Below are 54,963 nucleotides of genomic sequence, written 5' to 3' on the forward strand. Positions count from 1 at the left end.
TCGCCGCGATCGTGCTGAACGAGCGGCTTCACCCGACCGACCTGATCGGCGTCGCGGTCATCATGGGCGGCATCCTGGCGGTGCAGCTCTCGCGCAGGCCGGACAAGGGCTAGCCCGCACCGGCTTCATCTTGGCGAAAATACTCGATCGCGGCCGGGGCGCAGGGCGCGTCAGCCGACCTTGCACGCCGCCAGCACCGCCATGTTGACGATGTCCGTGGCGGTCGAGGTGGACGAGCAGATCTGGACCGACTTGTCGAGGCCCGAAAGGATCGGGCCGATCACGGTCGCGCCCGCCATTTCCTGCATCAGCTTGACCGAGATCGAGGCCGAGTGCCGCGCCGGAACCACGAGGATGTTCGCCGGACCGGTCAGGCGCTGGAAGGGATAGGCTTCCTGGGCTGCCGTGTTCAGCGCCACATCGACGGTCATGTCGCCCTCGAACTCGAAATCGACGCCCCGCGCCTCGAGCACCTTGGGCGCGCGGTGCATCTTCTCGGCGCGCTCGGATTGAGGATAGCCGAAGGTCGAGAAACTGACGAAGGCCACGCGCGGCTCGAGGCCCAGATGCCGCGCCACGGCGGCTGCCCGCTCGGCGATATCGGCCAGATCATTCTCGTCCGGCCATTCCTGCACCAGCGTATCGGCCACGAGAACGATACGGCCCTTATGCATGAGCGCGGTGACGCCCGCGACACCATGCTCGGCATCCGCGTCGAAGACGTGGTTGATAAGCTCGAGCACATGCGCCGATTTACGTGTCGCACCGGTGATGAGCCCATCGCCATGCCCATGCGCGAGCATCAGCGACGCGAAGACATGCCGGTCGCGCGTGGCGAGGCGGTGAATATCGTGCCGGTCGAACCCCTTGCGCTGGAGCCGCTCGTAGAGAAATGCGCGATATTCCTCCAGATGGGGCGTATTCGCGGCGTTGACGACTTCCAGCTCGGCCACGGCATCGCCCATGCCGGCGGCCTCGAGCTTGGCCTTCACATCGGAATTGCGGCCCACGACGATGGATTTGCCGATGCCCGCGCGCTGATACTGCACGGCGGCGCGCAGCACGCGCGGATCGTCGCCCTCGGCGAAGATCATCCGCGCCTGCGCCGCCCGCGCCCGCGCGTTGATCGAGCGCATGATGCTGGCGGTGGGATCCATCCGGCCCTTCAGGGAAACCTCGTAGGCCTCCATATCGACGATCGGCCGCCGCGCGGCGCCCGTCGCCATGCAGGCCTTGGCCACGGCGGGCGGGATCGTGTGGATGAGCCGCGGATCGAACGGTGCCGGGATGATGTAATCCCGCCCGAAAGCCAGCTTGCGCCCGTAGGCCATCCCCACCTCGTCCGGCACGTCCTGCCGCGCGAGGCTCGCCAGCGCCTCGGCGCAGGCGATCTTCATCTCGTCGTTGATCGCCCGCGCATGGACGTCCAGCGCACCGCGGAAGAGGTAGGGAAAGCCCAGAACGTTGTTCACCTGATTGGGATAGTCGCTGCGCCCGGTGGCGACGATGGCGTCCTCGCGCACCGCATGGGCCTCTTCGGGTGTGATTTCGGGATCGGGGTTCGCCATGGCGAAGATCACCGGATTGGGGGCCATGCTCGCCACCATCTCCTGCGTCACCGCGCCCTTGGCCGACACGCCCAGAAAGACGTCCGCGCCCTCCATCGCCTCGGCCAGCGTGCGGCGATCGGTCTTGACCGCATGCGCCGATTTCCACTGGTTCATGCCCTCGGTGCGGCCTTGATAGATTACGCCCTTGGTGTCGCACATGATGGTGTTCTCATGCCGCGCGCCCATCGTCTTGAGCAGTTCGAGACAGGCGATCCCCGCCGCGCCGGCGCCGTTCAGCACGATGCGCACATCCTCGATCTTCTTGCCGCTCAGATGCAGCGCATTGATAAGGCCGGCGGCGCAGATCACGGCGGTCCCGTGCTGGTCGTCGTGGAAGACGGGGATATCCATCTCTTCCTTGAGCCGCTGCTCGATGATGAAGCATTCGGGCGCCTTGATATCCTCGAGATTGATGCCCCCGAAGGTCGGACCCATCAGGCGAACGGCATTGCAGAACGCATCCGCATCCTCGGTGTCGAGTTCGATGTCGATGCTGTTCACGTCCGCGAAGCGTTTGAAGAGCACCGCCTTGCCCTCCATCACCGGCTTCGACGCCAGCGCGCCGAGATTGCCGAGACCCAGCACCGCCGTCCCGTTCGAGATCACGGCCACGAGGTTGCCCTTGTTGGTGTAGTCATACGCCGTTTCGGGATTGTCGCGGATGGCGGTGCACGGCACTGCGACGCCCGGCGAATAGGCAAGGCTCAGGTCGCGCTGCGTCGTCATCGGCACGGTGGCCGTGATTTCGAACTTGCCCGGCGTCGGCTCGAGGTGGAAGGCCAGCGCCTCTTCGGGGGTGAATTTGGGATTTGCCATGAGCGCCTGCGTCCTGAAAATGCGTTTCCGTCTGCATAGCCGTCTATTGGCGCTCCCTCAACTGTCCTGCGGATTGGGCTTTCGCCGCGCGCACATGATTTGTAGGTTCGCGCCAGCGATGGGGGACTTCTGGTGACGACCGACACAGTCACGCCGATGATGGCGCAGTATCTCGAGATCAAGGCCGAGCATGCGGATGCGCTTCTCTTCTACCGCATGGGCGATTTCTACGAACTCTTCTTCGACGATGCCGTCGCTGCCGCCGAAGCGCTCGACATCGCGCTCACCAAGCGCGGCAAACATCTGGGCGAGGATATCGCCATGTGCGGCGTGCCGGTGCATTCCGCCGAAGGCTATCTGCTGACATTGATCCGCAAGGGGTTTCGCGTGGCGGTCTGCGAGCAACTCGAGAACCCCGCCGAGGCGAAGAAGCGCGGCTCGAAATCGGTGGTCAAGCGCGGCGTCGTGCGCCTCGTTACGCCCGGCACACTGACCGAGGAGTCGCTGCTGGAGGCGCGGCGGCACAATTACCTCGCCGCCATCGCCGAAGTGCGGGGCGAACACGCGCTGGCCTATGCGGATATCTCGACCGGCGCGCTGCACGTCATGTCCTTGCCTCTGCCCCGTATCGGACCGGAACTCGCGCGCCTGATGCCGAGCGAGGTACTGGTGGCCGATCAGGATCAGAGCCTATCCCGCGATCTGGTCACCGATATCGGCGCCGCGATGACGCCGCTCGGCCGGTCCGCTTTCGACAGCACCAGCGCCGCGAGGCGGCTTTGCGATCTTTTCGGGGTCCAGACACTCGATGCCTTCGGAAGCTTCGAGCGCGCCGAGATCGCGGCGATGGGTGCGTTGGTCGAGTATCTGGAGATCACGCAAAAAGGCAGATTGCCCCTCCTGCAGCCCCCGCAGCGCGAGAACCTCGCCGGCGCGATGCAGATCGATGCGGCGACGCGGCGCAATCTCGAACTGACGCACGCGCTCTCGGGCGGTCGTGCAGGATCGCTTCTGGCGGTGATGGACCGCACCATGACGGCCGGCGGCGCGCGCCTTCTCGAGCGGCGGCTCTCCAGCCCGTCGCGCAATCTGGCCGTGATCCACGAGCGTCAGGAAATGGTCTCGTTCGCCGTCGATCGGTCTCGATTCCGGGGTGATATGCGCGCGTATCTGCGTAAGGTGCCCGATGTCGACCGGGCCATGTCCCGGCTGGCGCTCGATCGCGGCGGGCCGCGCGATCTGGTCGCGCTGCGGAACGCGCTCGCCGCCGCCGAGGAGATCGCGGGCCTTCTGCAAGGCGAGGCATTGCCGGAGCCTCTGGCGCAGTTGGCGCAGGATCTGACAGGCCACGACAGACTTCTGAATCTGCTCGACCAGGCGCTGATCGCCGAGCCGCCCCTGCTGGCGCGCGATGGCGGCTTCATCGCGGATGGATACGACGCCGATCTCGACGAGTCGCGCCAGCTTCGTGACGAAGGGCGCGGCGTGATCGCGCGGATGCAGGCCGAGTATATCGAGGAAACGGGCATTTCATCGCTCAAGGTGAAGCACAACAACGTCCTGGGGTACTTCATCGAAGTGACGGCCACCCATGCCGAGCGCATGCTTTCCGCGCCGCTCAACGAGACCTTCAAGCACCGCCAGACGACCGCCAATCAGGTCCGCTTCACGACGGTGCCGCTCTCGGAGATGGAGACGCGCATCCTGAACGCGGGCGGCCGCGCGCTCGAAATCGAAAAGCGGCTCTATGACGGGCTGAAACGCGCTGTTCTGGATGAGGCCCCCGCCCTCGGGCAGCTCGCCCGCGCACTCGCGCAGCTGGATTTGACGACCGCGCTCGCCGATCTCGCGGTCGAGGCGAACTGGTGCCGGCCCAAGGTGGACGAAAGCCGCGCGCTGACCATCACCGGCGGGCGCCACCCCGTGGTGGAGCAGGCCCTGCGCGCCCAGGGGAACGGGCCGTTCGTCGCCAATGATTGCGCGCTGGGCGACGAGAGCGATATCTGGCTGCTCACCGGACCCAACATGGCGGGTAAATCGACCTTCCTGCGGCAGAATGCGCTGATCGCGCTTTTGGCACAAATGGGCAGTTTCGTGCCTGCGGCGAACGCCCATATTGGCATCGTCAGCCAGCTATTCAGCCGCGTCGGCGCGTCGGACGATCTGGCGCGCGGCCGATCGACCTTTATGGTTGAGATGGTCGAAACCGCCGCGATTCTCAATCAGGCCGATGCCGGGGCGCTGGTGATCCTCGATGAGATCGGGCGGGGCACGGCCACCTATGACGGCCTCTCGATCGCCTGGGCGACGCTCGAGCATCTGCACGAGGTGAATGGCTGCCGCGCGCTTTTCGCCACGCATTATCACGAGCTGACGAACCTCACCGAGAAGCTGGCGCGCGTCGATAACGCGACCGTCGCAGTCAAGGAACATGAGGGCGACGTGATCTTCCTGCATGAGGTGCGGCGCGGTGCCGCCGACCGCTCCTACGGCGTGCAGGTCGCCAAGCTCGCGGGTCTTCCGGCCAGCGTGATCGAGCGCGCGCGCATCGTTCTGGATGCGCTGGAGCGCGGCGAGCGTGAGGGTGGCAGTGCGCGCGACGCGCTGATCGACGACCTGCCGCTTTTCTCCAGCAGGCCGCCCGCACCCGTGGCGCCGCCGAGATCGTCGGAGGTCGAAGAGGCGCTCAAATCGGTCCTTCCGGACGAATTGAGCCCGCGCGACGCGCTTGCGCTGATCTACGAATTGAAGTCGAAACTGCCCGTCACAGAGACGAAATAGAAATCGCCCCGTCACTTGCGGGGCGTTTCATGCGGGCCAATGCTGCCGGATCATCCCTGCATCGAAGAGACGCCCACCTTGGCCGGGCGCAGGATGCGGTCGTGAAGCATGAAGCCCTCGGCCGAGACCTGGATGATTTCGCCCGCTTTCGTACCGGGCAAGGGCGCTTCGAACATCGCTTCGTGATGCTGCGGATCGAACTTATCGCCGACCTCGGGCGAGACGATGCGGATGCCGTGCTTGGAAAAGACGTTGAGCAATTCGCGCATCGTGAGCTCGATGCCTTCGATGAACGCGGCGGACGCCTCGCGCTGCTCCTCGGGGATGGATTCGATGGCGCGCTTCATGTTGTCATAAACGGGCAGCAGATCGCGCGACAGCTTGGAGCCGCCGTAATTTTCGGCCTCGCGGCGGTCGCGGTCGGCCCGCTTGCGCGCATTCTCCGCGTCGGCCAGTGCGCGCATGAACTTGTCGTGCAGCGCGTCACGCTCGGCCCGAAGCGTGTCGATCTCGGCGTCTTCGTCCGAAATCTCGGCCATGTCGTCCTGATAGGTCTCGGCCTCGGCCTGTTCGATGTCGTCGAGAAACTCTTCGTTTTCGCGCTCTGCCATGTCTCTGCCCTTCAACTTCTGTCGGCGATCAGCTTTCCGACAAGCTGCGCCGTGTAATCCACGATCGGAACGATCCGCCCGTAATTCAGCCGCGTGGGTCCGATGACCCCGACCGCACCGACGATCTTCCGGTCAGCGTTCATATATGGAGAGACAACCAAAGAGGAACCCGAAAGTGAGAAAAGTTTGTTCTCCGAGCCGATAAAGATGCGCACGCCTTCGCCCTCGTCCGTCAGCTCGAGGAAGTTGGCGATGTCGCGCTTGCGCTCGAGATCGTCGAAGAGCGTGCGGATCCGCTCGAGATCCACCTCGTCGCCGCCCGCGTTCAGCAGATGCGACCGTCCGCGCACGATCAGGCGGTCCGGCCCCTCGCCCTCCTTGGCCCAGACGGCGAGGCCGCTTTCGACCATCGCATGGGCGAGCTGGTCGATTTCCTGCCGCCGGTCGCTGATCTGGCGGGCGATCACGGTCTGAACGTCGCTCAGCGTCTTTCCTTCGACCAACGCATTGAGAAAATTCGCGGCCTCCCGCATCGACGAGGGCGTCTGGCCCGGCGGCGGTGTGAAAATGCGGTTCTCCACATGGCCATCGGCGAACACGAGGACCACGAGCGCGCGATCATGCCCGAGGCTCACGAATTCGATATGCTTGATAGGCGCCTCGTGCTTCGGCGCCAGCACGAGCGACGCCCCTTGCGTCACGCCCGAAAGCGTCTGCCCGATGCGGTCCAGAACGCCCGCCACATCCTGCGAGTTCGAAGACATCGTACTGTCCATCAACTCGCGATCCGCGCTTTGCAGATCGCCCACCTCGAGCAGGCCATCGACGAACATGCGAAGGCCCGTCTGGGTCGGAATGCGGCCCGCGCTGACATGCGGGCTGTCCAAAAGCCCCATGTATTCGAGGTCCTGCATGACGTTGCGGACCGTCGCGGCGCTCACCTTCTCGCTCAGCTCGCGCGTCAGGCTGCGCGAGCCGACCGGCGCGCCGGTGAGCAGATAACCTTCGACGACGCGGCGAAACACCTCGCGCGAGCGATCGTTCATCTCCTCCAGCAGTCGCTTGGCGTCAGTCATGGTGGAATCCTTGGCCATCCGTCGTATCTAAGGCTGCGCCGCGTCATGGGTCAATCGGGGTTGCCTTACCGGCCCGGGCCCCTGTATTCCCGCGGGAAACCCAAGCGACAAGGATCCGTCATGCGCCCTTCCGGCCGAGATTTAAGCGAGATGCGCGCCGTTTCAATCGAAACGGGCGTCACCAAACATGCCGAAGGGTCGTGCATGATCCGCATCGGCGACACGCATGTTCTGTGCACCGCAACCATCGAAGATCGCGTGCCGCCGTTCATCAAGGGCTCCGGCCTCGGCTGGGTCACGGCGGAATACGGCATGCTGCCCCGCTCCACCACCTCCCGCATGCGGCGTGAGGCGACGGCAGGCAAGCAGGGCGGGCGCACCGTCGAAATCCAGCGACTCATCGGGCGGAGCCTGCGCGCGGGCGTCGACCGCGTGGCCTTGGGCGAGCGTCAGATCACAGTCGATTGCGATGTGATTCAAGCCGATGGCGGCACCCGCTGCGCGTCGATCACCGGCGGCTGGGTCGCGCTGAAGCTGGCCGTGCAAAAGCTGATGAAGACGGGCGCCGTCGTCTCCGATCCCCTGACCGATCCCGTCGCGGCGGTCTCCTGCGGGCTTTATGCCGGGCAAGCCGTGCTCGATCTCGACTACCCCGAGGACAGCGAGGCCGGTGTCGATGGCAATTTCATCATGACCCAGTCCGGCAAGCTGATCGAGGTTCAGATGTCCGCCGAGGGCGCGACGTTCAACCGCGCGCAGATGAACCAGCTCATGGACCTCGCCGAGAAAGGCGTGTCCGAACTGGCCGCAGCGCAACTGGCTGCCGTCAATGCGTAAGCTGACCGGCGATACGCTGCTGGTCGCCACGCATAACGCGGGCAAGCTGGCCGAGATCGCCGATCTTCTCGCGCCCTACGGTATCAAGGTGATCGGCGCGGCCGAGCGCGATCTGCCCGAGCCGAAGGAAACCGAGACGACCTTCGTCGGCAACGCCCGGATCAAGGCGCATGCCGCCGCGAAGGCGACGGGCCTGCCCGCGCTCTCGGACGATTCGGGGATCGAGATCGACGCGCTCGACGGTGCGCCCGGCGTCTATACCGCCGATTGGGCCGAAACCGCGCAGGGCCGCGATTTCGTCATGGCGATGACCAAGGCGCATGACCGGCTGCTGGCGAGCGGTGCGCCGAAGCCCTGGACCGCGCGCTTTTGTTGCACGCTGGTGCTCGCCTGGCCTGACGGGCATGACGAAGTCTTCCCCGGCGCGGTCGATGGACAGGTCATGTGGCCCATGCGCGGCGCGCAGGGGCATGGCTATGATCCGATTTTCCAGCCCAACGGCTATGATATCAGCTTCGCCGAGATGGACCCCGCCGAGAAGAACCGCATCAGCCACCGCGCCGACGCCTTCTCGCAATTCGTGACGCGCTGCCTTGGCTGAGGACTGGCGCCAGGGCGGCTTCGGCCTCTATCTGCACTGGCCCTTCTGCGCGGCCAAATGCCCCTACTGCGATTTCAACAGCCATGTCAGCGACAAGGTGGATCAGGACGCATGGCGCCGCGCCTTCCTGGCCGAGATCGACCGCTACGCGGAGATGACACGGGGCCGCGTCCTGAATTCCATCTTCTTTGGCGGCGGAACGCCCAGCCTGATGCCGCCCGAGACGGTCCACGCCATTCTGGACCGCGTCAGGCATCATTGGACCTTCGCCAATGACATGGAAATCACGCTCGAGGCCAATCCCGGCTCGGTCGAAGCCGCGCGCTTCGCCGGCTATGCCGATGCGGGCGTTGATCGTGTCTCGATGGGCATTCAGGCTCTCAACGATACCGATTTGCGCCGGCTCGGACGTCTTCACACCGCCGCGGAGGCGCGCGCTGCCTTCGATGTCGCACGCGCCCAGTTCAAGCGCGTCAGTTTCGATCTGATCTACGCGCGGCAAGATCAAAGCCTGGACGAATGGCGCGCGGAGCTTTCGGAAGCGCTGTCCATGGCCGTCGATCACATGTCCCTCTACCAACTGACGATCGAGCCCGGCACGGCATTCGGCGCGCGGTTCGAAGCGGGCAAGCTGCACGGCCTGCCCTCCGAAGATCTCGGCAGCGACATGTACGAGCTGACCCAAGAGCTTTGCGATGCCGCCGGAATGCCGGCCTACGAGGTATCGAACCATGCCCGCCCCGGCGCCGAGTCGCGTCACAATCTGATCTATTGGCGGCATGGCGACTATCTCGGAATCGGGCCGGGAGCGCATGGCAGGCTCACATTGGACGGCACTCGCTGGGCGACCGAAGCCTACGCCCATCCCGAAGCGTGGCTTATGCGGGCCGCCACCGGCACCACTGAAAAGCCGCGCGTTGCGATCCCGCCGCAGGATCAGGCGGGCGAATACCTGATGATGGGCCTGCGCATCAGCGAAGGGATCGACCTGCCGCGCTACGAGGCGCTCGCTGGCGCGCCTCTGAATGAGAGCAGCGTTCACCACCTCGAGGACCTCGGCATGGTCGAACGCCGGGGGGATCGCCTCGCCGCGACGTTGCGCGGCAGGACGGTCCTCAACGCCGTGATCACCGAACTTTTGCCTGATTAGTCTCTACTTTCCGGATGACAGAATCCCGCAAAGCTCATCGAGCTCATCCAGTGTCTTGTAACTGATAGAGATCGTGCCCGCTTCGCCACCGGGCTTGTGATCGACCTGCACTTTCATCCCGAGATTGGCCGACAGATCATCCTCGAGCGCCCGTGTGTCCGCGTCCTTCGCGCTCGACGTGCGACCTTTCCGCCCGGCCGGCGAGGCTCCGCCCTCGGGCGCCTCGTTCGATTTCCGCACGAGCTTCTCGGTATCGCGCACCGAAAGATCGCCCGAAATCACCTTCTTGGCGAGCGCGATGGGATCTTTGGCCGTGATGAGCGTACGGGCGTGGCCTGCGGACAGCTTGCCCTCGGTCACGAAATCCCGAACGACTTCAGGAAGTTGCATGAGCCGCATGGTGTTCGCGATATGACTCCGGCTTTTACCGAGCGCTTCGGCCAGCTTCTCCTGCGTATGGCCGAACTTGTTCATGAGCTGCACATACCCCGCGGCCTCTTCGACCGGGTTCAGGTCAGCGCGCTGGATGTTTTCGATGATCGCGATCTCCAGCACTTCGGTATCGTCGAAATCTCGAACGATCACCGGTATCTGGTGCAAGCCCGCCTTCTGCGCGGCCCGCCAACGACGTTCTCCGGCGACGATTTCGAAACCGTCGCCCTTGCGCCGCACGATGAGAGGCTGGATGATTCCCTTTTCCTTGATTGACGCCGCAAGATCATCGAGCAGCTCCGCATCGAAACGGCGGCGCGGCTGATCGGGATTGGCGGCGATTTTCTCGATCGGTACCAGCATGTCGGGTTGGCGCGGCGCACCGCGATCGGCCTCGCTCCGGTCGTTCACATCCGCCATGAGAGCGGACAATCCGCGCCCGAGGCCCCGCTGTCTCTGCATCTTGTCGGCCATGTTCAATTCCCCTTCACGCTGCGACAAGCGCCTGATTTTCCATCAATTCCTTGGCCAAAGCCCGATAGGCATCGGCCCCGCGAGATTGCGGATCGTAGTCCAGCACCGACATCGAATAGGACGGCGCCTCGCTCAGCCGCACATTTCGCGGAATCAGCGTCCGAAACACCAGATCGCCTAGATTGTCGCGCGCATCCTGCTCGACCTGCCCCGAAAGATTGTTGCGCGCATCGAACATCGTCAACACGACGCCTTCGATCCGCAGCTTCGGATTGGCGGACTGGCGCACTTCGCGAATCGTCAGCATGAGCTGAGACAGCCCTTCGAGCGCGAAGAACTCGCTCTGCAACGGAACCAGCACGGAATGCGCGGCGACCATCGCGTTGACGGTCAAGAGGTTCAGCGACGGCGGGCAATCGATCAAGACATAGTCGAGATCGTAGCGGTCCATCGCCGTCTGCCGAAGCGCATCATGCAGCAGAAAGCTACGTTTTTCATTGGAAATCAGCTCGATATCCGCCGAGCTCAGGTCCACCGTCGCGGGAATGATCGACAAGTTCTCCGAGCGGGTCGGCTGAATCACCTGGCCCAGATCGACATCTTCGAGCAGCAGCTCATATGTCGTGAATTCGCGATTCTCGATATCGATTCCGAGGCCAGTCGAGGCGTTCCCCTGCGGATCGAGGTCGACGATCATCACCTTCTGCCCTTGCTCGGCCAGTGCGGCACCAAGATTGATGGTCGTCGTTGTCTTGCCGACACCGCCCTTCTGGTTGGCGATGGCGATGATGCGCGGCCCATGCGGACGGGTGGGATCAGACACGGGACACTCCCTTAATTTTCAAAATGGCGGCCTCCGCCGCCAAAGAACTGTTAACCGTTTCGAGATTAAATTTCCACTTGGATCTTGCCGCCTCCACCTCATCGCGCCAGCGCGCGCCCTTCGGCAAGATCGCCGTTCCCGTGGGCGACAGGTGATGAGCGGCATAGCCGAGAAGACTGGAAAGATCCGCAAGGGCGCGCGCCGAAACGACATCCGCCCCGATCGAGGGCACAGCCTCGATGCGCTTGTTCACCACGGTGGCGGTTACGCCGGTTTCCCGCAGGGCCGCGCGAAGAAATTCGCATTTTCGCGCGTCGCTCTCGATCATCGTCACATCGGCGCCGCGGTCTTCGCCGTGCACCATGACCGCGATCACGACACCCGGAAATCCGCCGCCCGAGCCGAGATCGACCCAAGACGACCATCCCTGCGGCGCTGCGTTGTAAATTTGTACCGAGTCGAGGACGTGGCGATCCCAAATGCTCGACGCGCTGTCGCTCGAAACGAGATTGATCTTTGCGGTCCATTTTGTCGCGAGCGCCTCGAACGCGCGCAAGCGTTCGATTGTTTCACGTGAAACATTCGCAAGCAGGTCGCTCATCCCGCCTTGGCCTTCGCAGAAGACCGCAGTCGCGCCAAGATGAGCGTGAGCGCGGCGGGCGTCATCCCGTCGATCCGCGCCGCATGCGCCAAGTTCGCCGGCCGGACCTGCGACAGCTTGGCCTTGAGCTCGTTCGACAGACCGCCAAGGCAGTTGTAATCGAAGTCACTCGGGATAACGTGCGCCTCATCTCTCTGAACCAATGCGATATCTCGCTCCTGCCGAGTGATGTAATTCGCGTAAAGCGCGTCCTTGCTGATCTGCTCCGCGATGTCGGGGGCGATGGATTTGAACTGCTCGTCAAGCGAAACCAAATGCGCAAACTCCACGTCCGGGAAGGCAAGCGTCTGAAATCCCGTGCGTTTTGTCCCATCCTGGTTGACTTTCAAACCCAGGCCCGCGAGCTGCTTCGGCGTGAAAGTGACGCTATCAAGCTGAGCGCGCGCGCTGGCCAAGGCAGCTTCCTTGGCTTCGAACACGGCCTTCCTTCCATCGCCGACGCAGCCGATCTCGATCCCGCGCCCCGTGAGCCGCTGGTCCGCATTGTCCGCCCTGAGCGAGAGGCGGAACTCGGCGCGCGACGTGAACATGCGGTAAGGCTCGCTTACGCCTCGGGTGATCAGATCGTCCACCATCACACCGATATAGGAAGTTGCCCGGCTGAACGTGACCGGCTCCTGCTCCTGACTGAAGCGTGCTGCGTTGAGGCCCGCCACCAGACCTTGCGCGGCGGCCTCTTCATAGCCGGTCGTGCCGTTGATCTGGCCCGCGAGGTAAAGGCCGGGCACCTCGCGAAGACCAAGCCCGGCATCGAGCGCCCTCGGATCGATATAATCATATTCGATCGCATAGCCCGGCTGCACGATCTCGGCACGCTCCAAGCCCTTGATGGACCTGACATAATCGACCTGTACTTCTTCCGGAAGCGATGTCGAAATACCGTTGGGATAGATCACATCACTCGTCAGGCTTTCCGGCTCGAGAAAGATCTGATGCGAGGTCTTGTCGGCAAAGCGGACAATCTTGTCCTCGATGGACGGACAATACCGCGGGCCGATACCGTCGATATGGCCGCCATACATGGCCGACTTGCCAAGATTTGCGGTGATGATCTCATGCGTGCGCTCATTGGTGTGGGTGATCCCGCACGTAATTTGCCGCGCGGTGACAGATTTAGACATGAAGGAAAAAAGCACCGGCTCCTCGTCGCCGGGCTGCTCCTCGAGCACATTCCAGTCGATAGTCTTGGCGTCGAGCCGGGGCGGCGTACCCGTCTTCAAGCGGCCCATGCGCAGACCGAAACTGTCGATCCGCTCGGCAAGCTTGATCGACGGACGGTCTCCCATGCGCCCACCGGGGCGCGAAACGTCGCCGATATGAATGACGCCCCGCAGAAACGTTCCTGTCGTCAGGACGACTGCTTTGGACTTCAATTCGGAACCATCGGCGAGCCGCACGCCGCGGACAGCCGGGCCTTCCATCAGAAAATCCGCCGCCTCACCCTCGATGATTGCGAGGTTTTCCTGAGCGGCCAGCAATCCGGCCATGGCCTTGCGATAAAGCGCGCGATCGGCCTGAGCGCGCGGGCCTTGCACAGCGGGGCCTTTGCGACGATTGAGCAGACGAAACTGAATCCCGGCAGCGTCGGCAGCGCGCCCCATCACGCCGTCGAGCGCGTCGATCTCGCGCACGAGATGACCTTTTCCAAGACCGCCGATGGCCGGATTGCAGGACATGACGCCGATGTCGTTGCGAGACAGCGTGACAAGCGCCGTCTTCGCGCCCATGCGCGCGGATGCCGCAGCCGCATCAGCACCTGCGTGGCCGCCTCCGATAACCAGAACGTCGAAGTCAAAATGTTTCACGTGAAACACTCCTCACTTGCCGAGGCAGAAGCTGGCAAAGATCTCGTCCAGAATACTCTCGATATCCACCCGACCTATCAGAGAATCAAGAGCCCGAACAGCCGTCCGGATTTCCTCTGCGGCAAAATCGGCCTCTTCCTCGCCGCCCTCGAGATGCACTTTAGCCTGCGCAAGGGCGGCGGCGCCCCGCTCCATGGCATGACGATGGCGGGCACGGGTCGCGATCCCGGCGCTGGAGGCCCGCGCCGATAGAGCTTCGGTGACCCGCTCAATGAGTTGGTCCACCCCGAGGCCGGTTTTACCTGAAATCCCAGGGTGAAGACCCCGCTGCTCGTCACCCTTGGCGGTCAGCAGGATGTCGCCCTCCTCAGCAAGATCCGGTTCGGCTTCGCCAGGCGAGAGAAGGAAAACCCGCAGATCCGCCGCCCGCGCACGCTTACGCGCGAGATCGACGCCCATCGCCTCGATTCGGTCCTCTGTCTCCCGCAGCCCCGCGGTATCGAGCAGCGTCACGGGCAACCCGGCCAGGTCCATGCGCACTTCGATCACATCGCGCGTCGTTCCTGCGATATCGGACGTGATCGCCGCCTCGCGCCCGGCCAAGCTGTTCAGCAGCGTGGATTTTCCGACATTCGGCGCACCCACGATCGCGACCTCGAAACCGGATCGGATGCGCTCGGTCACATAGGTTCCGGCAATCTCGCGGCCGAGCGCGTCCATCACGCCATCTAGGAGCGTCCCGACTTCGGGCGAGACATCTACAGGCACCTCTTCGTCGGCGAAATCGATGGTCGCCTCGATGAGGGCGGCCGCGCGGATCAGATCGCGGCGCCAAGTCTCGGCGCGCTGGCCCAAATCGCCGGACAACACGCGGAGCGCCTGCTTTCGCTGCGCCTCGGTTTCAGCGTCAATGAGGTCGGCGAGCCCTTCGATCTGCGCGACGTCGAGATTGCCGCTATCGAGCGCGCGCCGCGTGAACTCGCCCGGCTCCGCCGCCCGCAAGCCATCCAAGCCAGCGAGCCGATCGAGCACTGCCGACACCACCGCGATACTGCCATGCGTTTGAAATTCGACGGATTCTTCGCCGGTAAAGCTCGCGCCTCTCTCGAAAACCAGCACCAAAGCCTGATCCAGCGGCGCGCCGTCGGCGTCTTTCAGGACGCGGAGCGCCGCGATGCGGGGTGGCGGCACATCTTCGCACAGCGCGGCACAGGCCTCATGCGCTTGCGGTCCGGACACGCGGATGACCGCGACACCCGCTTTGCCCTGCGCGGACGACATGGCGAAGATCGTATCCATACCTGCCCCCCTTGCCGGCAGTTACCTGCCCGCGTCGGCGTCAGGTGTTCATCGAATCGAAGAATTCGGCGTTTGTCTTGGTCTGTTTCAGCTTGGAAATCAGGAACTCGATCGCATCCGTGGTGCCCATCGGGTTCAGGATGCGGCGCAGCACGAATGTCTTTTGCAGATCGGTCTTGTCGACCAGCAGATCTTCCTTCCGCGTGCCCGACTTGAGGATGTCGATCGCCGGGAAGACGCGCTTGTCCGCGATCTTGCGATCGAGAACCAGCTCCGAGTTGCCGGTGCCCTTGAACTCTTCAAAGATCACTTCGTCCATCCGGCTGCCGGTGTCGATCAGTGCAGTCGAGATGATGGTGAGCGAGCCGCCCTCTTCGATGTTCCGCGCTGCACCGAAGAACCGCTTGGGCCGCTGGAGCGCGTTGGCATCGACACCGCCGGTCAGAACCTTGCCCGAAGACGGCACGACCGTGTTGTAAGCTCTACCAAGTCTTGTGATCGAGTCGAGCAAGATCACAACATCTCGTTTATGCTCGACCAGGCGCTTCGCTTTCTCTATCACCATTTCGCTCACGGCGACATGGCGCGTTGCAGGTTCGTCAAAGGTAGAGCTGACGACCTCGCCCTTGACCGAGCGCTGCATGTCCGTGACTTCCTCGGGGCGCTCGTCGATCAGAAGGACGATGAGATAGCATTCCGGGTGGTTCCGCTCGATGCTGGCCGCGATATTCTGAAGGATCACCGTCTTACCCGTGCGCGGCGGCGCCACGATCAGCGAGCGCTGGCCTTTGCCGATGGGCGCGACCAGATCGATGATGCGCGCAGAGCGATCCTTGATGGTCGGATCGTCGATCTCGAGCGTCAGGCGCTCATCGGGATAAAGCGGCGTGAGGTTGTCGAACGCGATCTTGTGGCGCGCGCGCTCGGGATCCTCGAAATTGATCCGCGTCACGCTGGTCAGCGCGAAGTAGCGCTCATTCTCGTCGGGCTGCTTCATCTCGCCTTCGATCGTGTCGCCGGTCCGGAGCGAGTAGCGGCGGATCATGTCGGGAGAGACATAGATGTCGTCAGGGCCGGGAAGATAGTTCGCCTCGGGCGAGCGCAGGAAGCCAAAGCCGTCCTGGAGAACCTCGAGCACACCATCGCCGAACACCAGCCAGCCATCCTCGGCGCGCTCCTTCAGGATCGAGAACATCATCTCGCCCTTGCGCATCGTCGAGGCGTTCTCGATCTCGAGCTCTTCGGCCATGGCCAGAAGATCCTTGGCGCTCTGCGCCTTGAGATCGAACAGGTTCAGACGGTCTTCGGACATGGGATACCTCATGCGCGCGCCGGGCGCGGAACGGATCGGATTGGCAAGTGAAAACGGCGGATCCCGGACGGGGGCCATGGCGCCTGATACGCGCTGACCTCTCCCAAGTCAATCACGGCCTAGAATTTCAGGATCACCGAAAAGACGATGACGATGAGGGCGAGCGTCGGCACCTCGTTCATGATGCGGAAGGTCCGGCCCGAAATCGTGCTTTGTCCGGTGATGAATTCCTTCCTGCGAAGGCCGAGCCAATGGTGAAACCATGTCAGGAAGAGAACCGCCGCCGCCTTCGTCCACGGCCAGATCGACGACCAGTCGACGATGCCCGGCGTCATCACGAGCATGAGGCCGAACACCCATGTGGCAATCATCGCGGGGTTCATGATCGCCCGTAAGAGCCGGCGTTCCATCACCTGGAAAATCTCGTCGCGGCTGTCGCCGGGGGTCGAGGCCTCGGCGTGATAGACGAAAAGACGCGGCAGATAGAAGAGCCCCGCCATCCAGGCCACGATGGAGAGAAGATGGAGCGACTTCGTCCAGGGATACATCGCGGCAAGAAAGTCGATCATCTTCGGTCCTTCGCTCCGTCCTTCCCTGCCTTCTTAAATAAATAAGAAATATAGAAAAGGATGATGATTAAGTAGGGCAGCGCCTCGCCTGTGGATTAACGCGTTATCCCCAGAAATGGCAACAGGCCAGCTTTGCATGCCGGGCCGGGTCTCGGTGATCGGCCAAGCAGAAACTCCATCGAATTTTCAGTGGCTTGGTGATAATTCTGCCGCACGTGAACGGCTCGCCACCCGATGCGCCAATCGAGCCTCGGCCGATTCCTCCCGATCGGGAATCCATACAATCAACAACGGGAGGAATGCCGCGGAGACGGGTGGCGATGGCGGGTTTTCCCCGCGCCGGTGGCGCGCCGCCGCGATTGGGGATATCCAAGGGGCATTCGCCACAGGTTCCACCCCGGGTTTTCCACATGACTGTCCGCATCATCCTCGCGTCCCAATCGCAGATCCGGCGCCAGCTTCTGGCCAATGCCGGGATCGCTTGCGACGTGATGCCCGCCCGCGTGGACGAGGAGGCGGTGAAGGACGCGCTTCTGGCCGAGGGCGCGACGCCCCGCGATACCGCCGACGCGCTGGCCGAATTGAAGGCGGCCAAGATCAGCGAGCGGGAGCGGGGTGCTCTGGTCATCGGCTGCGATCAGGTGCTCGCCTTCGACGGCAAGATCCTGTCGAAACCCGCCAGCCCCGAGGAGGCGCGTGCGCAACTCCGCGCCCTGCGCGGCAAGACGCATCGGCTCGTCTCGGCGGCGGTGATCTGCGAGGATGGACGTCCGACTTGGCGCCACGTCGGTGTTGTGCAGATGCAGATGCGTGATGTATCCGATGCCTATCTGGACGATTACATCGCGCGCAATTGGGAGAGCATTCGCCACTCCGTCGGCGCGTACAAGCTAGAGGAAGAAGGTGTGCGACTCCTGTCACGTGTCAGCGGTGATTACTTCCACGTTCTGGGCCTTCCCCTGCTCGAGTTGATCGGCTTTCTGGCGGCTCGCGAGGAGATCGAGACATGAGCGAGGCGCGCATCCCCCTCGCCGGCGTCATCGGCTCGCCCATCGCGCATTCACGCTCGCCCAAGATCCACAATCACTGGCTGCGCAAGCACGGTATCGCGGGGCATTATATTCCGATGGATGTGGCCGCGGACGATCTCGAAGCGGTGCTGCGCATGTTGCCCAAGGCCGGATTCGTCGGGGTGAACATCACCATTCCGCACAAGGAAAAGGTGCTCGAGATCGCAGATCTGGTCACCGACCGGGCGACGCTTATCGGCGCGGCCAACACCTTGATCTTCCGAAAGGACGGCAAGATCCACGCCGACAATACGGATGGCTACGGCTTCATCAAGAACCTGCAATCCGCCGGGGTCGAGTGGGATGCGGCGCGCGGGCCAGCGGCGGTCCTCGGTGCGGGCGGCGCGTCGCGCGCGGTGATCGCGGCGCTTATCGATGCCGGCGTGCCCGAAATCCTCTTGTCCAACCGCACGCGGGTGCGCGCCGATGCGCTCGCGCAGGAATTCGGCAAGCGGGTCGTCGTGTTCGACTGGGTTCAGGCGGGCAACATGATGGATCACGCGGCGACCGTGGTGAACACCACCTCGCTCGGGATGATCGGCCATCCGCCGCTGCGTGTTCCGCTCGATGGATTGCAGAAGGGCGCCGTTGTCACGGATATCGTCTATGCGCCGCTTCGGACCAAACTCCTCGAAACCGCCGAGGAGATGGGGTGTCATGTCGTCGATGGCCTCGGCATGCTGCTTCATCAGGCGGTGCCGGGGTTCGAAAGATGGTTCGGAACCCGGCCCGAGGTGGACAGCGCGACACGCGCGGCCGCGCTGAGGTGACCTATATTCTCGGCCTCACCGGCTCGATCGGGATGGGCAAATCGACGACGGCCCGCATGTTCGAAGAGTTCGGCTGCGCAGTCTGGGATGCCGATGCGGCGGTGCATCGCCTTTATGCCGAAGGCGGCGCGGCGGTCGCCCCGATGGCGGAGGCTTTTCCCGGCGCCATAGTTGATGGCGCCGTGAGCCGAGAGAGCCTGAAGCGCATCATCGCGGATGATCCAACGGCGTTGCGCAGGATCGAGGCCATCGTTCACCCTCTCGTTGCGGCGGATCGAGCGGCATTTCTCGCCGATATAGAGACTGATATCGCCGTTCTCGACATCCCGCTTCTGTTCGAGGGCGGGCATGAGGCGATGCTGGATGGCACCGTCTGCGTGACGGCGCCGGCGGAGGTCCAGCGCGCCCGGGTGCTCGAACGCGGTACGATGAGCGAGGCGCAATTCGAGACGATTTTGGCCAAACAGATGCCCGACGCCGAAAAGCGCGCCCGCGCGACATGGGTGATCGAGACGCGAACCCTTGAGGACGCGCGCGCGAGCGTGCAGGCTGTCGTGGAAACCATTCGGCGGGGGATGAAAGATGCGTGAGATCGTTCTGGACACGGAAACCACCGGGTTCGAGCCTGATCAGGGTGACCGCATCGTCGAAATCGGCGGCGTCGAGCTTCTCAACCACATGCCGACGGGCCGCACCTATCATGAGTATATCGACCCCAAGCGCGCCATGCCCGAAGATGCCTTCAAGGTGCATGGGCTTGGGGATGATTTCCTGCGGGGCAAGCCCGTCTTCGCGGATATCGCGGACGGATTTCTCGAATTCGTCGGCGACGCCAAGCTGGTGATCCACAACGCGGCCTTCGACATGAAATTCCTGAATGCCGAGCTGCGCTGGCTGAACAAGCCGCAAATTCCGTGGGAGCAGGCGATCGATACGCTGGCCATTGCCCGCAAGAAATTTCCCGGCTCCCCTGCCTCGCTCGACGCGCTGTGCAGGCGGTTCAACATCGACAACTCGTCGCGCACGCTGCACGGCGCCCTGCTCGATTCCGAGATCCTCGCAGAGGTCTATCTCGAGCTGATCGGAGGCCGCCAACCCGGCCTCATCCTGGGCCAGGCTCAGAGTCAAACCAGCGGACCGGAGACGCAGGAGGCGTGGCGACCGAAGCCCCGCCCGAGGCCCCTGCCCGCGCGGCTTACCGAAGCCGAAGCAGCGGCGCATGAGGCCTTTATCGAAAAGCTGGGCGATGCGGCCCTTTGGCGCAAGACGTCCTGACGCCCTGCGCCAGATAGATCAGGCCGTGCCGCTGGGCTGCTGCTGCTGGGCCGCCTGACGGCGCGCGATTTCTTGGCGGTAGATCGCGACGAAATCAATGTTCTCCATGTTGAGCGGCGGGAAGCCACCATCGCGCGTCACGTCCGAGACGATGCGGCGGAAGAAGGGGAACATGATGCGCGGGCATTCGATCATCAGGAACGGATGAAGCTGCTCGTCGGGCACGTTCTCGACATGGAAAACGCCCGCATATTCTAGCTCGAGCAGGAAAAGGTCATCTTCCGTGCCCTTGTTCTTGGAATTGATCTTGAGCTTGGCGATCACCTCGTATTGGTGCTCGGCGCTGCGCTTTTTCGCATCGAGATTGACGCCGACAGTCACATCCGGCTGCACCTCGCCGCCCGTGCCGCGCTGGGCGAGGATGTTCTCGAAGGAAAGATCGCGCACGAACTGCGTCAGCACATGCATCTTGATCTGCGGTTGCTCGGCGCCGGCGGCACCGTTTTCCTCATCGGCCATGTCGTTCTCCTGAAACTTGGGTCCGGCGTGGTTTACCACCCCGCCCCGCGCGCCTCAATCCCTCGTCCAGCCGGAAGGCCGGCGCGGCGCGTCGTCTGGGTCAACCTCGACATAGTCGCCCTCGATCGTGTTGGCGCCTCCGGGTGCGCGCGGATGGGGCCGCGGGCCGCTGCCGAAGCTCTGCACCTTCACGCGCTTGCGCAGATAGCTGAAGGCGGCCCGGCGAAAGGGCGGCGTCAGCAGCGCGAAACCGAGCCCGTCGGTGAAAAAGCCGGGTGTCAGCAGAAGAACGCCCGCCACGAGGATCATCGCGCCATGCGCCAGCGCCTCGGTCGGGTCGGACTGACCCGAAAGCGATCCGCGCAGATCGCTGAGCGCCATGGCGCCCTGCGTCCGGACGAGCCAGGTGCCGAGCATCGCCGTCAGCACCACGATCGCGAGCGTCGGCCAAAGGCCGAGCCATCCGCCGACCTGAATGAACAAGCCGATCTCGATCAACGGCACGATGATGAATGCAAGAAGTAGCCACATGGCGATTGGCCCCCGGGAATTGGTTATGCACCAAGGTGGACTTGGCCCGCCTCGCCCCCTACATAAGAGGCCAGTCCGACAGATTTCAACGTCTTGCCCCGAAGAGGTGCTCATGAACTCGCCCATTTTGCAGCTTTTGGTCCTTGCGGGCATCGCTGTTTTTTTGATCCTGCGCCTGCGCAGCGTGCTGGGCACGCGCGAGGGTCATGAGCCGACGCCGGAGGTGCGTAGCGCCGCGCGCCCGCGTCAGCACAATCTCGAGGTGATCGAGGGCGGACCGGACCGCGACATCGTGGATCACGTGCCGGAAGACAGCGACAGCGCAGCCGCCTTGGCCGAGATGAAACGGGTCGAACCCTCGTTCGGCGTGGCCGACTTCCTCGGGGGTGCGCGCGGCGCCTACGAGATGATCCTCATGGCCTTCGAGCGCGGCGAGATGGAGGAGGTCCGCGGCTTTTTGTCCGAGGATGTGTATGACTCCTTCGAAGAGGTGGTCGCCATCCGCGAGGAGAAGGGCCTGACGATCGAGGCCGAATTCATCGGCATCCGCGACATGACGCTCACAAGTGCCACGTTCGAGGACGGGGTCGCATCCATCACGGTCAAATTCGTGGGCGAGCTGGTCTCGGTCGTCAAGGACGCCGAAGGCAACATCATCGAAGGCGAGCCCGGCAAATCGAAGCGCCAGAAGGATGTCTGGACCTTCGAGCGCATGATGGGCACCGACGATCCCAATTGGCGGCTCGTCGCCACCGGCGAATGATCAAGGCGGCGCTGGCAGCGGTCGCGCTGGCGGCATGCACCGCCAGCGCCTTCGCCAGTGACACGCGTTACGATATCCTGACCTTCTCCGATCTCGACGGATGGGAGACTGACGATCACGCCGCCGCGCTTCGCGTTTTCAACGATACGTGCCCCGACATGAAGGACGTCGATTGGCGCGCGCTCTGTGCGGTCGCGCAGAGCGATCCCGGCCCCCGCGAGTTTTTCGAGCTTTTCTTTCGCCCGGTCCTCATCAGCGAAGGGCGGCCCGCCCTCTTCACCGGATATTTCGAGCCGGAGCTGAACGGCTCGCTGCGCCCGACGGCGCGCTATCGCTATCCGCTTTACCGGGAGCCGCCCGAGGCGCGCGAGCAATCGCCGTGGCTCTCCCGCCGCGAAATCGAGACGGGTGATGCGATGCAAGGCCGCGGCCTCGAGATCGCTTGGGTCGATGACTCCGTGGAGCTTTTCTTTCTGCAAATCCAAGGCTCCGGGCGTATCCGCCTGCCGAATGGCGAGACGATCCGTGTAGGGTACGGCGGCAAGAACGGGCACGAGTACCGCTCGGTCGGGGCCGAGATGGTGCGGCGCGGCATCTACGATCTGCATCAGGTCTCCGCCGAGGTCATCAAGAATTGGGTGCGCCGCAATCCCGAGGAAGGCGCCGAGCTTTTGCTTCATAACCCTTCCTATGTCTTCTTCCGCCGGATCGACGATCTGCGCCCCGAGCTTGGGCCGCGCGGCGCGATGAACCGCTCGATCACCACCGGACGCTCCATCGCCGTCGATCCTGCCTTCGTGCCGCTTGGTGCGCCTGTCTGGGTGGAAAAGGACGGCGCCGATCCGGTGCGGCGGCTGATGATCGCGCAGGATACCGGCTCGGCCATCAAGGGCGCGCAGCGTGCGGATCTCTTCATGGGCACGGGCGCGGAGGCGGGGCGCGCGGCGGGCCGTCTCAAGGACCCGGGCCGGATGCTCGTGCTGATGCCGATCCAGCGCGCCTATGCCTTGGCGCCGGATGCGATCTGATGTCGCGCAGGCGCCTCAAACCCGAAGAGCTCGATCTCTGGCGGCAGGTCGCTCGCACGGCGGAGGCGCTGCATCCCGCCCAGCCGCGCCCGAAATCCGCGCCCGCCCAGCCCAAGCAAAAGCCCGAGCCGCGCGCAGAGGCCGAGACACCTGCCCCGATCCAGCATTTCCGGATGGGCCAGAAGTCGCCCCGCTCTGCGCCCGCGCATGACGTGCTGCCCGGCCTCGCCGAACGCCTCAAATCGCAGCCCGTGGCGATGGATCACAAGGCCTATGGCCGCCTCAAGCGCGGCAAATTGGCGCCCGAAGCGCGCATCGACCTGCACGGGATGACGGCGGATCGCGCGCATGGCGCCCTGAGCGGCTTCATCCTGCGCGCGCATGGCCAGGGAAAGCGGCTCGTTCTGGTGATCACCGGCAAGGGGCGGCAGAGCGACGAGGACGGCCCGATCCCCGTGCGGCACGGCGTGCTGCGGCACAACGTTCCCCATTGGCTGAGCGTGCCGCCGCTGTCGTCGCTCGTTCTTCAGGTGACAAATGCGCATAACCGGCATGGCGGCGGCGGGGCCTATTACGTCTATCTACGCCGCGCGCGGTAGAAACGGTTTCGCCCGCGCGACCCCGACGACCATGAGCACGGTCGAGAGCACGAAGAACCCCGCGATCCACAGAAATTGCAGCTCGATCCCGACGCCCAGATCGATCCCGACACCCGACACGCCCGGCCCGATAGCGGAGCCGAGAACCATGACCGCCGCCGCCATCGCCTTGATCGCGCCGATATGGCGCGTGCCGTAGAACTCGGCCCAGAAGGCGGACGGCAGCGTGTTGTTGAAGCCGGTGTTGAGGCCCAGAAAGAAGAACCCCGCAAGCATTCCGAGGCTGCCTTGGGCCAAGGCGAAAAGGACAAAGGCCACCACCATCGGCACCTGCATCCACGGGATGAGCCGCGCGGTCCCGACGCGGTCGAGCGCCCAACCGCTCAGGATCATCGCGCCGATGCTGATTGCCGTGTAGAAGGGAAACATCGCCACAAGCTCGACATGCGTGATGGCCTTGATCTCGGCGATATGCACCTGGTGGAAGAAAAAGGCGGTGTTGAAGGCCGAGGGACCCAGGAGCGCCGGAAACATGAACCAGAAGAGCCAATGCCGCAGCGTCTGATTTCGCGTCCAGTGCCGCGCATCCATCCCGAGGCTCTGATCCGACTCCGCGTGGCTTTGCGGGGTGCGTTCCTGCCGCAAGAGCATCGACAGAACAGGCACGCCCAGAAAGGCGATCCCGGCGGCGATAAGCCATAGGTAATGCCAGTCCATTATCAGCATCAATGCTACGAAGGTCACGGGCAGCACCGCTTCGCCGAGGGAAAAGCCCAGTTTGGCCACCGAGAGCGCCCGGCCCCGCGCGGCGACGAACCAGCGCGCCATCGCGACGACGGCGAGATGGCTGCTCATCCCCTGCCCGGTGAAGCGCAGCGCGAAGATCACGACGGGCAAGAGCCACCAGACCGGGTTGAGCGCCATGGCCGCGCAGGACAGCGCGAGCCCGATGAGGACGATCATGCCGATCTGGCGGACGCGGAACACATCGGTCAGCCCGCCCGCCCAGACCATCACGAGCGCCGAGACCGCGGTGCCGAGCGAGTAAAGCCCGCCCCAGGCCCCGTGGCTCAGCCCGAAGACCTCGCGGATTTCGCCCGCGAAGATCGAGATGAAGAAGGTCTGTCCGAAGCTGCTGAGAAAGGTCAGCAGCACCCCGGCCGAAAGCCAGCGGGCATTGTCACGAAGAAAGGCGAGCGTCTGCATCCGCCTTTGGTGGCGCGAAACCCGCGGGAATGGAAGCGGTTATAGCGCGCGGCAGGATCGGCGCACGCTGGATGCGCGCGGTTTCACCGGGATCGAGACACTGGCCGGCCTAGAGGACATACCGGCTGAGATCGGTGGACTTGGCCAATTCGCCGAGGTTCTTGTCGACGAAGGCCGCGTCCACGGTGACGCTCTGGCCCGCGCGCTCGGGCGCATCGAAACTCAGCTCCTCGAAGACGCGCTCCATGACGGTATAGAGCCTTCGCGCGCCGATATTCTCGACCGAGCTGTTCACTTCGGCGGCGATGCGCGCCAGCGCCTCGATGCCGTCCTCGGTGAAATCGACGGTGACCTCCTCGGTCCCCATGAGGGCGGTGTACTGACGGGTCAGCGCGTTGTCGGTTTCGGTGAGAATGCGCACGAAATCGGCCTCGGTCAGCGCGCGTAGCTCGACCCGGATGGGCAGGCGCCCCTGCAATTCGGGCAGCAGGTCCGACGGCTTCGAGACATGGAACGCGCCCGAGGCGATGAAAAGGATATGGTCGGTCTTGACCGGCCCATGCTTGGTGCTGACGGTCGTGCCCTCGATCAAAGGCAACAAATCGCGCTGCACGCCCTCACGGCTGACCTCGCCGCCCCGCGCATCGCTGCGCGCGCAGACCTTGTCGATCTCGTCGAGAAAGACGATGCCGTTCTGCTCGACCGCCTCGAGCGCGGCGCGATTCACCGTCTCGTCATCGAGAAGCTTGTCCGCCTCCTCGCCGATCAGGAGATCGTAACTGTCGGCCACGGTGACTTTGCGCTTGACCGTGCGTCCGCCGAACGCCTTGCCGAAGATATCGCCCAGATTCATCATCTGCCCGCCGCCCGGCTGTCCGGGAATGTCCATCATGCCCATCGGGTTCGACGTGTCGGCGACCTCAAGCTCGATCACCGTGTCGTCGAGCTCGCCGGCCTTGAGTTTCTTGCGGAACATCTCGCGCGTGCCGTCGCGGGCATCCTCGCCGGCGATGGCGCTGATCACGCGCTCTTCGGCGGCTTTGCGCGCGGCGGTCTGCACATCCTCGCGCATGTGATCGCGCACCATCGTGATGGCGCTGTCCATCAGATCGCGGATGATCTGCTCGACATCGCGGCCCACATAGCCGACCTCGGTGAATTTCGTCGCCTCGACCTTGATGAAGGGCGCGCGCGCCAGCTTGGCGAGGCGGCGGCTGATCTCGGTCTTGCCGACGCCCGTGGGGCCGATCATCAGGATGTTCTTGGGATAGACCTCCTCGCGCAGATCCGCGCCCAATTGCTTGCGCCGCCAGCGGTTGCGCAGGGCGACCGCGACCGCACGCTTGGCGTCCTTCTGCCCGATGATGAAGCGATCCAGCTCGCTGACGATTTCGCGGGGGGTGAGGTCGGTCATATCGGCTCCTTTCGGGGATTGGCGAGAACCTAAGCATGAGGGGCCGAAACACAAGCTTCACGCTCCGATGACGGCGGATAAACCCTCCGTGAGGGGGCTATCATAAATCAGACCGATCGGTCTAGAAGTGTGAACTCAAACGATACAATTTCACATTCATCGAAAAGGATACCAGACATGAACCGCAGACAAATGATCGCCGCCCTTGCCATGGGCGCGGCCTCCCTCACCGCTCCGATGGCCTCCGCCGACAAGATGGCGGCCAAGGCATCCGGCACGTTCACCGGCCTCAGCAACCACGTCACCACCGGCGGCGTCAGCATCATCGAAGAAGACGGGCGCATCTATGTCGAGCTCGCCGAGGATTTCAGCCTCGACGGCGGGCCCGACCCCCGCGTCCATTTCGGCAAGGGCGGCGCGCATGATGCCGGTGCCTATCTCGGTGCTCTCGTCAGCCTGGAAGGCAAGCAACGCTATGCCGTGCCGCCCACCTGGGACGTCAGCGACTACAACGAAGTCTATATCTGGTGCGAAGTGGCCTCGGTGCCGCTGGGCGTCGCCGGCCTCGAGTAAAATCCGGTGAGCTGTCGCCACACGCGTCAGCCCCCGATTTTCTCCACCGTCAGATTGCCGTTGGTATAGACGCAGATATCCGCGGCGATCGCCATCGCGGCGCGGGCGATCTCCTCGGCGCCGCGATCCGTGTCCATCATGCCGCGCGCCGCGGCGAGCGCGTAATTGCCGCCCGAGCCGATGGCGGCGATGTCATGCTCTGGCTCGAGCACATCTCCCGCGCCGGTGATGATGAAAAGCTCGCTTCCGTCCGTGACGATCAGCATCGCCTCAAGCTTTTGCAGATACTTGTCGGTGCGCCAGTCCTTGGCGAGCTCGACGCTGGCGCGTTGAAGCTGGCCGGGCGTCGCCTCGAGCTTGCTCTCGAGCCGCTCGAGCAGGGTGAAGGCATCCGCCGTCGATCCGGCGAAACCCGCGACCACCTCGAAGCCGCCGGGGCTGAGCCGACGCACCTTGCGGGCGCTGCCCTTGATGACGGTCTGGCCGAGGCTGACCTGCCCGTCACCGGCCACCACCACTTCGCCGCCCTTGCGCACACCGATGATCGTGGTGCCGTGCCATCCGGGAAACGCGTCCTGCGCCATGCTCTGCCTCCTTGATCCTTTGCGCCTATATGGAAGCCTGCCGCGCCGATCGCAAGTTTTGCAGCGTGCAGCAAAAAGGGCGCCGCATCGGGCGCCCCTTGAAATCTTGGCCTATGGTGGGATCAGATGGAATCTTCGATCCAGCTTTGAAGCGCCGCCTTGGGCGCCGCGCCCGAGCGGTTCGAGACGACTTCACCGTTCTTGAAGATGAAAAGCGCGGGAATGCCGCGCACGCCCATCGCCACCGCCGAGTTCGGGTTGCTGTCCACGTCGACCTTCACGACCTTGACCTTGCCTTCCATCTCGCTCGACAGCTCTTCCAGTGCCGGACCGATCTGCTTGCAGGGGCCGCACCATTCGGCCCAGAAATCCACCACGACGGGGATATCGGAATTCTTCACTTCGGCGTCGAACGTGTCGTCCGTGACAGCAACGGTAGCCATGATCCATCTCCTGAATTGGGTTCCCGAAATACCTATGAACCGCAAGGGCCGAGGTCAAGCTGTCCCGGCCCGGCCCAGCGCCGATGTCACGAGATCGTGGGGCAGGTGCATGAGCGTCGCCGTTCTGGTCCAGAGAATCGCGGTCTCGATCCGTTTGCCCGGATAGATCTGCGCCGCCATCGCGGCATAGGCACCCATCTGGCGCAGAAGGCCTTCGGGGCAGCTCTCGGGGGCATCCGGCACCGTCGCGTTCGATTTGAAATCGACGATGAGCACGGTCTCGCCCGTCAGGATCAGCCGGTCGATCACGCCCGCGACCCGGCCGAGGCCCGGCAGATCGGCGGTGATGCCCACTTCGGGAAGCGCGCCGGCGTCCCAAAGATGCGCAAGCCCGGGTTCATCGAGGTTGCGGGCTGCCTCCTCCAGCAATTCAGGCAGATCGGGCGCACCGGGCAGCATGCGCGCGGCCGCGTCGCTCCAGTCGTAACGGGGCAGGGTGGGCAGGAACTCGAGCAAGGAATGAATGCGACTGCCGCGCAGTTTTGCGGCCTCCTCGTCGAGGCCAGCATCGCCGGGTAGTGCCTTGGCGCCGCCCAGATCCGAAGGCGCGAGCGGCGCGCGGCTCTCCGGCACTGCGGGAGCGGGCCGCGTGAAACAGGGCGCGAGCGCGGGGCGCGGGCGCTGGGGGACGGCCTCGCCGGTGGCGACCGGCCCCGACCAATCGCCATGTTCGAGCCGAAGGCCCTCGCCGCCATGGACCGCGTAGGGCTGCGCCCCGAGCCGCCGCAACCCCGCCTCCACCTTCTGATACCAGCTATCGCCCGTATCCTTCGGCGGTTTGGCCGCAGCCACGATGAGCCATTTCTCGGCGCGGGTCATCGCGACATAGAGCAGCCGGTCACGCTCGGCCGCCTGAGCGGCTTTGAGATCCTCGATTGCCCTCTGCTGCGCGTCCGGCATCACGGCCGATTTCGCCTTCCACACCGGCGCGCCGCCGAGGTTCAGGATCTGCGCCTTGACGTCGTTCTTGCGCGTGCCCGTCTCGGGAAGAATCACGATGGGCGCCTCGAGGCCCTTGGCGCCATGCACGGTCATCACGCGGATCAGATCGCCCGCGCCCTCGGCCTGCCGCTTGATCTCGAGCGCGTCGGTCTCGAGCCAGATGAGAAAGCCGGTGAGGCTGTCCACGGCTTTCTGCTCGTAGGCGAGCGCCTGAGACAAAAGCGCGTCGATGCCGTCCTGCGCCTCCGGGCCGAGCCGCGCGAGAATGCGGCGGCGCCCGTCATGGCGCGTCAGGATGCGCTCGATCAGATCATAGGGGCGCAGGAAATCCGCCTGGCTTCGCAGGTCACCGAGGATCGCCATGGTCTCGGGATGCACCTCCGCCTCGGCCCGCAGCGCCTCCCACAGGTATTTCTGCGTGCGGCCTTGCGCGAGGCGGTAGAGCTCGGCCTCGCTCCATCCCAGAAGCGGAGAGCGCAGCGCGATGGCGAGCGACAGATCGTCCTCGGGCGTCGAGAGGAACGACAGCAGCGCCGCGAGATCCTTGACCGCAAGCTCTGCGGCGACCTTGAGCCGGTCGGCGCCCGCGATCGGCAGGCTCAGCGCTTTGCATGCGCTGATGATTTCGTGAAAGATGTCGCTGCGCGACTGCACGAGGATTAGGAAATCCCCGGCATGGACGGGGCGCAGACCGTCCTTGTCCGGGATTGGATGACCGTCGGCGATCAGCTGCGCGATGGTTTCGGCCACCTGCCGGGCCAGCACCACATCGGGATCGTTCTCGGCGCGGATATCGACCGGCGCGTGCCAGGGCGGCGGATCGGCCTTCTCGGGTTCGGGATTGATCGGCCAGAGATCGACGCGCCCGGGCATGTCAGGCCAGAAGGGCACATGCGTCTCTTCGGGGCCGAAGCCCGACTCCTCCAGCCCCTCGAACGTCGCGTCCACCGCATCCAGAATGGCGCGCGAGGAGCGGAAGGAATGCGCGAGCCGCTCGCTATGCAATGGCGCGCCGGTGGCGGCCAGCCGATCCGACCAGTCGCGCTGCATCCGGTCGAATTCGCGCGGATCGGCGCCCTGAAACGAATAGATCGACTGCTTCTTGTCGCCGACGACGAAAATCGTGCGCTCGACCTCCTGCCGCGCGCCTTTGCCCGCCGTGAATTCCTGCGCGAGACGGTCGATCACCTGCCATTGCACGGGGCTCGTGTCCTGTGCTTCGTCCACGAGAATATGGTCGATTCCCCCATCGAGCCGGAATAGCACCCAAGCGGCCACGTCCGAGCGCGTCAGCAGATCGCGCGCGCGAAGAATGAGATCGTCGAAATCGAGCCATCCGCGAAGCTGCTTTGCCTTGGCATAGGCGGGCAAGAAGACTTGGACGAAATCCTGAAGCGCCATCGCAAGGCCCAGCGCCTCGAGCGCGATGCGCTTGGGCCGCGCGGCCTCGACGCGGTGCATCCACGCCGCGATCAGGTCCATGCTGTCGCCGAGCGCCTCCTTCGTTCCCTTGGTGGGAAAGCGGGCCGACACCGTGAAAGGCGCCGCGCCCGATTTCGTGAGAAACGCGTCCTCGAGAACGGGCAGGGCGTCATACCCGAGTGCCGCGATCCGGCGCAGCTTGATGGCGGCCTTGGTGTCGGTCGAGGTACCGGCCCCCAACGCAGCGATGAGGGTGCCGAGCAAGACCGTCTCGCCCCCGAGGAAAACCTCCTCCTCGATGCTGCGGGCGGTGGTGCCGGGACTCAGCCCCAGCGCGGCGCCGAGGCCCGCTTCGGTCCGCGGCTCGGAGAAAAGCGTCGCGCGTCCGGCGATCTCGCGCGTGAGCTCGTCCAGCGTCTCGCCGGTGAAGTGACGGGCGAGCGCATCGAGTTTTGCCGCTTCCGGCCCGGCGGCGATCTCCTCGACGATCTCCGCGCGCAGAAGCTTGGCCGTGCGCTCCTCCATCTCGACGAATTGCGGGCTGACCCCGGCCTCGAGAGGGAAGCGCCGCAGGAGCGACGCGCAGAACGAGTGGATCGTCTGGATCTTGAGCCCGCCCGGCGCTTCGATCGCGCGCGCGAAAAGGCGCCTCGCATCGCGCAAGGCCGTATCGCTCAGCCGCCCTTCGACGCCGAGCTCGTTCAGCGCCTTCTCCAGCTTGGCGGCGTCCAGCATCGCCCACTCGCCCAACCTCTTGAAGAGGCGGTTCTGCATCTCGCTGGCCGAAGCCTTGGTGTAGGTAAGGCACAGGATATGCTGCGGATCGACGCCGCGCAGCAAAAGCCGCGCGACCCGGTCTGTCAGAACGCGGGTCTTGCCCGAGCCGGCATTGGCGCTGAGCCATGTCGAATTGCCCGGCTCGGCGGCCGCGATCTGGCGCAAGGTGGCATCGTCGCGCTGCATCACGGCATCTCCTCGGGCGCGGGATCGTCGGTGATGTCCCACTCACCGAACCGGGCGAGCTGATCGTAATCGCCGGTATCGCCTTTCTTTTGCAGCGCGCGGCGCGAGACATAGCCCTTGCGCTGCGTGCGGTAGGCCGAAATGAGTTCGCCCAGATCGCGCCAGACATCCTCGGGCGGCTCCTCATCCAGGGGCGCGGCGACCTCGGCGGGGTTGGCGCCGAGGCCGATATAGATCGCGCGCGCGACGCGCGAGGGCGTCAGGTTGTCGAAGCCGCTCCGCTCGGCGATGGCAGCCTCCAGCAGCAATTGCTTCTCGAACTGCTTTTGCTCGGGCGCGCTGGGCGGCGTGCCGGTCTTGTAGTCGTAGATATGCAGGCAGCCGGTGTCGTCGATGTCGATGCGGTCCGCCTCCGCGACGAGGGTAAAGCCGAGATCCGCCATCTCCGCCTGTCCCTTCGCCTCGAACGCCGTCGGCATGGCCAGCGCGCGCCGCTCATGTTCGGTCTCGATGAACCAGTCGGCCACACGGTCGAGCCGCGCAAGCCAGAGCGTGCGCGCCTCCGCCCAAGGCACCTTGTCCTTCAGCACGGCCACGGCGACCTCCATCAGCGCTTCCCGCGTCAGCCGGTCGGGCGCCTCCATCGTCTGCCTGATGAATGTCTCGAATACCTCGTGAAGCACCGTCCCGCGCAAGAGCGCGTCCGGCGCGCGCATCAGCGGATCGAGCGGGCGCAGCTTGAGCACATGCTTGGCGTAGATCGCGTAGGGGTCGCGGATCAGCCGTTTGATTTCAGTCACTGTAAGGCGGTTCGGTCTCGCATCGACGGGCGGGCGGGGCGCTGGACGCTTCGCCGGATCGGTGCGCTGGACGTCTTCCAGGGCGGCGGCCTGATCGAGCCAGTCCCGCCCCCGCGCGCGCATCGCGGCGAGGGCGGCATCACCGCCTTGATCGGGCAGGCCCGACAGAAGGTTCTGGATGCGGTTGAGCCAGCGCGAGACCACCGTCTCGCTCTCGTCCGAGCGCAAGCTGCGCGTGAGCCAGACCTCGCGTGCCAGCACCGCCTGCTGGAAATCATGCGCGGCAAGGCCGATGCGCCGCTCAGGCAGAAGCAGGCCGGCGCGATGCCGCAGCGCGCGGTTGAGCCACGGATCGGGTGCCGGCGCTTCGGGCCAGCTTCCCTCGTTGAGACCGGCGAGGATCAGCATGTCCGCACCCTGCACCCGCGCCTCGAGCGTACCCCAGATCAGGATGCCCGAATGCGGCGCGACGGCGCTGCGCACCTGCTCGCCGCGCAGAAGCGCGCCGAAGAGATTGGCATAGTCGGTGGCGGTCATGGAGGCGCCTTCGGGCGCTTCGCCGGTCAGAAGATCGCAAAGCGCACGTGCCGATTTCCCGGCCTCCTCGCGCCAAAGCTCGCTGGTCCGCTCGGGCGCGCATCCGTCGGCAATCGCCTCCGCCGTGGCCAGATGGACCGCGACGCGCTCCTCGAGGGGCAGGGCATCGGGCGCCTCGCGCCCGGCCAGATGTCGCCCGATCCACGCGGCCCAATCCTGGGCCATCGGCTCGGATTGCGTCGCGGCCCAGGCGGCGATGCTCTGCGCGGTGGGGAAGGGCGGCCCGTTGCGCCGCAGATGCAGTTCAAGCTCGCGGGTCAGGCGCAGATGCGTGCCGCGCTTGCCCCCGGTATGCGTCAGCGGATGCTTGAGCAGGGTCAGCAGCGCCTCGGCGGTCAGCGGACGCAATGCCAGCTCGGCCACATGGCGCAAAAAGCGGCCCGGCGGCGACAGGTGCAGCGGCATGCCCGCGCTGTCGTCGGGGATGATCCCCCATCGGTCGAGCGCGGCCGCCACGCGCCGCGTCAGGCCGCGGTCCGGGGTGATGAGCGCGGCGGTCTGGCCCGTTTCGGCGGCATGACGCAGGCGCATCGCGATGACCTGCGCCTCGATCCGGTGCGACGGCGCTTCGATCAGCGTCACGCCCTCCATCGCGCCCTCAAGCGCGTCGAGCTTCGGGCCTTCGTCGAGCCATTGATCCGTGATCGGCGCAGGACGCAGCGCGAGCGAGACAAGCCGCGCTCGGGCGGGGCTTGCCGGCTCGGCATTGGTCCAGCGCGCCATGTCGCTCAGCTCGAGCGCATCGCGCAACGCCTTGTAGCGGTATTGCGGGTGATCCTCGCTCAGTTGCGCATCGCCCATCGAGTCCCAGACATGGGCGGGCATGTCGAAATCATAGCCGGGCAGGATGACCGCGCCCTGGGGCAGCCGCGCGACCGCCCGCATCAGCATCTGCGTCGTCCCGCGCGAGCCGGTCGAGCCCGCCAGAAGCACCGGATGCTCGGGCGGCGCGCTCTGCCATGCGGCGATCTTGCGCTGAACGATCTGCCGCTGGCGTGCCTCCGCGCCGGGCGCGCCGCGCCCTTCGGTAAAATGCCGCACGATGTTGAGGAAGGTGCGGATGCGCTCCCAATGCCCGGATTGATCGCTGATATCGAGCGCGTCGATCACATCGGGCGGCACGCCCTCGCCCTCCATCTCGTCCATCAGCGCGGCGAGGCTGCTCGCGAGATCATGAAGCGCGGTGCGCGGCGCGAGGTCGGGCTGCGCGTCGAGAAGCGACGAGATGAGCTGAATCAGTTCCAGCCTGCGGCGCAGCGGCGGCGCGGGCGGCGCGATATCCGCCATCGTCCAGTCTCGCCCCAGCTCGGCCACGAGGGACACGCGCGGCATGAGCCGGGCCGGACCTTCGGCAAGCCGGGCCTGGATGCGCCGCGCCATGCGCCGCGTGTTGACGATGAGATGCACGCGTCCGAGCGCCTCCGGCGGCTGCCCGTCGAGCCGGGCGAGCATTCCGTTGATAAGCTCCTGCGGAAAATCGACGCCGGGCGGGAGGGCGAAGACGCGCGCGTCGTCCTGCGGCTCAAACATCGCGCGCGCCCAGCATCTCTTCGGCGAGCGTGATGCCCCCCGGATGGCCGACATCGCACCAGGTGCCGGGATAGGCGATGGCGTGAAGGCGCCCGCGTCCGATCAGCCTGTCCCAAACGAGGTTGAGCGAAAAGGGCCCCTCGGGCATGTCGTCGAGCGCGCCGGGGCGGATGATCTGGGCGCCGGAATAGACGAGGCCCGGCCCGCGCGCCGCACGCCCGCCTTCACCGATCATGAAATCGCCCTTGCCGGCATGGCCGATCGCCTGCGCGGGCGGAAGGCACAGAAGAAGCGCATCCATCGCGCTCTCGTCCCATGCTGCGGCCAGATGCCCGAGCGGGTTCGGCCCTTTCCAGACGGCATCGGTGTTCAACGTGAAGACCGGCCCATCGCCCAGAAGCGGCAGCGCGGCCCGCAGGCCGCCGCCGGTGTCGAGGATCGTCTCCTCATGCGAGATCGCGACGCCCCGACCCGCGAGATGCGCGGCGATATGATCGGCAAGGTAATGCGTGTTGACCACGCACCGCCCGATCCCGGCGCTTTGGGCCAAGTCCAGCGCGTGATCCAGCAGCGTGCGGCCCGCGACCTCGATCAGCGGCTTGGGCCGCGTGCGGGTCAGCGCGCCCATCCGCGTGCCGAACCCGGCGGCGAAGAGCATTAGGGCGTCGGGCTGGTGCGGCATCGATTCTTGAGATCCTCGAGATGGTCGTATGTCGGCTCGGGCAGCGCCCCGAGGATGAGAGGCGCCAGATCGGCAAGCGCCGGACGGGCCAGATCCCGGTTGAGATAGGCCCAGACGCGGGGGATGAGATCGATGTAATGCGCCTTGCCGTCCCGCAGGCAGAGCCGGGCGAAGACGCCGATGATCCGCAGGTTCCGCTGCGCGCCGAGCACGTGATAGGCGGCGTCGAACTCGGCCTCCGGCGCGCCCGTCTCGGCGAGATAGCGCGCGATCATGTCCCGCTCCACCTGCTGGGGCACGTCGCGCCGCGCATCCTGTAGGAGAGAGACAAGATCGTAGGCCGGATGCCCCCGCATCGCGTCCTGAAAGTCGAGCAGGCCGACACGGGCGATCCCGGTTCGCTCGGGCAGCCATAGAAGATTTTCGGCGTGATAATCGCGCTGGATGAGCACGCAATCATCGGCGGCGTGCTGCGCGAGCGCCGCCAGCATCGAGGCATGGGCGGCCGCGCGGCGCAGGCTGTCAACGTCGCCCGCATACCATTCGAAGGCGAGCGCCGCCATGTCGGCCATCAGCGCGGGATCGTAGCGCGCGAGGCCCTCCGGCAGCGGCTGCGCGTGCAGATGCGCGAGCGCATCCGTCGCGGCGCCGTAGAGCAGGGCCTCGCAGCCCGGATCGCGCGGGATGACCCGCGCGAAGAGATCGTCGCCCAGATCCTCGAGCAGCAGGAATCCCTGCGCGCTGTCCTCGGCCAGAATGCGCGGCGCCGAGAGGCCCATGCCGGCCAGATGGCGCGCGATGTGAACGAAGGGGCGCACGTCCTCGCCGCGATCGGCGGGTGCGTCCATGAGAACGGCGCTTCGCCCGTCCTTCGTCAGGCGCATGTAGCGCCGGTTCGAGGCGTCGCCCGCCAGCGGCGCCATCTGCGCGCCGGCCCAGTCGGTGCCATTCATGAAGGCCTCGGCCAGCGCGGTTCGGTCAGTCATCACTCAGCTCCTTCAGCCGCGCGGCCCACCGCCTGAACGCGCCCGTGAATATCAGGCGCCGCGTGTCCTCTTCATCCCCCGGCGCGATCTCGAGCGCAAGGGCGCCCGCGGGGGCGAGATCGCCCAGCCGGTCGGGCCATTCGACGAGGCAGATGGCGGTCTCGAACGCATCGGTGAGGCCCAGCTCGAACACGTCGTTCGGATCGCCCAGCCGGTAGAGATCGGCATGCCAGATCTCGCCGTGAAGGCCCGGATAGATCTGGACCAGCGTGTAGGTGGGCGAGGGCACATCCTCGGGCATGGTCAGAAGGGACTGGATGAGACAGCGGGCGAAATGCGTCTTGCCGGCGCCAATATCGCCGGTCATGAGCACCGTGTCGCCGGAACGCAGCACCGCGCCGAGCCGCCGGGCGATGTCGCAGGTCCGCTCCGGCCCGTCCGAGGTGAGATCTATGCGCGCGCTGTCCTGCATGGGCAGACACTACACGCGCGCTCGCCGCCTGCAACCGCGTTCAGCCCGCCGCAAGACGGGCCTGTGGTTTGGAATTCGCATCGACCTGGCTGTGGAGGATCAGCATGCGCGCACCCCCGGCGAGCAGCTCGACCCGGTAGCTGAGCCTATGGCCCTGCGAAATCTCCGCCGATTTGCGCAAGGGGCTCGATGGCTGGCGCTGCTTCAGTTGCGCCTCGACGTCGCTCCAGATGTCCGGGGCGGGCAGCGCCTCGGCGCAGGCGCGTATCAGATCGGAGGTCGACATGTCCGCGAAGGCGGTATCGGGATCGACGCCGAGCAGCCGGATGGCCGACGCGTTGCAGAAGGCGAGCACGTTGCTCGGCCCGATCACGATGACCGCCTCGGGCAGGCAATCGAGCGCCGCCTGCCGCAGGTCCAATTGCGAGCGGAAACGCCGGGCCAGCATGACCTCCGCCGAGATATCCTCAAAAAGAAACGCGACCGCCCCGTCAGGATGGGGGCGCCCGGTCACGCGATAGGTGACATCGTTCGGAAGCGACCATGTCTCCTGATAAAGCCCGCCCTCCGCGGCGCCGATCACCTCGCCGATCTGCGTGCGCCAGGACGCATAACTGCGCGGCTCGGGCATCACGCGGCGGTCGCGAAGCTGATCGAAGAAGGCCATGAGGTCCGGCTGGGCGCTCAGGAACTCGGCGCCGAGCGACGTCAGATCGACCAGCGCGGGGTTGAAAAGCGCGAGCTTGCGGGTGCGGTCGAAGACGGCGAGCCCGACCGTGAGATAGGCGAAGGTCTTGGTCAGGGTCTGGACGAAATCCTTCTGCATGCGTTCGGCATTGACGATCTTGGTGATGTCGGCGGCGTGGTGAAGCGTGCCCCAGGGATGCGCGGCGCGAGTCACCTCGAACCATTTCGCGCGGCCGCCGCTCTCAGGGGTGATGGGTAGACGCATCACGGCCCCCTGAGGCGCGCCCGAGAGGCGGGCCGTGTCGTAAAGCGCAGGCTCGAAGGCGGCATGCGAGGCCGCGTTGCGCCAGAGGGTTTCGCCCTCGGGCCCGGTTTTCCAGATCGGAATCGGAGCCTCTTCAAAGGCCGCTGTGATCTCGTCCATCCGCGCCTTGGCCATCAGCATGTCATGCCGCTCGGCGGGGCAGGGATGGGCCGGGTCGATCAGGATGACTTGCGTGCTGTGCTCGGTGCGCAGCAGCTTGAGCCGGGCCGTGTCGTCGCGCGCCTTCGCCCGCAGATGGAGCGATGGCCCGCCGGTCACGTCGAGCAGGCTGTCTGGCAGACCGTCGAACCTCGGCGCGAGCCACGCGTGCAGGCGCGACCACTCGAGCGGGTCCGCGCCGCCCGGCGGCAAAGCGCCCGCGTCATGGTCGAACATCGTGTCGCCATCGAAGAGAAACCGCGTGATGCCGGTCGGCGGGGCGGGGAGAGTGGCCGGTGCCGGCGTGCGCGGTGAGAGACGCCCGATGATCCACAAGAGCCCCAGCGAGATCGCCGCCGCCGCCGCGCAGAGTTGAACCCAAATCATCATGATGGCCCCTTCGCCCCGTTGCGTGGACAAGGGTGGCGGATGGGTGGTTAACAGCGCGTTAAGCCGATAGCTGCATTCGGCGAGCCTTGCCGGGATACGCGCGATTTCAGGGCCTGAACGGCTCGTTGAAGCCGATGCCGCCTGCCTCCGCGTCGCCGGGCACCTCCAGGTCGGCGCGTTGCCAGACGACTTCGACCACTGCGCCGGTACGCTCGCGCATCACCGAATCGCCTTTGAAGCTGTCGGGGCCGTTGGCGAAGCTGAGATCGGCGCCCGATCGCTCGAGCAGCGTCTTGGCGATGAAGAGGCCGAGGCCCATGCCCTCGTAACCGGGCCGCCGGCCTTGCCCGCCCTGAGCGCGGGCGCGGCGCGGGATGAGCGGATCGCCGATGCGTCCCAGAAGCTGCGGTGGAAAGCCCGGCCCGTCATCCATGATCCGCAGCGTGATCCGACCGGGCGACCAGCGCGCCTCGACCCATACACGGGCATCCGCGAAATCAACGGCGTTCTGAATGAGGTTGCGCAGCCCGTGGATCACCTCGGGACGGCGCAGGATCACCGGCGGCGCGGCAGAGGCGCCACCGATCGCGCCGTGATCGAAGATGAGCGTCTTGCCGCGATCGGCATGCGGCTCGCCCGCCTCCTCGACGACGGCGGTGAAGGGTGCGCGGCGCAGGTGCAGATCGTCCTTACCGGCGCGGCCCATGGAGCGCAGGATGTCGCGGCACCGATCCGCCTGCTGGCTGATGAGAAGCGCGTCCTCGCGCATCTCGCTGCCCTCCGGCAGATCGTCAGCCAGCTCGGCGCTGGTCAGCTTGATCGTGGCGAGCGGCGTGCCCAGCTCATGCGCGGCGGCGGCGACCACGCCGCCCAGATCGGTCAGCTTCTGCTCGCGCGCGAGGGCCATCTGCGTAGCCTGAAGCGCGCCCGACATGGCGTGGATCTCCGTCACGATCCAGCGCGAATAGACGCCCAGAAAGACGATCCCGATCACGATGGCGACCCAGGTACCGAAGAGGAAGATCGCCGGCATCTGCATGACGAACCCCGCCTCGCTGCGCAGATCGAGATGAAACCGCGCCAGCGCTGTGACGATCAGGATCGCGGTGAGGCCCAGAAAGAGCGTCGAGCGCGACGAGAGCGAGGAGGCCGAGACGATCACGGGCCCCACGATCAGCACCGAGAAGGGATTGTTGAGCCCGCCGGTGAGATAGAGCAGCATTCCGAGTTGCAGCAGATCGAAGAGAACCACGGCGAGATTCTCTTTCTCGCTGAGCCGCTTGGTCGCCGGAAAGACGAAGGAGGCCACGAGGTTGCTGACGATCGCGGCGCCGATCACGAGGTAGCAAAGCCCCGTCGCGATCTCGATCTGCATGAATTGCTCGACGACGATCAGAGCCGAGATCTGGCCGACGATCGCCCACCAGCGCAGCAAGATCAGCGTCCGCAACCGGATCCATGCGCCGCGCCCGCGCGGCGCGACTTCGATGCGCTGGCCCGTCTGCGATAAATCGCCCTGTTGTGTCCGGTATGGCATGGGGTAGATGTGGCACAAACCCCGCATCTTGCCCAGTCGGAAGGACGTCCCCCATGAACCGCATCATCGCCATCGCCGCCGGCATCGCCGTTCTGGCCGCTTTGGGTGTCACCTATTTCCTGACCATCGGACGCGGAGGCGCGGAGGGCGAGTTCGCCCAGTGCCGCAGCACGTCCATCGCCGATGGCGGTGCGGGGATCGGGGGCGACTTCACTCTGGTTGACGAAACCGGCGCCACCGTGACGAGCGCCGAGGTGCTCGATCAGCCGTCGCTCATCTATTTCGGCTATACGTTCTGCCCGGATGTCTGCCCGCTCGACGTCGCTCGCAACGCCGAGGCGACCGAGATCCTCGAAGAGCGCGGTGTGATGGTGAAGCCGGTCTTCATCTCGGTCGACCCGCAGCGCGATACGCCCGAGGTGCTGGCCGATTTCACCGACGCGATGCATCCGCGCATGATCGGCCTCACCGGCTCGCCCGAGCAGGTCAAGGCCGCGAGCCAGGCCTACCGCACCTTCTACAATGTGCACGAGCCCGAGGAAGGCGAGGAGGATTTCTACCTCGTCGATCACTCGACCTTCACCTATCTGACGATGCCCGGTCACGGCTTTGTCGAGTTTTTCCGCCGCGAGACCACGAGCGAGGAGATGGCGGACAAGGTGCAGTGTTTCGTCGAGGCGGGCTGAGCCGGAATTGCCCATTTGACGCAGGGCGTTGCGCGCCTATCTCCTTTCCCAAGAGGAAACGGGATTGGAGCGCATGACATGGCCGATACGGAGCTGGACCTGGGTGAAGACCCGTCGCTGCTTTTGGTCGATGATGACGAGGCCTTTGTGCGCCGGCTCGCCAAGGCGATGGAAAAGCGCGGCTTCGACGTGGAGGTCGCGACTTCCGTCGCCGAGGGTCGCGCCGCCGCGGAGGCCCGTCCGCCCGCCTATGCGGTCTGCGATCTGAGGCTCGAGGACGGCAATGGCCTCGACGTGGTCGAAGTCATCCGCGAGAAGCGGCCCGAAAGCCGTGTCGTCGTGCTCACGGGCTATGGGGCCATCGCGACCGCCGTCGCTGCGGTCAAGATCGGCGCGACGGACTATCTCTCGAAACCCGCGGACGCGACCGACATCACGAACGCGCTGATGGCGACGGGCGACGACCTGCCGCCGCCTCCGGAAAATCCGATGAGCGCGGACCGTGTGCGTTGGGAGCATATCCAGCGGGTATATGAATTGTGCGACCGGAACGTGTCCGAAACGGCGCGGCGCCTCAACATGCACCGCCGCACGCTCCAGCGCATACTGGCCAAGCGCTCGCCGAGATAGAGGGCTTCGGCGTCTTTCTGCAAGAAAAAAGGGCGGCATAGGCCGCCCTTCCTTTCTGTTCAGCCCTTGAGGCGCCGTTTGCGCGCGGCCAAAAGCTTGAGGCGCAGAGCGTTCAACTGGATGAAGCCCGCCGCATCTTTCTGGTCATAGGCGCCTGCATCATCCTCGAAGGTCACATGCGCCTCCGAGTAAAGCGAGTGGTCCGACCAGCGGCCGACGCATGTGGCAGCGCCCTTGTAGAGCTTGAGCTTGACGGTGCCGGTGACGTGTTCCTGGCTCTTGTCGATGGCCGCTTGCAGCATCTCGCGCTCGGGCGAGAACCAGAAGCCGTTATAAATCAGCTCGGCATAGCGCGGCATCAGGCTGTCCTTGAGATGGCCCGCGCCCGAGTCGAGCGTGATCTGCTCGATCCCGCGATGCGCCTCTAGGAGGACGGTGCCGCCGGGCGTCTCGTAGATGCCGCGGGACTTCATGCCGACGAAGCGGTTCTCGACGAAGTCGAGCCGACCGATACCGTGCTTGCCGCCCAGTTCGTTGAGGCGGGTCAGGATCGTGGCCGGGCTCAGCGCCTCGCCGTTGATCGACACCGCGTCGCCGCGCTCGAAGCCGATCTCGACGAATTCGGGCGTCTCGGGTGCATCTTCGGGTGCGACGGTCCGCTGATACACGTAATCGGGCGCCATCTCGGCGGGATTTTCGAGAACCTTGCCCTCGGACGAGGTGTGCAGAAGGTTCGCATCGACCGAGAAGGGGGCCTCGCCGCGCTTGTCCTTGGCGATCGGGATCTGGTTCTTTTCCGCGAAATCGAGAAGGCGGGTGCGGCTTGTCAGATCCCACTCGCGCCACGGCGCGATCACCTTGATATCGGGGTTGAGCGCATAGGCCGCAAGCTCGAACCGCACCTGATCGTTGCCCTTGCCGGTGGCGCCATGCGCGACCGCATCGGCGCCGGTCTCATGCGCGATCTCAACGAGGCGCTTGGAAATGAGCGGGCGGGCGATGGAGGTGCCCAGAAGGTAGAGACCCTCGTAGACGGCATTGGCACGGAACATCGGGAAGACGAAATCGCGCACGAATTCCTCGCGCACATCCTCGATGTAGATGTTCTTGGGGTCGATCCCCAGCATCACGGCCTTCTCGCGTGCGGGCTCGAGCTCTTCGCCCTGGCCGAGATCGGCGGTGAAGGTCACCACCTCGCAACCGTATTCGGTTTGCAGCCATTTGAGGATGATCGAGGTATCGAGGCCGCCGGAATAGGCCAGCACGACTTTCTTGGGCGCGGACATGTGCAAATCCTTTGTCAGGGTCGCGCAGGGGCTTAGCGGGTTTCGCAAGGGCAGGCAAGGTGGCGGCGGGGCCGTACGCCGGCGTTGGAACCTGTCCGGACGGGCCCGAAGCGCGGTGCGCATCGCCCCTTGTGCGGCGCGCCGGCTTGGGGCAGGCATATCGGCATGAGTGATTTTCAGCAAAAGGCCCGCGCCGCCGAGGCCGCGATGCGCGAAGTGTTCGACGCAACGCCCTTGCAGCGCAACGAACATCTGTCCGAGCGCTACGACGCGAATATCCTGCTCAAGCGCGAGGATCTGACGCCGGTGCGTTCCTACAAGCTGCGCGGCGCGTTCAACGCGATGCGCAAGGTGCTGGCGCGGGGCGGCGACGCGCCGGTCTTCGTCTGCGCGAGCGCGGGCAACCACGCGCAGGGCGTCGCCTTCATGTGCCGCCATTTCGGGGTCGAGGGCGTCATCTTCATGCCCGTCACGACGCCGCAGCAGAAGATCGGCAAGACGCGCATCTTCGGCGGCGACAACGTGCGGATCGAGCTGACGGGGGATTACTTCGACGTCACGCTGGCCTCGGCGCAGGACTATTGCGCGCGTCATGGCGGGCATTTCCTGTCGCCCTTCGACGACGAGGACGTGATCGAGGGTCAGGCTTCGGTGATGGTCGAGATCGAAAGGGATCTGGGCGGCATGCCCGATCACATCGTGATGCCCGTCGGCGGCGGCGGCCTGTCTTCGGGCGTCACGAGCTATGTGGCGGATCGCGCCGATATCACGCTGGTCGAGCCGGCGGGCGGCGCCAGCCTCAAGGCCGCGCTGATGGCGGGCGCGCCCGTGCGGCTCGATCATGTGGACAATTTCGCCGACGGCGCCGCCGTCGCCCAGATCGGGGCGCGCACCTTCGCGCGGCTCGCCCATCTCGATCCTGGGCAGGTCGTCACCGTGAACGAGGACCGGCTCTGCACCACGATGATCGAGATGCTGAACATCGAGGGCATCGTGCTCGAACCCGCGGGGGCGCTGGCGGTGGATGCGCTCAAGGACATGCGCAACCGGATCCGCGGCAAGACCGTGGTCTGCGTCACATCGGGCGGCAATTTCGATTTCGAGCGTCTGCCTGAGGTCAAGGAACGCGCGCAGCGCCATTCGGGCGTCAAGAAATACTTCATCCTGCGCCTGCCCCAGCGGCCCGGCGCGCTCAAGGATTTCCTCGCGCTTCTGGGCCCCGAGGACGATATCGCACGGTTTGAATACCTCAAGAAATCAGCGCGCAATTTCGGCTCGGTTCTGATCGGGATCGAGACGAGCCGGACCGAGAATTTCGACCGCCTCCTGCCCGCCCTGACGGACGCGGGTTTCACCTATCGCGACATCACCGACGATCAGGTTCTCGCCGAATTCCTAATCTGAGCGCGGCTGGGATCAGGGCGGCGCGAGCGCCTCGAGACCGCGCATGAAATCCTCGCGCGACGCCTCGAAGCAGGCGATGGTCGCGGCGAGATCCACATCGCCGGCACGGCCAGAGGCGGCGGCCGTCTCGCCCATCTGGCAAAGTCTCGAGAAGTCCGTGAAGCCGAGATTGAGCGCGCTTCCTTTCAGAAAATGCAGCCGCGCTTCGAGCGCGTCTTCGGCGCAGCCCGCGCGGAGTGCGTCGATTTCGGTCTCCACCTCTTCCAGAAAAAGCGTCACGATCTCGGCGAAATTCTCGGCTCCGATTTCGTCCCGCAATTCGGTCACCCTGCTCCAATCGATCATCGCGCGCCCTCCGGTTCGCTTCAGGCTGGCATGCAGGGAGTTAAGGCCGCGTTAGCGGCGATCCGGGAATTTCCGGCACGCCTTCACCCTCTGTTAACGGGCCGCGCGGTAGAACCAAGGGTCAGCGTTCGAGGGGAGTCATCTTGTCCCAGACCATCCACATGCCCGAGGCCGGTCCGGCGCCGCCCGTCCGCGCGATCCGGCGCGTTCTCGTCGTGGATGACAGCCGCCTCCAGCGCCGCATCCTCGCAGCGTCGCTCAAGAAATGGGGGTTTTCGGTGATCGAGGCCGAGTCCGGGCGCGAGGCGCTCGAGCATTGCCGCGAGATGCCGCCCGACCTCGTGCTGAGCGACTGGATGATGCCGGGCATGTCCGGCCTCGAATTCTGCGATGCCTTCCGGCGCATGACCCGTGGCAGCTACGGGTATTTCATCCTGCTCACCTCGAAATCCGACAAGGCCGAAATCGCGCATGGTCTCGATGCCGGGGCCGACGACTTCCTGACCAAGCCCGTCGATCCCGGAGAGCTGCGCGCGCGGATCGCCGCGGGCGAGCGTATCCTCGAGATGGAGCGCGAGCTGACCGAGAAGAACAGGCTGGTCAATTCGACGCTCGCCAAGTTGCAGACGCTCTACGCTTCGCTCGATGCCGACTTGATGGAGGCGAAGAAGCTTCAGCAATCGCTGGTCAGCGACCGGCACCGCGATCTGGGACCGGCGGCCGTGTCGATGCTCCTGCGATCCTCGGGCCATGTCGGGGGCGATCTTGTCGGCATGTTTCCGGTGAACGGCTCGCATATCGGGCTCTATGGGCTCGACGTGTCCGGCCATGGGGTCAGCTCCGCCCTGATGACTGCGCGGCTCGCCGGATATCTGTCGGGCGCCGCGCCCGAGCAGAATGTTGCGCTCAAGAGGGTGGGAGACGACTATGTCATGCGGCCTCCCGCACGGACGGCCGCGGCGCTCAACGACCTATTCCTGAGCGAGCTGGAGACGGAGCATTACTTCACGCTGCTTCTGGCGGATGTCGATCTGGAGACGGGCCGGGTCGTCATGGCGCAGGCCGGCCATCCCTATCCCGCGATCCAGCGCGCGGACGGGCGCGTCGAGATGGTGGGCGGCGGCGGTCTGCCCGTGGGGCTCATTCCGGGCGCGGAGTATCAGGACGTGGAATTCCGTCTGCATCCGGGCGACCGGCTGATGATCCACTCGGACGGCGTGACCGAATGCGCGGCCCCCGATGGCACGCTTCTGGACGATGCGGGCCTCGCGGCGATGCTGGGCGCGTTGCGGCAGACGCGCGGGCTCGCCTGTCTCGAGGCGATGATCTGGAAGCTCGCGGATTTCGCCGGCACCGACAATTTCGCCGATGACGTCTCTGCCGTCCTGCTCGAAATCAAGCCCGCGCCGCCCAGCGCCTGACGAACATCCTGTCGCCCTCGTTGCCGAGCTCGGCCGCCGCCATGCCCGCATCCACGACAAGCGCCGTGTGCCCCGGCTCGGTCGGCGCGCGGACCTGTCGCACGGGCTGCGCGAGGTAGATCGTGCACAGCTTCTCGGCCCACATGTCGTATTCCGGCATGAAGACGAACCGGCGGAACGCGCCCATCCGGCGCGGCGCCGCGATGGTCCAGCCGGTTTCCTCCATGACTTCGCGGTGCAGCGCCCGCAGCGGCGATTCGCCCGGATCGATTCCGCCCCCCGGCAACTGCAATTCTGGCTCGGGATCGTGCTGCAACGTCACCAGAAGACCGTTCCGCGCAGGCAGAAGGGCATAGACGCCGTGGCGCAGCCTGTAGCGCTGCCCGGGCAATGGCGGCTCTCCGACACGTGGTATCATTGGCTTGCTCCTGCTCGACGCCGGGTTGCTCCTGCCTATCTCTTCGCGATATGCCAAGCCACGGCACATAAGGAAACCCCCATGACTTTCGGTGACAAAATCGCTTGGGACGACACGGTTCTGCCGTTCCAGCTCGATAACTCGGACATCCGCGGCCGCATCGCGCGGCTCGACGGGGTGTTGGGCGGAATCCTGAAGCAGCATGAGTACCCGCCCGTGGTCGAGGCGCTGGTGGCCGAGATGGCCATCCTGACCGCGCTCATCGGCCAGACGATCAAGCTGCGCTGGAAGCTCTCGCTTCAGGTGCAGTCGAACGGTCCGGTGCGGATGATCGCAACCGACTATTACGGCCCCCAGGTCGAAGGCGAGCCGGCCCGCATCCGCGCCTACGCAAGCTATGATCCCGCGCGCCTGACCGAAGCCGATCCCTTCGCGCAGGTCGGCGAGGGCTATTTCGCGATCATGATCGACCAAGGCAAGGGCACGACGCCTTATCAAGGGATCACGCCCCTCGCGGGCGGCAGTCTGAGCGCCTGCGCCGAGGCCTATTTCGCGCAGTCCGAGCAGATCCCGACGCGATTCTCGCTCAGCTTCGGCCGCTCGACCGAGACGGGCGGCGTCGAGCATTGGCGCGCAGGCGGCATCATGCTTCAGCACATGCCCAAGGCCTCGCCCTTCGCCCCGGCGACCGATGGCGGCACGGGCGAGGGCGGATTGCTCCAGCCGGAGGACGTGGTGCCGAACGGGCCGGAGGGCGAGAACTGGAGCCGCGCGAACATCCTGCTCGACACGGTCGATGCGCTCGAGCTCATCGGGCCGAGCGTCGCGCCGACGGACCTTCTGCTGCGGCTCTTCCATGAGGAGGCGCCGCGCGTCTTCGATGCGCAGCCCGTGCGCTTCGGCTGCACCTGCTCGGAGGATCGCGTGCGGCAGAGCCTGTCGATCTACTCGGCGCGCGATATCGCCACGATGACGACCGAAGAGGGTTTCGTGACCGCCGACTGCCAGTTCTGCGGCGCCCATTACGAAATGGACCCGGCGACGCTCGGTTTCGAGGCGGACGATCCGGGCGGTCAAGACGGGGCATGAGTGCGCCCGATCCCATCGCGGAGATCGCCGCCGCGCTGGGCCGCCCGCATGCGGCGACCTCCGATTTCGATTTGAACCCCGAGACGGTGTTGCCCGAAGGGCGCAAGCTGCGCCCCGCCGGTGTGCTGGTGCCGCTGATGATGACGCCGCACGGTGCGCGGCTCCTGCTGACGCAGCGCTCCTCGGTGCTCAAGCAGCATCCGGGCCAGATCGCCTTTCCGGGCGGCAAGCAGGACGAGTGCGATGCCGACGTGACCGCCGCCGCCCTGCGCGAGGCGCATGAGGAGATCGGCCTCGCGCCGTCGAATGTCGAGGTGCTGGGCCATCTGCCCGAGCATGAGACCGTCACGGGCTACATGGTCACGCCCGTCATTGGCCGCGTTCGCGCGCCCTTCACGCCCGTGCCGGAGGCCGGGGAGGTCGCCGAGGTCTTCGACGTGCCGCTCGCCCATGTGCTCGATCCCGCCCGCTTTCGGGTCGAGGCGCGCTATTGGCGCGGCACGATGCGGCGCTATTACACGGTCCCGTTCGGGCCTTACTACATCTGGGGCGCGACCGCGCGGATGCTGCGCGCGCTGGCCGATGTGGCGGGCCGGTCATGAAGATCGAGGCGCCCTGGCTCACCGCCGCGCCGCTGCGCGCGATCTTCGCGGCTTTCGAGGCGGCGGGGCACCGCGTCTGGCTGGTGGGCGGCGCCGTGCGCAACGCTCTCCTGAACGAGCCTGTGGGCGATCTTGATCTCGCCACGGATGCCGAGCCTGACGCGATGCTGACTCTGGCCGAGGCGGCGGGGCTCAAGGCGGTGCCGACGGGCATCGAGCACGGCACCGTCACCCTGATCGCCGAAGGCACGCCGTTTGAGATCACCACCTTTCGCCGCGATGTCGAGACCGATGGACGGCATGCGATCGTCGCCTTCACCGACGACATGACCGAGGATGCGCGCCGCCGCGATTTCACGATGAACGCGCTTTATGCCGCTGCGGATGGCGAGGTGATCGACCCGCTCGGCGGGCTGCCCGATCTCATGGCGCGGCGCGTGCGCTTCATAGAGGATGCGGGCACGCGCATTCGCGAGGATTATCTGCGCAGCCTGCGCTTCTTTCGGTTTCATGCGCAATATGGCGGCCAGCGCGGCATAGATCCCGAGGGGCTGGCGGCGGTGGTGGAGAATCTGGACGGGCTCGAGACGCTGGCGCGCGAGCGGGTCGGGGGCGAGATGCTGCGCCTTCTGGCCGCGCCCGACCCCGCCCTTGCCATGGCCGCGATGGCGCAGTCCGGCGCGCTGGCGCGGGTTCTGCCGGGTTCCGATCCCGCGGCGCTGGCGCCGCTCGTTCATCTCGAAGGCGAGGCGCATGTGTCGCACGATCCCATCCGGCGCCTCGCGGCGCTGGGCGGTGAGGATCTGCGTGACCGGCTTCGGCTCAGCCGCGTTGATGCCGCACGGCTCGAGACGCTGCGCGAGGGTGCGGGACGCATCGAGCGTCCGGGCGCGCTCGGGTATCTGCACGGCGCCGAGGCGGCCCGCGATATCCTGCTTCTGCGGTCCGCGCTCTTGCAGCAGCCGCTCGATGCGGGCGCGCTCGCGGCGGCGGCGCGCGGCGCGCGGCAGGTCTTTCCCGTCGCGGCCGCCGATCTCATGCCCGCCTTGCAGGGTGCGGCGCTGGGCGCGCGGCTGAAGGCGCTCGAGGCGCGCTGGATCGCGTCGGATTTCGCGCTGAGCCGGGAAGAGCTTCTGGAGGAGGGCGCATGAGCCATCTGATCGAACGGCTGGGCCATCATGGCGACGGCATCGCCGCCGGGCCGGTCTTCGCACCCATGACGCTGCCGGGCGAGCGGGTGACCGGCATGCTCGAGGGCCAGCGCCTCACCGATATCCGCATCGAGACGCCGAGCGACCGGCGCGTCGCGCCGCCTTGCCGCCATTTCAAGGCCTGCGGCGGCTGCCAGTTGCAGCATGCCGACGATGATTTTGTGGCGCGCTTCAAGGAAGATGTGGTGCGCACCGCACTTGCGGCGCACGGGATCGACGCGCCGTTTCTGCCCATCGCGACCTCGCCCGCGCAGGCGCGGCGGCGCGCGACGCTCTCGGCGCGGCGGACCAAGAAGGGCGCGATGGCGGGCTTTCACGGACGCGCGTCGGACGTCATCATCGAAATTCCGGACTGCCGCCTTCTGCATCCTGACCTCATGCGCGCCATTCCCATGGCCGAGGCGCTGGCGCAGGAGGTTGGCACGCGCAAGGGCAGTCTCGATGTCGCGGTCTGCCTGTCGCGCGCCGGGCTCGACGTGAATGTGACGGGGGGCAAGCCTCTCGATGGGCCGCTGCGCGCGCAGCTTGCGCAACTGGCCGAAACGCTGAGCCTTGCGCGGCTCGCGTGGGAGGGCGAGGTGATCGCAATGCGCGAGGCACCGGTGCAGCGCTTCGGGACGGTGGACGTGGTGCCGCCCCCGGGCGCCTTCCTGCAAGCTACCGCCGAGGGCGAAGCCGCGCTCTTGGCCGATGTGCGCGCCGCGCTGGACGGCGCCGGGCGCATCGTCGATCTCTTCGCCGGATGCGGCACCTTCGCCCTGCCGCTCGCTCGCACCGCGCGGGTGCATGCCGTCGAGGGCGACGCCGCCATGACCGAGGCGCTGGGTGCCGGTTGGCGCAAAGCCGAGGGTCTCAAGGAAGTCACCACCGAGACGCGCGATCTCTTTCGGCGGCCCCTTCTGCCGGACGAGCTGGCGAGGTTCGACGCCGCCGTGATCGACCCGCCCCGCGCGGGCGCCGAGGCGCAGATGGCCGAGCTGATCGGGGCCGGCGTGCCGCGTATCGCCTACGTCTCGTGCAGTCCCGTCACCTTCGCGCGCGACGCGGCGCAGGCCGTGGCGGCGGGCTATCGGCTCGAGGCCGTGCGCGTCGTCGACCAGTTCCGCTGGTCGAGCCATATCGAGCTCGTGGCCCGCCTGTCGCGAATTTAGGCCCCTGCGGCGGTTTTCCCCCTATCTCGGTCGCCCGGTTTTGCGGTATCTAGGGCGAAAAACACAAAACCGAGGTGGGCACGTGAGTTTCTTCAGATTCCTGGCCGTTGCGTTGATGGTTGTGGGCCTTTCGGCCTGTAGCTCCAAATTCAAGACGTATAACGGCCCCGAGGTCACGCATGTCGTGGTCAAGAAAACCGAGCGCAAGATGTATCTTCTGCACCATGACCGGGTGCTGGAGGCGTATGATTTCGACCTCGGCTTCGCGCCTGTGGGTCACAAGGCCGAGGAAGGCGACGGGCGCACGCCGGAGGGGACATATCTCATCGACCGGCGCAATCCGAACAGCAAGTTCCATCTGTCGATCGGCATTTCCTATCCAAACGCGCTCGACCGCGCGCTGGCCCGCGAGCGCGGCAAGAGTCCGGGCGGCGATATCTTCATCCACGGCCAGCCCAATGGCTTCAAGGGAAAGCGCAAGGGGATCGACTGGACGGCGGGCTGCATCGCCGTGACCAACAAGGAAATGGAATGGATCTATGCGATGGTGAAGGACGGAACGCCGATCACGCTTTATCCCTGACCTCTGCCCGCGCTGGCGGTCCGGGCGCGAGCGGTTCCTGAAAGACGAAAGAGCCGGGGCGGCCTGCCCCGGCTTTTTGCTGCGCGGCTGGCCTCAGCGGCCCATCACCAGCGTCCACCAGATCTTGCCGTTGTTTTCCTGAAGCCACGAAAAGCCCATCTGGGTCGCTTGCGGCGAAAGGATCACGCTGCGCGTGCCCGGCTCTTCCATCCAAGCGGCCAGCGTCTCGAGCTCGGTCTCGTAGGTTTCCGAAATCGCCTCGCCGACAAGGCCGCCGGTGTAGCCCACACGCTCGATCCGGTCGATCGGCGAGGAGCCGTCCGATCCGAAATGCCAGGGCCGGTTCTGGACCGACATGTCGCGCGAATGGGTCGCGGCGGCGGCGTTGAGCTGGGCATTGAGTTCGACGGGCTGACGGCCCGCGGCACTGCGCAGCGCGTTCACCGAGTCGAGCATACGGAACTGGATCGCCGACGCGTCGCCCGCCCGGATGCGGTAGACCTTGGGCAGCGGCTTGCCATCCGCGCCGATCTGCGGCGGGGGCGGCGGGGGCGGCGCGCAGGCGGAAAGGGCGAGCAGGGCGGAGATGACGAGGACCAGAATGCGCGACATGGGAGGAGAACCATCCATCTTATTGTTTTCTTATTCCCTACAGGCGCCTGCGTTGCGATTCAAACCCACATGCTCGGAACTTCGCCACCCGCCCCGGTTTGAATTGCGACTGCGACATTCGCGCCATATGATACCTCCCATTCCGCGCAATCCATTCGCCATGGAGGCAAAAGTGACCCAGACCCCTTTCAAGCCATTGAATAGAAGAAACTTCCTGGCGGGTGCCGCTGCCGTAATCGGAACGCCGGCCCTGGCCCAGAGCACGGGCACGATCGAGATGGAGCGCGAGATCACGCAAAGCGTGCGCCGCAACATCTCGAGCTTCCGGTCGATGACATGGCAGCCCTATTTCAAGTCTCTGCGCAACGGGGCCGTGCTCGTCGACATCGATTCGCGCGCTTTGCACTACTGGAGCGAGGACGGGCGCACCTACAAACTCTACCCGTCTTCGATCCCGCTGTCGGAGGAGCTGACACGGCGCGGGCGCACGCGCGTGACGCGCAAGGTCGAGGGGCCGAGCTGGTCTCCGACGCCGAACATGCTCAAGCGCAATCCCGAATGGCCGGCCTTCGTGCCGCCGGGGCCGGACAATCCGCTCGGCACGCATGCGCTCTACCTCGGATGGAAATACTACCGCATCCACGGCACGCACGACACGCGCAAGATCGGTCGCCGGTCGTCCAACGGGTGCATCGGCCTCTACAACGAGCATATCGCGGAACTCTTCGGCCTCGCGAAAGTGGGCACTCAAGTGTTGCTTATTTGACGATATTGCGGCCCGTGGTCGCGGTTTGGCATCAAGTTGCAATTGCAATCACGCAAATTTGCTGATTAGAGAATTGACACGAGGTAAACGTCTTGGGTGCTTGCCGTCGCAAGATGCGACGTCACGCTAATTTCTGGAGGATACAATGAAGAAACTCGTTCTCGCCGCTGCTCTGTCCGCCGCTGCTTCCACCGCATTCGCAGGCAACATGGAGGCTCCCGTGATGGAGGCTCCGGTTATCGTCGAAGAAACCAATGCAAGCTCGTCGGCAGCTGGCGTCTGGGTTCCGCTGGTCGTTCTGGCGATCGTCGCAGCTGTGATCGCAGCCGACTAAGCATTTCGGGCAGGCCGATTTCCGGCCGCCTTGAATGTTCTTCGTCTGACAACAGACAAAAGAGACGCCGGATCGAAAGGTCCGGCGTCTTTTCCGTTTTCGCGGTGCAGGTTCAACTCGGCCTGTCGGTCACCCAGCCGCCGAGGTTTTCGCGGATGACATCGGCTAGCGCCTCGATATGCGCGGGACCGTCGTTGAGGCAGGGGATATAGGTGAACTCCTCGCCGCCCGCCTCCTCGAAGCTTTCGCGGATCTCCTCGTTGATCTCTTCCAGCGTTTCGATGCAATCGGCGGAGAAGGCCGGCGCGACGACGGCGATACGCTTCTTGCCCTCTTCCTTGGCGAGGCGCGCCACTTCATCGACCGTGTAGGGCTTGAGCCACTCCTCCGGTCCGAAGACCGACTGGAAGGTTGTCGTGATCTGCGTGTCGCTCCAGCCCAGCCGCTCCTTCAGGAGGCGCGTCGTCTTCTGGCATTGGCAATGATAAGGATCGCCCTGCATCAGGTAACGCTTGGGCATGCCGTGATACGAGACGACGAGGATCTCGGGGTCGATCTCGCCGGCATAGGCCTCCTCGATCGAGCGCGCGAGCGCCTCGATGTAATGCGGATGGTCGAAATAGGGCTCGACCGTGCGCGCGGCGGGCTGGCGCGTCTCCTTCATCAGCGCGCGAAAGAACTGATCGTTCGCCGTGGCGGAGGTCGCTCCGGCATATTGTGGATAGAGCGGGAAAAAGAGGATGCGCGTGCAGCCCGCCTCGGTCATTTCGCGCACCTTCGACTGGGTCGAGGGGTTGCCGTAGCGCATGCAGAAATCGACCATCACCTCGTCGCCGTATTCCGCCGTGAGCGCGGCACGCAGCGCTTCGGTCTGATCGCGGGTGATCGTCATCAGGGGGCTTTCGCCCTTTTCCTCGTTCCAGATCGACTTGTAGGCGGCGCCGCTTGTGAAGGGGCGCTTGGTGAGGATGATGAGCTGCAAGAGCGGCTGCCATTTCCAGGGCGCATAATCGATCACGCGGCGATCCGAGAGAAACTCGTTGAGATAGCGGCGCATCGACCAATAGTCGTAATTGTCGGGAGTCCCGAGATTGGCCAGCAGAATGCCCGTCTTCTCCCGCGGCACCTTCGGGTGATCCTTGGGCGCGTGTACGGGGCAGGTGGCATCCTTGGCGGGCTCGGTCATCGTCTGTCGGTCCTTTTCATGCGGGCGGCTCATGGGCCGACATAAGCGAATGGGCGCGGGGGTCAATCGCGCAAAGGCGTCTCGTTCGTGCCGAGCGCGTCGGCCAGCCGGGCCTTGGCCGAGCCGGGGCGCAGCGGTTGCGGCTGCGAGGCGTCGGGCGACCAGCCGGTGAGGCAGATCAGATCGTAGGTGGCGCCTATGCGCCCGTCCTCGGTTCCGAAGCTCTGGGCATAGATCTCGCCGGCCCGCTCGAAAACCGCGCGGCGGGTGAATTTACGCGCGCGGGCCTCCATCGCGTTGCCCTCGCCCATGGCGCGCAGATCGCGCATCAGGGCGGTCATGTCGGCATAGCTGGCGCTGAGCGGCACACTGTCCACCACCGGGAGCGTCATGCCCGCCCGTTGCAGAAGCCCGCCCAGATCGCGCACCTCTGCGGTCGGCACGACGCGCGGCGAAAGGCCGCCCGTCACCTCAGCCTCCGCCTGCGCGAGACTGGCGCGCAACTGGTGCAATGTGGTGCCGCCCGGCATGATGCCGAGAAAGAGGCCATCGGGCCGCAACGCCCTGCGGCATTGGATGAGCTGCCCGACGGGATCGTTCGCCCAATGCATCGCCATCGCATGCACCACCAGATCATGCGCCTCGGGCTCGAGCGCGAGCGTCTCGTCATCGGGCACGATGGTCGCGCCACCAATCACATCGCGCCAGTGATCGGGCCAGCCGGTGACGAGGGCGGGAGCGGTAAACGCTTTGTTAACCATCTCCAGACGATCCTGCACTTCGGCGATGGCCGCATCGTGCAGGAACAGCGCCGCACCGCGCCGCTCTGCGCGGGCGCGCTGGCGCAGGAGGGCGCCGCGATCGGTGAGCGTCCGGGTCATGGGTGGAATGCCTTGGTCATGGGGGCGACATATAGATGAAGGCCGACCGGTTTCAATCCGCCATCCGGCTGATCTATCCCGCGCGCTGCTCGCTCTGCGGCGATCTCGTGGACAGCGATTTCGGCCTCTGCGGTGCGTGCTGGCGCGATACACCCTTCATCGCGGGGCAGGTCTGCAACGGCTGCGGCACCCCCTTGCCCGCCGGGCCCGACGCGCCGGAGGATCTCCTGAACTGCGACGATTGCTTGCGCATCCATCGCCCCTGGGGCGCGGGCCGCGCGGCGGTGCGGTATGCCGGGAACGGGCGCAAGATGGTGCTCAAGCTCAAACACGGCGACAGGCATGATATCGTCCGGCCCGCCGCCCTCTGGATGGCGCGCGCAGCGCAGCCCCTCTTGCAGCCCGATACGCTGATCGCTCCCATCCCGCTCCACTGGTTTCGCCTGCTCAGGCGGCGCTACAACCAGTCGGCGCTGCTGTCGCGCGCGGTGGCGCGTGCGCTGGATCGCCCCGATTGCCCCGATCTGCTGGTCCGGCCGCGCGCCACGCCGACGCTGGGCGGGATGGGGCGCGATGCGCGTTTCGCAACGATGGAGGGCACGATCCGGGTGCATCCGCGCCGACGTATCATCGTTGCGGGACGGCATGTCCTCCTCGTCGATGACGTGATGACCTCGGGCGCGACTCTCGCGGCCGGGGCGGAGGCCTGCCTCGCCGCCGGGGCCGCCGGCGTGAATATTCTGGTACTGGCGCGCGCGTCCAAGGATGCCTAGGTTCAGCACGAAGCCTGAATTCAAGGAGCGTTCCATGCCCGCCGTCGATATCTATACCTCGCCGCTCTGCGGCTTCTGCACCGCCGCCAAGCGGCTCCTGTCGCAAAAAGGGGTGAACTTCTCCGAGATCGACATCGCGCGCCAGCCCGAGCGCCGCGCCGAGATGACGCAGCGTGCCAATGGCGGGCGCACCGTGCCGCAGATCTTCGTGGGCGAAGTGCATGTCGGCGGCTGCGACGATCTCTATGCGCTCGACCGGGCCGGCAAGCTGGACGCCCTCCTGAAGGGATGAAGGCCGCGCTGATCCAGCTGTGCAGCGGTGACGATCCGGCGCGCAACCTGCCCTTGACCGCCGCGCTGATCCAGGAGGCGGCGGACGGCGGCGCCGACTTCATCCTGACGCCCGAGGTGACGAATTGCGT

56 protein-coding genes (2 of these 56 only partly in view) are annotated in these 54,963 nt (G+C 65.4%); 27 read left to right on the forward strand and 29 right to left on the reverse strand.

The genetic code is table 11. From position 1 onward, the window contains the following. Positions 1-113 carry the 3' portion of a DMT family transporter gene (locus ACGRVM_RS11685; RefSeq protein ID WP_377171821.1) on the forward strand. The gene continues 760 nt to the left of window position 1, outside the view, so only the last 113 of its 873 coding nucleotides appear in the window; the start codon falls outside the window, past its left edge; the stop codon is at positions 111-113. A 57-nt stretch (positions 114-170) separates the two neighbouring features. On the opposite strand, the gene ACGRVM_RS11690 is transcribed toward ACGRVM_RS11685, so the two are convergent. Next, on the reverse strand, positions 171-2,426 hold the full coding sequence (locus tag ACGRVM_RS11690) for an NADP-dependent malic enzyme (protein ID WP_377171823.1): 2,256 nt from the start codon (positions 2,424-2,426) through the stop codon (positions 171-173). 156 nt (positions 2,427-2,582) lie between these two features. On the opposite strand from ACGRVM_RS11690, the gene mutS reads away from it, so the two are divergent. Then, positions 2,583-5,207 carry a DNA mismatch repair protein MutS gene (mutS, locus tag ACGRVM_RS11695; protein ID WP_377172458.1) on the forward strand — a complete coding sequence of 875 codons (2,625 nt, stop codon included), beginning with the start codon at positions 2,583-2,585 and terminating at the stop codon, positions 5,205-5,207. A 50-nt stretch (positions 5,208-5,257) separates the two neighbouring features. Here mutS and ACGRVM_RS11700 read toward each other — a convergent pair whose 3' ends face one another. Then, the gene (locus ACGRVM_RS11700; RefSeq protein WP_377171825.1) at positions 5,258-5,818 is read right to left on the reverse strand and encodes a nucleotide exchange factor GrpE; all 561 of its coding nucleotides are present in this window, start codon (positions 5,816-5,818) and stop codon (positions 5,258-5,260) included. An 11-nt stretch (positions 5,819-5,829) separates the two neighbouring features. Then, positions 5,830-6,894, reverse strand: a complete 1,065-nt coding sequence (hrcA, locus tag ACGRVM_RS11705) for a heat-inducible transcriptional repressor HrcA (RefSeq protein WP_377171827.1) — start codon at positions 6,892-6,894, stop codon at positions 5,830-5,832. Positions 6,895-7,014: 120 nt separating this feature from the next. Here hrcA and rph point away from each other — a divergent pair, with 120 nt between their 5' ends. From rph to hemW, 3 genes are read left to right on the forward strand one after another with little or no spacing between them, the layout of a single operon-like run. Further along, positions 7,015-7,731: a ribonuclease PH gene (rph, locus tag ACGRVM_RS11710; protein WP_377171829.1), complete on the forward strand. Its 717-nt coding sequence runs from the start codon at positions 7,015-7,017 to the stop codon at positions 7,729-7,731. Further along, positions 7,724-8,332: an RdgB/HAM1 family non-canonical purine NTP pyrophosphatase gene (gene rdgB, locus ACGRVM_RS11715; RefSeq protein ID WP_377171831.1), complete on the forward strand. Its 609-nt coding sequence runs from the start codon at positions 7,724-7,726 to the stop codon at positions 8,330-8,332. The genes rph and rdgB overlap by 8 nt, the downstream gene beginning before the upstream one ends. Continuing rightward, positions 8,325-9,482 (forward strand): radical SAM family heme chaperone HemW, encoded by a 1,158-nt coding sequence (gene hemW, locus ACGRVM_RS11720; protein WP_377171833.1) that lies wholly within the window; start codon positions 8,325-8,327, stop codon positions 9,480-9,482. Before rdgB ends, hemW begins: the two co-directional genes overlap by 8 nt. Before the next feature lie 3 nt (positions 9,483-9,485). Here hemW and ACGRVM_RS11725 read toward each other — a convergent pair whose 3' ends face one another. The 7 genes from ACGRVM_RS11725 to hemJ form a co-directional block, all read right to left on the reverse strand. Beyond that, positions 9,486-10,388: a ParB/RepB/Spo0J family partition protein gene (locus ACGRVM_RS11725; protein ID WP_377171835.1), complete on the reverse strand. Its 903-nt coding sequence runs from the start codon at positions 10,386-10,388 to the stop codon at positions 9,486-9,488. 13 nt (positions 10,389-10,401) lie between these two features. After that, positions 10,402-11,211 carry a ParA family protein gene (locus tag ACGRVM_RS11730; protein WP_377171837.1) on the reverse strand — a complete coding sequence of 270 codons (810 nt, stop codon included), beginning with the start codon at positions 11,209-11,211 and terminating at the stop codon, positions 10,402-10,404. Then, entirely contained in the window at positions 11,204-11,812 is a 609-nt protein-coding gene (gene rsmG / locus ACGRVM_RS11735) for a 16S rRNA (guanine(527)-N(7))-methyltransferase RsmG (protein WP_377171839.1), read from the reverse strand. Before rsmG ends, ACGRVM_RS11730 begins: the two co-directional genes overlap by 8 nt. Beyond that, on the reverse strand, positions 11,809-13,686 hold the full coding sequence (gene mnmG, locus ACGRVM_RS11740) for a tRNA uridine-5-carboxymethylaminomethyl(34) synthesis enzyme MnmG (RefSeq protein ID WP_377171841.1): 1,878 nt from the start codon (positions 13,684-13,686) through the stop codon (positions 11,809-11,811). Before mnmG ends, rsmG begins: the two co-directional genes overlap by 4 nt. A 3-nt stretch (positions 13,687-13,689) precedes the next feature. Beyond that, positions 13,690-14,976, reverse strand: a complete 1,287-nt coding sequence (mnmE, locus tag ACGRVM_RS11745) for a tRNA uridine-5-carboxymethylaminomethyl(34) synthesis GTPase MnmE (protein WP_377171843.1) — start codon at positions 14,974-14,976, stop codon at positions 13,690-13,692. Positions 14,977-15,016: 40 nt separating this feature from the next. Beyond that, a complete protein-coding gene (rho, locus tag ACGRVM_RS11750) occupies positions 15,017-16,288 on the reverse strand; it encodes a transcription termination factor Rho (RefSeq protein ID WP_377171845.1) in 1,272 nt (423 codons plus the stop codon). Between the two features lie 119 nt (positions 16,289-16,407). Further along, complete coding sequence (gene hemJ, locus ACGRVM_RS11755; protein WP_377171847.1) at positions 16,408-16,857, reverse strand: protoporphyrinogen oxidase HemJ; 450 nt, start codon at positions 16,855-16,857, stop codon at positions 16,408-16,410. Between the two features lie 410 nt (positions 16,858-17,267). Between hemJ and ACGRVM_RS11760 the strand changes: the two genes are divergently transcribed. Genes ACGRVM_RS11760 through dnaQ form a run of 4 tightly spaced genes read left to right on the forward strand, consistent with a single transcriptional unit; the run spans position 17,268 to position 19,972 of the window. Next, positions 17,268-17,867 carry a Maf family protein gene (locus ACGRVM_RS11760; protein ID WP_377171849.1) on the forward strand — a complete coding sequence of 200 codons (600 nt, stop codon included), beginning with the start codon at positions 17,268-17,270 and terminating at the stop codon, positions 17,865-17,867. After that, positions 17,864-18,697: a shikimate dehydrogenase gene (locus ACGRVM_RS11765; RefSeq protein ID WP_377171851.1), complete on the forward strand. Its 834-nt coding sequence runs from the start codon at positions 17,864-17,866 to the stop codon at positions 18,695-18,697. Before ACGRVM_RS11760 ends, ACGRVM_RS11765 begins: the two co-directional genes overlap by 4 nt. Next, positions 18,694-19,287 (forward strand): dephospho-CoA kinase, encoded by a 594-nt coding sequence (coaE, locus tag ACGRVM_RS11770; RefSeq protein WP_377171853.1) that lies wholly within the window; start codon positions 18,694-18,696, stop codon positions 19,285-19,287. Before ACGRVM_RS11765 ends, coaE begins: the two co-directional genes overlap by 4 nt. Continuing rightward, a complete protein-coding gene (gene dnaQ / locus ACGRVM_RS11775) occupies positions 19,280-19,972 on the forward strand; it encodes a DNA polymerase III subunit epsilon (RefSeq protein ID WP_377171855.1) in 693 nt (230 codons plus the stop codon). The genes coaE and dnaQ overlap by 8 nt, the downstream gene beginning before the upstream one ends. 18 nt (positions 19,973-19,990) lie before the next feature. Here dnaQ and secB read toward each other — a convergent pair whose 3' ends face one another. Then, a complete protein-coding gene (gene secB / locus ACGRVM_RS11780) occupies positions 19,991-20,491 on the reverse strand; it encodes a protein-export chaperone SecB (RefSeq protein WP_377171857.1) in 501 nt (166 codons plus the stop codon). Positions 20,492-20,545: 54 nt separating this feature from the next. Further along, positions 20,546-21,022 (reverse strand): FxsA family protein, encoded by a 477-nt coding sequence (locus ACGRVM_RS11785; protein WP_377171859.1) that lies wholly within the window; start codon positions 21,020-21,022, stop codon positions 20,546-20,548. A 112-nt stretch (positions 21,023-21,134) separates the two neighbouring features. Between ACGRVM_RS11785 and ACGRVM_RS11790 the strand changes: the two genes are divergently transcribed. The 3 genes from ACGRVM_RS11790 to ACGRVM_RS11800 are packed head-to-tail and all read left to right on the forward strand — an operon-like array spanning position 21,135 to position 23,412. Next, positions 21,135-21,785, forward strand: coding sequence for a Tim44/TimA family putative adaptor protein (locus tag ACGRVM_RS11790; RefSeq protein WP_377171861.1), 651 nt, complete (start codon positions 21,135-21,137; stop codon positions 21,783-21,785). Then, entirely contained in the window at positions 21,782-22,813 is a 1,032-nt protein-coding gene (gene mltA / locus ACGRVM_RS11795) for a murein transglycosylase A (protein WP_377171863.1), read from the forward strand. The genes ACGRVM_RS11790 and mltA overlap by 4 nt, the downstream gene beginning before the upstream one ends. Then, positions 22,813-23,412, forward strand: a complete 600-nt coding sequence (locus ACGRVM_RS11800) for a Smr/MutS family protein (RefSeq protein ID WP_377171865.1) — start codon at positions 22,813-22,815, stop codon at positions 23,410-23,412. The genes mltA and ACGRVM_RS11800 overlap by 1 nt, the downstream gene beginning before the upstream one ends. On the opposite strand, the gene ACGRVM_RS11805 is transcribed toward ACGRVM_RS11800, so the two are convergent. Both ACGRVM_RS11805 and hslU read right to left on the reverse strand, forming a co-directional pair. Further along, on the reverse strand, positions 23,395-24,618 hold the full coding sequence (locus tag ACGRVM_RS11805) for an MFS transporter (RefSeq protein WP_377171869.1): 1,224 nt from the start codon (positions 24,616-24,618) through the stop codon (positions 23,395-23,397). The two genes, ACGRVM_RS11800 and ACGRVM_RS11805, sit on opposite strands and share 18 nt — an antisense overlap. 109 nt (positions 24,619-24,727) lie before the next feature. Then, complete coding sequence (hslU, locus tag ACGRVM_RS11810) at positions 24,728-26,032, reverse strand: ATP-dependent protease ATPase subunit HslU (protein WP_377171871.1); 1,305 nt, start codon at positions 26,030-26,032, stop codon at positions 24,728-24,730. Between the two features lie 177 nt (positions 26,033-26,209). Between hslU and ACGRVM_RS11815 the strand changes: the two genes are divergently transcribed. Next, positions 26,210-26,605, forward strand: coding sequence for a DM13 domain-containing protein (locus ACGRVM_RS11815; protein WP_377171873.1), 396 nt, complete (start codon positions 26,210-26,212; stop codon positions 26,603-26,605). 26 nt (positions 26,606-26,631) lie between these two features. On the opposite strand, the gene hslV is transcribed toward ACGRVM_RS11815, so the two are convergent. From hslV to regB, 9 genes are all read right to left on the reverse strand, one after another. Then, positions 26,632-27,189 carry an ATP-dependent protease subunit HslV gene (hslV, locus tag ACGRVM_RS11820; RefSeq protein ID WP_377171875.1) on the reverse strand — a complete coding sequence of 186 codons (558 nt, stop codon included), beginning with the start codon at positions 27,187-27,189 and terminating at the stop codon, positions 26,632-26,634. Positions 27,190-27,311: 122 nt separating this feature from the next. Then, positions 27,312-27,632: a thioredoxin gene (gene trxA / locus ACGRVM_RS11825; protein ID WP_377171877.1), complete on the reverse strand. Its 321-nt coding sequence runs from the start codon at positions 27,630-27,632 to the stop codon at positions 27,312-27,314. Between the two features lie 54 nt (positions 27,633-27,686). Then, on the reverse strand, positions 27,687-31,019 hold the full coding sequence (gene addA, locus ACGRVM_RS11830; protein WP_377171879.1) for a double-strand break repair helicase AddA: 3,333 nt from the start codon (positions 31,017-31,019) through the stop codon (positions 27,687-27,689). After that, positions 31,019-33,946 carry a double-strand break repair protein AddB gene (gene addB, locus ACGRVM_RS11835; RefSeq protein WP_377171881.1) on the reverse strand — a complete coding sequence of 976 codons (2,928 nt, stop codon included), beginning with the start codon at positions 33,944-33,946 and terminating at the stop codon, positions 31,019-31,021. The genes addA and addB overlap by 1 nt, the downstream gene beginning before the upstream one ends. Further along, positions 33,939-34,628: a nucleotidyltransferase family protein gene (locus ACGRVM_RS11840; RefSeq protein WP_377171883.1), complete on the reverse strand. Its 690-nt coding sequence runs from the start codon at positions 34,626-34,628 to the stop codon at positions 33,939-33,941. The genes addB and ACGRVM_RS11840 overlap by 8 nt, the downstream gene beginning before the upstream one ends. Then, positions 34,604-35,614, reverse strand: a complete 1,011-nt coding sequence (locus ACGRVM_RS11845) for an aminoglycoside phosphotransferase family protein (protein ID WP_377171884.1) — start codon at positions 35,612-35,614, stop codon at positions 34,604-34,606. The genes ACGRVM_RS11840 and ACGRVM_RS11845 overlap by 25 nt, the downstream gene beginning before the upstream one ends. Beyond that, on the reverse strand, positions 35,607-36,086 hold the full coding sequence (tsaE, locus tag ACGRVM_RS11850; RefSeq protein ID WP_377171885.1) for a tRNA (adenosine(37)-N6)-threonylcarbamoyltransferase complex ATPase subunit type 1 TsaE: 480 nt from the start codon (positions 36,084-36,086) through the stop codon (positions 35,607-35,609). Before tsaE ends, ACGRVM_RS11845 begins: the two co-directional genes overlap by 8 nt. Positions 36,087-36,126: 40 nt before the next feature. Further along, complete coding sequence (locus ACGRVM_RS11855) at positions 36,127-37,626, reverse strand: PAS-domain containing protein (protein WP_377171887.1); 1,500 nt, start codon at positions 37,624-37,626, stop codon at positions 36,127-36,129. 106 nt (positions 37,627-37,732) lie between these two features. Then, positions 37,733-39,163: a sensor histidine kinase RegB gene (gene regB / locus ACGRVM_RS11860; RefSeq protein WP_377171889.1), complete on the reverse strand. Its 1,431-nt coding sequence runs from the start codon at positions 39,161-39,163 to the stop codon at positions 37,733-37,735. Positions 39,164-39,216: 53 nt separating this feature from the next. Between regB and ACGRVM_RS11865 the strand changes: the two genes are divergently transcribed. Further along, positions 39,217-39,849: an SCO family protein gene (locus tag ACGRVM_RS11865; RefSeq protein WP_377171891.1), complete on the forward strand. Its 633-nt coding sequence runs from the start codon at positions 39,217-39,219 to the stop codon at positions 39,847-39,849. 78 nt (positions 39,850-39,927) lie between these two features. Beyond that, positions 39,928-40,479, forward strand: a complete 552-nt coding sequence (locus ACGRVM_RS11870; RefSeq protein ID WP_377171893.1) for an ActR/PrrA/RegA family redox response regulator transcription factor — start codon at positions 39,928-39,930, stop codon at positions 40,477-40,479. 59 nt (positions 40,480-40,538) lie between these two features. Here ACGRVM_RS11870 and ACGRVM_RS11875 read toward each other — a convergent pair whose 3' ends face one another. Then, positions 40,539-41,765: an argininosuccinate synthase gene (locus tag ACGRVM_RS11875; protein WP_377171895.1), complete on the reverse strand. Its 1,227-nt coding sequence runs from the start codon at positions 41,763-41,765 to the stop codon at positions 40,539-40,541. A gap of 165 nt (positions 41,766-41,930) precedes the next feature. Between ACGRVM_RS11875 and ilvA the strand changes: the two genes are divergently transcribed. Then, positions 41,931-43,169: a threonine ammonia-lyase IlvA gene (gene ilvA, locus ACGRVM_RS11880; RefSeq protein ID WP_377171897.1), complete on the forward strand. Its 1,239-nt coding sequence runs from the start codon at positions 41,931-41,933 to the stop codon at positions 43,167-43,169. A gap of 12 nt (positions 43,170-43,181) precedes the next feature. Here the strand turns inward: ilvA and ACGRVM_RS11885 are convergent, their stop codons facing one another. Continuing rightward, positions 43,182-43,514 carry an Hpt domain-containing protein gene (locus ACGRVM_RS11885; protein ID WP_377171899.1) on the reverse strand — a complete coding sequence of 111 codons (333 nt, stop codon included), beginning with the start codon at positions 43,512-43,514 and terminating at the stop codon, positions 43,182-43,184. A gap of 161 nt (positions 43,515-43,675) precedes the next feature. Between ACGRVM_RS11885 and ACGRVM_RS11890 the strand changes: the two genes are divergently transcribed. Beyond that, positions 43,676-44,935, forward strand: a complete 1,260-nt coding sequence (locus ACGRVM_RS11890; RefSeq protein ID WP_377172459.1) for a PP2C family protein-serine/threonine phosphatase — start codon at positions 43,676-43,678, stop codon at positions 44,933-44,935. Here ACGRVM_RS11890 and ACGRVM_RS11895 read toward each other — a convergent pair. Next, positions 44,910-45,353 (reverse strand): NUDIX hydrolase, encoded by a 444-nt coding sequence (locus ACGRVM_RS11895; protein ID WP_377171901.1) that lies wholly within the window; start codon positions 45,351-45,353, stop codon positions 44,910-44,912. The genes ACGRVM_RS11890 and ACGRVM_RS11895 overlap by 26 nt on opposite strands. Positions 45,354-45,434: 81 nt before the next feature. Here ACGRVM_RS11895 and hslO point away from each other — a divergent pair, with 81 nt between their 5' ends. From hslO to ACGRVM_RS11920, 5 genes are all read left to right on the forward strand, one after another. After that, positions 45,435-46,442, forward strand: coding sequence for an Hsp33 family molecular chaperone HslO (gene hslO / locus ACGRVM_RS11900; protein ID WP_377171903.1), 1,008 nt, complete (start codon positions 45,435-45,437; stop codon positions 46,440-46,442). Then, positions 46,439-47,044, forward strand: a complete 606-nt coding sequence (locus tag ACGRVM_RS11905; RefSeq protein ID WP_377171905.1) for a CoA pyrophosphatase — start codon at positions 46,439-46,441, stop codon at positions 47,042-47,044. The genes hslO and ACGRVM_RS11905 overlap by 4 nt, the downstream gene beginning before the upstream one ends. Then, complete coding sequence (locus ACGRVM_RS11910) at positions 47,041-48,195, forward strand: CCA tRNA nucleotidyltransferase (RefSeq protein ID WP_377171907.1); 1,155 nt, start codon at positions 47,041-47,043, stop codon at positions 48,193-48,195. The genes ACGRVM_RS11905 and ACGRVM_RS11910 overlap by 4 nt, the downstream gene beginning before the upstream one ends. Further along, complete coding sequence (locus tag ACGRVM_RS11915; RefSeq protein ID WP_377171909.1) at positions 48,192-49,406, forward strand: class I SAM-dependent RNA methyltransferase; 1,215 nt, start codon at positions 48,192-48,194, stop codon at positions 49,404-49,406. Before ACGRVM_RS11910 ends, ACGRVM_RS11915 begins: the two co-directional genes overlap by 4 nt. 115 nt (positions 49,407-49,521) lie before the next feature. After that, entirely contained in the window at positions 49,522-49,989 is a 468-nt protein-coding gene (locus ACGRVM_RS11920) for a L,D-transpeptidase family protein (protein WP_377172460.1), read from the forward strand. A gap of 93 nt (positions 49,990-50,082) precedes the next feature. Here the strand turns inward: ACGRVM_RS11920 and ACGRVM_RS11925 are convergent, their stop codons facing one another. Continuing rightward, a complete protein-coding gene (locus ACGRVM_RS11925) occupies positions 50,083-50,601 on the reverse strand; it encodes a CAP domain-containing protein (protein ID WP_377171911.1) in 519 nt (172 codons plus the stop codon). A gap of 160 nt (positions 50,602-50,761) precedes the next feature. On the opposite strand from ACGRVM_RS11925, the gene ACGRVM_RS11930 reads away from it, so the two are divergent. Together ACGRVM_RS11930 and ACGRVM_RS11935 are read left to right on the forward strand one after the other, a co-directional pair. Then, on the forward strand, positions 50,762-51,367 hold the full coding sequence (locus ACGRVM_RS11930; protein ID WP_377171913.1) for a L,D-transpeptidase family protein: 606 nt from the start codon (positions 50,762-50,764) through the stop codon (positions 51,365-51,367). Positions 51,368-51,512: 145 nt separating this feature from the next. Beyond that, positions 51,513-51,701 carry a hypothetical protein gene (locus ACGRVM_RS11935; RefSeq protein WP_377171915.1) on the forward strand — a complete coding sequence of 63 codons (189 nt, stop codon included), beginning with the start codon at positions 51,513-51,515 and terminating at the stop codon, positions 51,699-51,701. 112 nt (positions 51,702-51,813) lie between these two features. Here the strand turns inward: ACGRVM_RS11935 and hemH are convergent, their stop codons facing one another. Together hemH and ACGRVM_RS11945 are read right to left on the reverse strand one after the other, a co-directional pair. Continuing rightward, on the reverse strand, positions 51,814-52,887 hold the full coding sequence (gene hemH / locus ACGRVM_RS11940; RefSeq protein WP_377171917.1) for a ferrochelatase: 1,074 nt from the start codon (positions 52,885-52,887) through the stop codon (positions 51,814-51,816). Positions 52,888-52,949: 62 nt separating this feature from the next. Then, positions 52,950-53,768, reverse strand: a complete 819-nt coding sequence (locus tag ACGRVM_RS11945) for a methyltransferase domain-containing protein (protein ID WP_377171919.1) — start codon at positions 53,766-53,768, stop codon at positions 52,950-52,952. 35 nt (positions 53,769-53,803) lie between these two features. Between ACGRVM_RS11945 and ACGRVM_RS11950 the strand changes: the two genes are divergently transcribed. The 3 genes in view from ACGRVM_RS11950 to ACGRVM_RS11960 are tightly spaced (at most 34 nt apart) and all read left to right on the forward strand, a layout consistent with a single transcriptional unit that may run on beyond the window. Next, the gene (locus ACGRVM_RS11950) at positions 53,804-54,541 is read left to right on the forward strand and encodes a double zinc ribbon domain-containing protein (RefSeq protein WP_377171921.1); all 738 of its coding nucleotides are present in this window, start codon (positions 53,804-53,806) and stop codon (positions 54,539-54,541) included. Positions 54,542-54,575: 34 nt separating this feature from the next. Continuing rightward, a complete protein-coding gene (gene grxC / locus ACGRVM_RS11955; protein WP_377171923.1) occupies positions 54,576-54,833 on the forward strand; it encodes a glutaredoxin 3 in 258 nt (85 codons plus the stop codon). Beyond that, positions 54,830-54,963: the beginning of a carbon-nitrogen hydrolase family protein gene (locus ACGRVM_RS11960; RefSeq protein ID WP_377171925.1), read on the forward strand. Its footprint extends 697 nt past the window's final position; only the first 134 of its 831 coding nucleotides appear in the window; it begins with the start codon at positions 54,830-54,832; the stop codon falls past the right edge of the window. The genes grxC and ACGRVM_RS11960 overlap by 4 nt, the downstream gene beginning before the upstream one ends.

This window comes from Roseovarius aquimarinus, from assembly GCF_043661195.1.
GTDB classification, from domain to species: Bacteria; Pseudomonadota; Alphaproteobacteria; order Rhodobacterales; family Rhodobacteraceae; genus Roseovarius; species Roseovarius aquimarinus.

Bases quoted from the DNA above. Each gene is read 5' to 3' on its own strand.
- ACGRVM_RS11690 (WP_377171823.1), bottom strand. From the start codon at position 2,426: ATGGCAAATCCCAAATTCACCCCCGAAGAGGCGCTGGCCTTCCACCTC.
- mutS (WP_377172458.1), top strand. From the start codon at position 2,583: ATGATGGCGCAGTATCTCGAGATCAAGGCCGAGCATGCGGATGCGCTT.
- ACGRVM_RS11700 (WP_377171825.1), bottom strand. From the start codon at position 5,818: ATGGCAGAGCGCGAAAACGAAGAGTTTCTCGACGACATCGAACAGGCC.
- hrcA (WP_377171827.1), bottom strand. From the start codon at position 6,894: ATGACTGACGCCAAGCGACTGCTGGAGGAGATGAACGATCGCTCGCGC.
- rph (WP_377171829.1), top strand. From the start codon at position 7,015: ATGCGCCCTTCCGGCCGAGATTTAAGCGAGATGCGCGCCGTTTCAATC.
- rdgB (WP_377171831.1), top strand. From the start codon at position 7,724: ATGCGTAAGCTGACCGGCGATACGCTGCTGGTCGCCACGCATAACGCG.
- ACGRVM_RS11725 (WP_377171835.1), bottom strand. From the start codon at position 10,388: ATGGCCGACAAGATGCAGAGACAGCGGGGCCTCGGGCGCGGATTGTCC.
- rsmG (WP_377171839.1), bottom strand. From the start codon at position 11,812: ATGAGCGACCTGCTTGCGAATGTTTCACGTGAAACAATCGAACGCTTG.
- mnmE (WP_377171843.1), bottom strand. From the start codon at position 14,976: ATGGATACGATCTTCGCCATGTCGTCCGCGCAGGGCAAAGCGGGTGTC.
- rho (WP_377171845.1), bottom strand. From the start codon at position 16,288: ATGTCCGAAGACCGTCTGAACCTGTTCGATCTCAAGGCGCAGAGCGCC.
- hemJ (WP_377171847.1), bottom strand. From the start codon at position 16,857: ATGATCGACTTTCTTGCCGCGATGTATCCCTGGACGAAGTCGCTCCAT.
- ACGRVM_RS11760 (WP_377171849.1), top strand. From the start codon at position 17,268: ATGACTGTCCGCATCATCCTCGCGTCCCAATCGCAGATCCGGCGCCAG.
- ACGRVM_RS11765 (WP_377171851.1), top strand. From the start codon at position 17,864: ATGAGCGAGGCGCGCATCCCCCTCGCCGGCGTCATCGGCTCGCCCATC.
- dnaQ (WP_377171855.1), top strand. From the start codon at position 19,280: ATGCGTGAGATCGTTCTGGACACGGAAACCACCGGGTTCGAGCCTGAT.
- secB (WP_377171857.1), bottom strand. From the start codon at position 20,491: ATGGCCGATGAGGAAAACGGTGCCGCCGGCGCCGAGCAACCGCAGATC.
- ACGRVM_RS11785 (WP_377171859.1), bottom strand. From the start codon at position 21,022: ATGTGGCTACTTCTTGCATTCATCATCGTGCCGTTGATCGAGATCGGC.
- ACGRVM_RS11790 (WP_377171861.1), top strand. From the start codon at position 21,135: ATGAACTCGCCCATTTTGCAGCTTTTGGTCCTTGCGGGCATCGCTGTT.
- mltA (WP_377171863.1), top strand. From the start codon at position 21,782: ATGATCAAGGCGGCGCTGGCAGCGGTCGCGCTGGCGGCATGCACCGCC.
- ACGRVM_RS11800 (WP_377171865.1), top strand. From the start codon at position 22,813: ATGTCGCGCAGGCGCCTCAAACCCGAAGAGCTCGATCTCTGGCGGCAG.
- ACGRVM_RS11805 (WP_377171869.1), bottom strand. From the start codon at position 24,618: ATGCAGACGCTCGCCTTTCTTCGTGACAATGCCCGCTGGCTTTCGGCC.
- hslU (WP_377171871.1), bottom strand. From the start codon at position 26,032: ATGACCGACCTCACCCCCCGCGAAATCGTCAGCGAGCTGGATCGCTTC.
- ACGRVM_RS11815 (WP_377171873.1), top strand. From the start codon at position 26,210: ATGAACCGCAGACAAATGATCGCCGCCCTTGCCATGGGCGCGGCCTCC.
- hslV (WP_377171875.1), bottom strand. From the start codon at position 27,189: ATGGCGCAGGACGCGTTTCCCGGATGGCACGGCACCACGATCATCGGT.
- trxA (WP_377171877.1), bottom strand. From the start codon at position 27,632: ATGGCTACCGTTGCTGTCACGGACGACACGTTCGACGCCGAAGTGAAG.
- addA (WP_377171879.1), bottom strand. From the start codon at position 31,019: ATGCAGCGCGACGATGCCACCTTGCGCCAGATCGCGGCCGCCGAGCCG.
- addB (WP_377171881.1), bottom strand. From the start codon at position 33,946: ATGTTTGAGCCGCAGGACGACGCGCGCGTCTTCGCCCTCCCGCCCGGC.
- ACGRVM_RS11840 (WP_377171883.1), bottom strand. From the start codon at position 34,628: ATGCCGCACCAGCCCGACGCCCTAATGCTCTTCGCCGCCGGGTTCGGC.
- ACGRVM_RS11845 (WP_377171884.1), bottom strand. From the start codon at position 35,614: ATGACTGACCGAACCGCGCTGGCCGAGGCCTTCATGAATGGCACCGAC.
- tsaE (WP_377171885.1), bottom strand. From the start codon at position 36,086: ATGCAGGACAGCGCGCGCATAGATCTCACCTCGGACGGGCCGGAGCGG.
- ACGRVM_RS11855 (WP_377171887.1), bottom strand. From the start codon at position 37,626: ATGATGATTTGGGTTCAACTCTGCGCGGCGGCGGCGGCGATCTCGCTG.
- regB (WP_377171889.1), bottom strand. From the start codon at position 39,163: ATGCCATACCGGACACAACAGGGCGATTTATCGCAGACGGGCCAGCGC.
- ACGRVM_RS11865 (WP_377171891.1), top strand. From the start codon at position 39,217: ATGAACCGCATCATCGCCATCGCCGCCGGCATCGCCGTTCTGGCCGCT.
- ACGRVM_RS11870 (WP_377171893.1), top strand. From the start codon at position 39,928: ATGGCCGATACGGAGCTGGACCTGGGTGAAGACCCGTCGCTGCTTTTG.
- ACGRVM_RS11875 (WP_377171895.1), bottom strand. From the start codon at position 41,765: ATGTCCGCGCCCAAGAAAGTCGTGCTGGCCTATTCCGGCGGCCTCGAT.
- ilvA (WP_377171897.1), top strand. From the start codon at position 41,931: ATGAGTGATTTTCAGCAAAAGGCCCGCGCCGCCGAGGCCGCGATGCGC.
- ACGRVM_RS11885 (WP_377171899.1), bottom strand. From the start codon at position 43,514: ATGATCGATTGGAGCAGGGTGACCGAATTGCGGGACGAAATCGGAGCC.
- ACGRVM_RS11890 (WP_377172459.1), top strand. From the start codon at position 43,676: ATGCCCGAGGCCGGTCCGGCGCCGCCCGTCCGCGCGATCCGGCGCGTT.
- ACGRVM_RS11895 (WP_377171901.1), bottom strand. From the start codon at position 45,353: ATGATACCACGTGTCGGAGAGCCGCCATTGCCCGGGCAGCGCTACAGG.
- hslO (WP_377171903.1), top strand. From the start codon at position 45,435: ATGACTTTCGGTGACAAAATCGCTTGGGACGACACGGTTCTGCCGTTC.
- ACGRVM_RS11905 (WP_377171905.1), top strand. From the start codon at position 46,439: ATGAGTGCGCCCGATCCCATCGCGGAGATCGCCGCCGCGCTGGGCCGC.
- ACGRVM_RS11910 (WP_377171907.1), top strand. From the start codon at position 47,041: ATGAAGATCGAGGCGCCCTGGCTCACCGCCGCGCCGCTGCGCGCGATC.
- ACGRVM_RS11915 (WP_377171909.1), top strand. From the start codon at position 48,192: ATGAGCCATCTGATCGAACGGCTGGGCCATCATGGCGACGGCATCGCC.
- ACGRVM_RS11920 (WP_377172460.1), top strand. From the start codon at position 49,522: ATGGTTGTGGGCCTTTCGGCCTGTAGCTCCAAATTCAAGACGTATAAC.
- ACGRVM_RS11925 (WP_377171911.1), bottom strand. From the start codon at position 50,601: ATGTCGCGCATTCTGGTCCTCGTCATCTCCGCCCTGCTCGCCCTTTCC.
- ACGRVM_RS11930 (WP_377171913.1), top strand. From the start codon at position 50,762: ATGGAGGCAAAAGTGACCCAGACCCCTTTCAAGCCATTGAATAGAAGA.
- ACGRVM_RS11935 (WP_377171915.1), top strand. From the start codon at position 51,513: ATGAAGAAACTCGTTCTCGCCGCTGCTCTGTCCGCCGCTGCTTCCACC.
- hemH (WP_377171917.1), bottom strand. From the start codon at position 52,887: ATGACCGAGCCCGCCAAGGATGCCACCTGCCCCGTACACGCGCCCAAG.
- ACGRVM_RS11945 (WP_377171919.1), bottom strand. From the start codon at position 53,768: ATGACCCGGACGCTCACCGATCGCGGCGCCCTCCTGCGCCAGCGCGCC.
- ACGRVM_RS11950 (WP_377171921.1), top strand. From the start codon at position 53,804: ATGAAGGCCGACCGGTTTCAATCCGCCATCCGGCTGATCTATCCCGCG.
- grxC (WP_377171923.1), top strand. From the start codon at position 54,576: ATGCCCGCCGTCGATATCTATACCTCGCCGCTCTGCGGCTTCTGCACC.